We start from the raw sequence: 43,213 nt of genomic DNA on the forward strand, positions 1-43,213 counted from the left end.
TCCTCGGCTCCGGTCGAGGATCTGTCGAGTAGCAGCTCGGTGAAATCAAGTAGCAGCATTGCTTCGAGTAGTTCTGCGAAATCCTCTAGCAGCTTCTTGAGAAAAGATTACACGAGCGCGAATCATTCGTATAGCGAATTAGAGGATCCGAGAGATCATCGAGTGTATAAATATTTGACTATTAGAGGAGAGAATAAGAACGGTGAAAGAGATTCTGTAACCGTGATGGCGGAGAATCTGAATGTAGGAATAATGGTCCAAGGCGCAGAAGACCAAACCGACGAAACTAAAATTGAGAAATATTGCTACGATAATGACACGCTCAACTGTTATCAATACGGTGGCCTTTACCAGTGGGCGGAGGCTATGCAACTGCCGAGCGAATGTAACGCCAAGAGTTGCGCTGACCAGATCAAGCCGAACCACCGGGGAATCTGCCCGGAAGGCTGGCGTTTGCTGACTTACGACGATTTCTACATCGTTGTACATGCCGACGGAAACGATGCTGGCGTGAAAGGCGTTCGTGCCATGGGATTTGGCGGGCACAACTATAGCGGATACAGCTTGATTGGGGCTGGATACAATTGGGGTTATAAGTTTAGAAATTTAAACGAAACAACTTATTGGTTTTATCCGGAAGAGGGATCTTTAGATAAACCTGCGGCACTGAGTGGTTCTCAAAGCAAATCTTCTACAGGAAATGCATCACAGAGCGTTTACAAAACGCATGGAATGTCAATTCGCTGTGTGATGGCTGAGTAACCATTAATTAAGCAAACAATTTTAACAAATAAACAGGGCTGTCTTGAACAGCCCATTGGGGTTCGTATGTCCAAAAAGGTCAACAAGAAGAAAAACACTCGTAACAACTACAAAATCGAATCGCTTGAACCGCGCCTGATGATGGATGCGGATGTCAATCTGGAGGAATTTGGAAACCAGATAGAAAGCATTTCTACGGTTGTCGACAACAGCATCAGTTCGATTTCCGACTTGGATTTATCGAGCCTCGGCCTCGATTCTAAACTGGACTCCGCTTCGGAGCTGATTTCGAACGCCGGTGATACTATTAAAACGAAGATTGAGGGTATCTATAGTAGCTATCTATCTTCTTTTGAATCGGCTGTTGAATCAGTAAAGATAGAAGACTTGGTATCGGCCCTTAATAATAACATAGGTGATCTTCCGTCTGGGGTGTCCGAATTGTCTTTTGTCCAGGAAGGGCACCCGTTTCCTTGACCACCCCGTGACCAAACACACTGAAAACGCCCGATTTTGTCATAATCTGGCATAGCAATTGAATTATATTTACTCGCAGACAACTGTCTATGGAGTTTTCATGTCAAACGATAAGCAGGAATGCATGTCAGCACTCGAGGAATCGGATGAAGTCTTTTACACCAAGATGCAAAAGGGCTTAGACGACATGCGCAACGGCCGCATCACGCCCCTGGACGATGTTTACGCCGAACTCTCCAAAGCCATCTCCGAAATCAAAAACGGAGCACCTGTAGCCGATGCAGAAGAATTCATCAAAGGATTGATGAATTCCTAGCAAAAATCCATCATAGGGGAGGCATCCCCTTCACTTACTAAAATCAAAGAAGGCTGCGGGATCCGTTCCAAAGATTTCGCCGAGCTTTACCGCCATTTTGCGGGATACCGCCCTGCGGCCGTTTTCCATGGCGCAGAGGTTCTGGACCTGAATTCCGAGTTTCGCGGCAAGGGTGACCTGCGACCAGTTGCGCAAATCGCGGTTCGCGACAATCATTTCACCGGGAGTAGAATCCAGATTCTTGAACCAATCGGACTCCTCGAAGGGAATCGAATCCTCGTTTTTGCAGACCGCCACATTTTCGGGCTTGTAGGTATCCTTCAAGAACCTGACAAGCGGAGCAGGGATATGCTTCGCACGAATTTCAATACGGGGCTTTTTCACGACTGCCAACATAGTATACCTCAATATTTATCGACCCATTTTCGCATGTCCAGCAAGCAACCCAATTCAGGGCGATGTGACAATGATACCTGTTATCGCCAAGTTTTGAGTAATGCCAGAAAAGTGGTTGTATAGGTCCAGAGACCTTTAGCGACTGCAGTAGAGCCTTCAGCTTGTTCTGCACTGCTCTAGGCATTGTTTTCGCCGAACGATCCGCCTTTTTGGTTATGGTTACATTGTACATAGTAGAATATAATCAATTTTTGATTATCCGTCAATAGGGTTGAACATTAACAAACAAAAAAAGCCGGCTTTTGATATATAAAACTCCCAGAGTCCTCTGGGGATATAACAAAAGTCGGCTTTTCTAGTCGAACGTGGCTTGTAGACGGAAATCCGCTACCAGTGCCTGTCTAGGATAATATACAAAAAAATCCTCCGCAGGGGAGGATTTCACTTTAAAGGGGAAGGCGTTATTTTCCAAAATTAATTCGCAGGGTTTGTCCGGAGGAGTTGCGGACGATGTAGGCTCCGCCCTGGTAACCGGCGGTCTTGAGTCTGGCCTTGATGTCCATCAGCGATGCTCCGGCGTTCAGGCGGATGTTCCCGAGCTCGGAGCCCATCAGGTCGAATACCTTGTAGCTGCCCGCGACTTTCGCGAATGCACCCGCGGCGATTTTCGGCACGATGCCCGTGGTCCCGTTCCTGATGTCCTCAGCGCTGCCTTCGCTTTCACCAAAGGCAATCCAGTCGAGGTTCACGTAGTCACTTGTCACCATCACCTTGAGCACGTGCTCGCCCGTGGTGAGTTCCTTGATGGTCGTTCCCTTGAAGGTGCCGTAGGAGTCGAAATCCCCGGTGCCCGCGAGCGCGAGCGTGTCGGTAATCGGCTCGTCGTCCATGAACAGGCGCACGCCCGTGTTGTCCATGCCGCTTGCGTAGCTCAGTTCGAAGGGGAGCTTGCCGCCCGCCTGCACGTTCACGGTGTATTCAAGCCATTCGCCCTTCTGCGTGTAGCCCACGGCAAATCCGTCGCCGTTCTTCACAATGTCCACGCGGTCTTCGCGGTATTCGCCGCCCTGGTTCTTGGTATCCATATCGTAGTAGGCCTTGCCGGCACCGCCCACGTCGTAGTTCTCGAAGTCGATGAAGTTGGCCGTGCCCTCGACCTTCGCGCCCACGACCGGCGCATCGCATTTCGCCTCGGGGTCGCTGAGTTTCGCCTTGCAGAACGGGCCCTGCGGAATGGAAGTCTTGCTGTCCTCGAATTCCCAGTAGTCCGCCTCGAAATCGCCCGCGAACACGAAGAACACGTCGTGCTTGCCGACCGCACCGGAGAGCGGCACCGTCACCAGGCCGTCAGCGCTAAATTCCGCCTTGCCGACGATTTCGCCATCCACCTTGTCCAGGCGGACGGTGATGCTCGACGCCTTCTTGACGCTCAGCACCGACGCCGAGAAGCTTTCCGCGCCCGCGTCGCCGAATTCCACGCCGCTAATCCTGGTGTATTTCCCTTCGGAAAGATTGGTGATGACCGTATTGCCGGCGGTACCGCTCTTACGGACCCTCACGTCTTCGCCCCACGACATGGTTTCCGCTTCCACGCGCTTGTACGGGTCAAAATCTTCCAGCTGGGCCACGCCATTATCCGGCCAATAGTCAATTTTTTGAATAGTGCCGTCGGCGTTGTACTTCATTTCGGAAAGGCCGACAGAACGACGCTCCTTGTGTTGGAATTTCTGGCCCATCTTCTCGGACTTGTAACGCCAAAGTTCGTAATTCAGGCCGAAAACGTAGGATTTCCCCTTGAAATCGATGATACCCGGGTGGTTTCCGTTACTGCGCGAAGAATGCGGCATAATGTCGCCCTTGTAGGTCCAGGGGCCCGTAATCTTGTCGCTCATGGCATACCCGATACCTTCCGCACAGCAGGTGGATGCGAAAGTCATGTAGTAATTGTTGCCGTGCTTATAGACCCAGGGGCCTTCCTGGTAATCCTTGATCTTGGGGTAGGTGACGATAGAACCCTGAGTACTAATCATATCCTTATTCAACTTGATCATGTACAAGTCGGGGTTGCCCCAGTACATGTAGGCCTGTCCGTCGTCGTCAATCCAGACGGTAGGGTCGATATCGTTCCAGTGCTCGCGCTGCCAGACCAGGGCCTTGTTCAAAGGTTCCTTGAAGGGGCCATAAGGGTTGTCCGCCACCAAGACGGAAATGCCGTTGCCGTGAATGGGGACGTACATGAACCACTTGCCGTCCCGCTCGATGACCTGTTCTGCCCAGGCTCCGTTGGTTTTTGTGCTCCACTTGATGTCATCCAAGCTCGCTACGGCACCGTGGCTGGTCCAGTTGACCATGTCCGTGGAAGTGTGCAACAGCCAGTCGTACATCATGAACCCGTCGGCATTGTCCTCGTCGTGGGTCGTGTACAGGTAAACCGTATCCCCATGGACATAGGGCGCCGGGTCCGCCGTATAGTTCGTCGTGATTACAATTTTCTGAGCGAAACCCGTACAAGCCAAGGCCAATACGGAAGAAACGAATAAGATATTTTTCATCTTAATCTCCAAACATGTTTTACACCAGAGATAAAGATATATCGCGAAAAGCCCCGCGGAACGCCCTAGAATTAACTTATCATTGACAATTTTACAATAGGCATGAATGTCTTGCGGAGTTGTTTACACACTTCCTAAACGAAAAATTTAAGCATGCAGGCGCAAAAACGTGCATTTTTTGCCATTTTTATCTAATTATGCAGGTGCGGGGTTGGCGTTCCGTGAGGTTTATGTATGGATTGTTTGGTCCGGAGGCTTGCTCCGGTTATTTTTGCGGGCGTGCTTGTTGCGTGTAGTGAAGATCCCGTTGGCGTTGATGCTGGCGTTAGTGTCGAAAGTGCCGGATCGAGTGACGCGACCGCCTTTGAACCCGTTTATTTCGCTTCTTCTACAAGCATGGGAGAAGAGCCTGCAGAAGAACCCGAGTATTCTTTTGCGGAAATGCCGGCGGTTGGCGTTTCGAGTAGCAGTTCTTCTGTGAATCCCGTGCCAAACAACGGCGTGCCATACATCCGCATTCTTGTGGACGATGCTTCGGTGCTTTCGCGGACGGACAGCCTGGAGAAACCGGCGTACATCGGGTGTACCATTGAGGTCGCGGGGAACGGGATATATGCCGACGTTCCGGTGAGCGCCGCAAAAATAAAGCAACGCGGGAATTCTACGCGACTCTGGTACGACAAGAAACCTTACCGCATCAAGTTTCAGGAAAAGACCGAAATGCTCGGGCTTGCCGCGAATAAGGATTGGGTGCTGTTGGCAAATTTTCGCGACCCGACGAACCTGATGAACGCGCTTGCTTTCGATATCGCGCGGGAGATGGGCAGTTTCAACTTTGTGAATGCAAACCGATTTGTGGAAGTGGAAATCAACGGCGACTACAAGGGACTGTACCAGTTGACGGAACAGGTTGAACAGGCGGAAAGCCGCGTGAATGTTGGTGCGGACGGTGTACTCCTGAGTCTTGACCAAGATGACGGACCGGAACTTTCTCCCGATGCGAACGACAACTTCTGGAGCGCTACATACAAATTGCCTGTTGCCGTAAAATACCCGAAGACGCTTGCGGAAGGTAGCCTGGAACAGATACGGTCCGATTTCAAGAGACTCGAAGATGCGATTGCCTCTGCCGATTACGATGCGGTGAAGGCTTTGCTTGACGTGCGCTCGTTCATGGACTTCTTGATTCTGCAAGAAATCACGCGTAATGTGGAACTCGAAGCCCCGCGTAGCATGTACCTGCACAGGGCTTCTGCGGAAGGCAAGTATGTGTTTGGACCCGTGTGGGATTTTGATGGCGGTTTCGGTTACAGCTGGAACGAAGAGACGAAGGAATACTTTGGCAGTCAATCGTGGATTCTCGGGAGTACGAACCCGAGCGGAAGCCCGTTCAACTGCACGGCCGACAAGAAGAATGACTGGGGAATGTGCGCTACGGGAACATCCGGAGGCCGAGGCGGGTTTGGCGGCTTTGGTGCCAATGCCTGGGACGGTTCGGGAGCATCTGGATTTTTCACGAACCTTTTCTCTAACGCGCAATTCCTTACGGAATACAAGGCGCGCTGGGCGGAACTTGCACCGAAAATTTCTGCGCTAGTTTCGGAGCGCCTGAACGTGTACCTTACAGAAAATGCTGTGGCTATGGCGAACGATGCCGAACGATGGCCCTGGCCCGAAAGCAGGAACAATACGGGGAAAAATTCCGCTGCGGCAGCAAGAGATTTGGAAGCGTGGATGCAGAAGCGTATTTCGGACTACAGTGCCGTGGTGAATGGATATTGAAGGAAAAATCCTTTGTGGACAGCGTTGTCAACGCAAAAAAGTTTACATAAGAACTAAACCGCTTCTTGAAAAGTATTTTCTGGAATAGAAAATCAAAAAGGAGTGGTTTTATGAATCATGCTCTATGGACCGGTGTGTCCGTTGGCGTTATTATGGCGTTGTCTGCAATGACGGCGAATGCGTTTACCCTGACAGGCAAGGTGAGCGACGATGGCGGCAAGGCTGTCCGAGGCGCAGATGTCTTGCTTGTTCAAAAAGGCCTCAATGCGAAAACGGATGCCTCGGGCGCATTCACGATTCACCAGGACGAAGAACCGTTGGCTCTGGCGAACGAGGCCTCGGTCGGATTTCTCTCCGTGAACAACGGCATCCTATCGTTTTCGCAGGGGCAAAATTCTCCGGTACAGGTGCAGATTTTCGACATGTTTGGGAACCGTCTTTTGAATGAAACTCTCTACGGCTCGGGGACGGTTGACATGAAGTCTTCCGTGAAAGCGCAGGGCAAGTATTTCGCGCGCGTCCGCGTAGGTAGTGCAATGCAAACGTTCCAGTTTGTTGCCGATGGGAGTTTCAATGCGGCATTCGGTGCGAAGTCCGGAGCAAAGGCGCTTCTCAAGGTGGGCGATTCGGACGACCTGCGTGTTGTTGCCGACGGTTTCGACACCCTCAATGTAAAGCTCGACAATCTTGACACGAATCTTGCACTTACGCTCAAGAAAACCGCTCCGTCGCAACCGCAGTACGAATACGGATGGGGCCTCAAGAACGACCCGGTCCCTACTCGTGGTTGTGGCAAGGACACGAAACTTGATTACAAGTATCGTGGCGACAAGCCCTACATTGATTTCAGATGGAGCAAGGGCGTGCGTACCGTACGTATTGACATGCCGAAAAGTTACGACAAGAACAAACCGTACAAACTCATTTTCGGAATGCAGTGCATGGGCGGAGCCGGAAGTATCGTGCAAGATGAAGGCTATCATGGCCTCAAATGGATTGACAAGAACGAAACCGCAATTTTCGTTGCGCCCGAAGGCAATGGCAATCAGCTGCCCTGGGGGCAGGATGATTACCTCCTGTTTGACGAACTCCTCGCATATCTCGAAGGCAACTTCTGCATTGATTCAAGCCGCGTATTCTCTATAGGATTCAGCTACGGCGCCATGTTCAGCAATGGCCTTTCGTGGAACCACCAGGACGTGCTCCGCGCAGTGGCCGTTTACGAAACCGCGGAACGCAACATCTGGCTTCCGCAGCGCAAGAAAATGGGAATCGGCTGGATGGGTGTGCTCGGCCTCGATGACGGCATGTGCACCCCTGAAATGGGCCGGAACGCGCGCGACATCATCTTGACGCTTAATTCCGAAGGCGGCAAGGCGAAGAACGAACGCGCCGAAGAAGCCCAGCGCAACGCTCCGCACAAGTGCTACGACTACACGACCGTTGAGGAAAGATTCCCCGTTCGCTGGTGCACGCAGAGCGGCGGCCACATCTGGGACCACAAGGACCCCGGCCAGCAGCAGTCCTGGGTGCCGCAAGCTACGTGGGAGTTCTTCGAGAAGTTCTAGCGGATAAATACATCATTCTGTTGTCAATTTATCAAAACGAATTCGAATAAAGCCTTATATTAAGCGAATTTTTCAACTTATTTTATAGTAAGTAAAGTTCGTATGGGAGGCTTTATGTCGTTTTCAATTAAGGGATTTCCCTTTTTTGCAGGTTTTGTCGCGTTTTTGGGCACCCTCGCCAGTGCGGCAACGATTAACGTAGATATCGGCAAGGAATACCAGCGCATCAGCGGCTTTGGGGCTGCCTCGGCATGGGCCGGTTCCATCACCGACAAGAATGCCGCATTCCTTTGGGATTCCACCAGTGGCGCCGGGCTTACGCTGCACCGCATCCGTATTGCTCCGGACGGCACCACCTCCGAAACGAGTATTGCCAAAAAGGCGAGTGAATACGGCGTCAAGGTCTGGGCAGCCCCGTGGACATCTAGATACACCATAAATTACGACGGTGACAAAAAGCACCTGGATTTCAATCACGCTCAGGACTGGGCCAACACCATCTTGAAGTTTACGCAAGACATGCGGAAGGCTGGCGTTAATCTATATGCAATTTCGTCGCAAAACGAGCCCGACGGCACCGGCGACAATCACTACGAACCCGATGAATTGGCACGTTGGGTCGGCGACTACCTTGGCCCCACCCTCGATACCACGGGCATCAAAATCATTGGCACCGAAGCCATCAACTGGTACGGATTTCCCAATTACAAAAAAGCCTTCTTCAACAATCCCGCCGCCCTGAAATACACCGATATTTTTGGGACACACGAATACGGCGGAGACCCGGCGGCTTACCCCGAAATTCACGAAGCCGGCAAGGAATTCTGGGAAACCGAAGTCTATGATCTTGGAAGTAACAAGGAAGACGTGGGCATGGGAAGTGCTCTCCGCGTTGCAGGCGTAATCCATGACGCCCTGACTATTGCGAACATGAACGCCTGGCATTTCTGGTGGATTTATTCCTGCAGCGAAGCCAGTTGCGGCAACGGAGCCCTCTGGCCGCAAGGACAAGGCAACCCCGACAATGTGGAGCCTACCAAGCGACTCTGGGTCATGGGGAACTTCAGCCGCTTCGCGCGACCCGGCTCCTGGAGAATCGATGCTACCAAGAATCCCGAAAGAGATGTAAAGGTCACCGCCTACCGCGACTCCCTCAAGACGAAAATCGCAGTCGTCATTCTCAATTCCAAGAACGAGGAATTCAAGGCGGACTTTGATTTCGGAAACACAAAAATTGGAAGTTTTAAACCCTACGTCACCGACGACAATAGTAACCTCAAGGAAGGAAGCGAAGTCAAGGTTGATGGTACAAAGTGCAGTTTCAGCGTTCCGGCCCGCAGTGCAACGACCATCGAATTCGTTCTGTGGCAGGAGCCAAAGGTTGAACCGCCTTCAGACTCTACCGATGCAATTGCCTTCGGGACGCATGCTGCGCCCCAAAGCCTTCAAAGTACATATAAAGTATTTAGCCCGCTCGGCGTGTTCATCGGTGAATTCCAAGCCGGACATATCGGCGATCTCCGCAACGCCATGACAAACGCAGGCTTAAGCCGCGGCGTGTACATGGTCAAACGTGGCAATGCCAAAACGAAGCGTGTGGTGTTGAGATAAGTAAAAGGTCGCCCTGCAAGGGACGACTTTTTTAGATGCTTGATGTTCGAATGTACTCCGCTACTTGAGTATCGTCATCGCCCATTGAGGAATGTTGTCTGTGTAGCTTTTAACCAGTTCTCCATCCGACATTCTGAACAAAAGCGAAGCGTCCTGGTCTTCAACCGAATTGTCATAAACATAAAGACGATCCACCGATGGAATTATCTTCTTGCAGTTGAAAATGGACTTCTGGTATCTAGAAATAATCTTGGAAATCGGGACGTCATGACCGCCCTGTATCACTCGCTTTGCAATTCTAGCGGCATTGATAGATGGGTGTGAGGTCGCGACAAAAAACAAACGGATGAAATAACCTTGCTGTTTTGCACGGCAAACAAAGTCGACTTTTTCATCAGAAGAAAAAACTGACTCAAAAATAAGACTTTTATGGTTCTTCAAAGATTCTTCACGCCAGGACTTGCAATTAACGGATGGTCGCGGCTGCCTTTTCAATTTCATCGAAAAAACGTTTGGTGGCGTCGGCATTGGCTTTGCGAGCGTCCTCGGCGGCTTCCCTCATAATTTGGGCAAGCATTTCATCGGTCGGCTCTTCCAAGTCCGTCAATCTGTAAGAATCAATGCTTTTTGTCGTTGTCATAGGGGCTCCTTGATGCCTTATCGCGGAGAATATACATTTTTTCTGTACGAAAACGCAAACTTGGGGCGGCTTAATGCTAAATTATGCTGGTTTCTATGAAAAAATGTGTCTATTTTGATACAATGGCGTAATTATAAGTTATATTTCTACTGACATAATGAATTAGAGTAGTACTCTTGTTCCCACAACGAAAAGTCTGGTAAACTTTGAATGGGCGAAAGCCCCGCAATCTGGGAAGAAGACGAACGCTCACACCGATCGGGTGTGGGTCGTTGGGCGTTAGCCCGCAGCATTGTTCTGCCTTTGACGGCAGATAATTGCTGTTGTGCTTTAGATTGCGGGTTTACCAGAGCCTTCGTTGTAAAAGCCGAGCGACACCATACCTTTTTTGTTTTCAAAAAGTATGGGCTTAGAACGGCATTCCGAATAAGACCGCTGCTCGCAGACTGCCTTTGGCAGAAAAGAGAGGTCTTTGTGTGCTGGAAAAGTATATCGGCGAAAAACCTTCGTGAGAAGGGTGAACTAGAGATTGAAGGAAATATGTCTAGTGGTATATATAAGTGGTGGTCGTCAGAAAAGGAAGTGAATGCAATTCTAAGAAAATTAGGTGCTTCTGAATTCGTTGATATCAACAAAGAACTCGAAAAAAAGGTATTTGATTGCAAAGAAATGTATTGTATTTATGTTGGTCAGGCTAAAGATTTAAAGGATAGGTTGAGAAAACATATTAGAGGAAGCGTTAATAATTCTACGCTACGTAGAAGTCTTGGGGGAATCTTGTGGAATGGGGATAGTTCTGAAGAACTGAAGAAAAAAATAAATAATGAATTTATTGATAAGTTTTATGTCGAGTACAAATGTGTAGAAGAAAAAAAATTAGATGTTGAGGAATCAGAAGAGATTGGTAAGTATCTGAGGATTCTCAATATAGATGGGTATAATCATAGATTGTTTATGCAATACATTAATAAACCATTGTCTGATTTACGGGAAAAGATAAGAAGAAAGAAATAGGAGGGCTTTGATGAAAAAAAATGGTTTCTTCATTTTTGTTCTTATTTGCCAGTCTTTTAATGCGGCTTGTTGTAATGCTCAACAAAATAAACCGGATTTCTCAAATGGTGTGATAAAGGATGCACGAGACGGTCAATCTTATAAGATTGTAGAAATTGGCGATCAGATATGGATGGCGGAGAATTTGAATTATAAAATAAAGGAAAGTTCTTGTTTGGAGAATGAAATGGGTAAGTGTGAGACAGAAGGAAGAGTGTATCGTTTTTGGGAAACAGGAAAAGAGAATGTTTGCCCTAAAGGTTGGAAAATTCCTTCTGTTGAGGATTGGAATAAACTTTTCACATTTGGGAATATGAAAAAGACGTGCGAAAATTTTGGATATGAAGACGAAATTGGGAACGAATGTGACTATTATGTTTGGAATACCTCTAGTGCAAAATTAAATCAATTAGGTTTAAGTGGTAGATATGCTGTAATTGGACTTACATATTTCAATAGAAGAGGCTTAGAATTTGATTCACATTATTGCTTTTCCGCTGATTCTAGCGGGTTTTTTGTGACAGATTTTTGTTGTCAGGATGTTTGTGAAGATTATGTTCGTTGCATAAAAAATTAGAAACTCGTAAAAATGTGGTGTTTTATTATAAATAAACAATGAAAAGAACAAAGGGTGGACGTATGTTCTGTTCTCAATGTGGGAGAAATTTACCGAATGAAGCAAAATTTTGCGATAATTGCGGTATGTCTATGGTGCCGAATAGCGTGCCTGTGCCTATAACTAAGTCGGAGCCAATTGCTGTGCCCGATTCGCAAGCGTCTGTTACGCAAATTAATATTGCCGTTCCTAATATGGGCCTTAATATTGGTGGCGTTGAGGTCTCTCCCAAAAGTAAAGTTGCTGCATTTCTTCTTGCACTTTTCTTTGGAGGACTTGGTTTCCATAATTTTTATATCGGACATTCCGTGACTGGCCTTGCGCAACTGATTTTACAAATCCTCATTTGGGTGCTTTTTGTTCCGACGGTTGGAATGAGTTCTCTATTGGAAATACCCTTTGCTATTTAGGTTTTTATAGAAATGATTATAATATTGTGTGGATCTGCTAAAGACGGTGATGGACTTTCTATCAGACTATAAAAAGAGAGGTAAATTATTATGTTTTGTCATAACTGTGGAAATAAATTGGATGATGGATCGAAGTTCTGCGATAAGTGTGGCGCTTGTTTAAGCGAAAATATCGCCTTGAATGTAGGAACGTCTATATCCGAGTATACAGAAAATTCTCCAAGTATGGGGAAGATGGTGATGCAGTTTATAAGAGGAATCCCATTTGGATTGACTTTTCTTGTTTTTCTCTTGCCTTTATTTATAGTGTCATGTAATGGAATTTCTGTTGCTGAATTTACAACATATGATTTATTTAATTTGTCTAGTAAAATAAGTAGTTTTGGAAGAAATGTGAGTGAAAATGTTGAGGGACTCCGTATTATTGTTTTTTTGGGGACCGTCTTAATCAGTAGCACAATTATGGCTTTTGCATGTAGTTTCTCTAGTGGAAGAAGTGGAGCAGTTTTTGGCGCGGTTTGTCTTGTTGATTTAGTGTCGATGGCTGTTATATTGATTAACAGGGCTAAAGAAACTATTGTTGAAATTAGTTTGGGAAGTGGATTTGTCGTTTCTATGGTTCTTTTCGTTGGCGGAATAATTATGTGTATAACTTCACCAGAAAATGAAAAAGATGTTCCGGCTAATTTGATTGCGGGATTAGCTACAATTGCGGCCAGTATTCCTTTTGTCATTTATTTCATATAGGAGCTCGTTATGCCTGTTTGCCCATATTGCCTACATGTGGTTGATGCTTCATCGAAGTTCTGTCGTTCGTGTGGAAAATCGATTAATAATGTTAAATGTGTAAAGTGTGGGGCCGAACTAGTTTCGGATGCTAAATTTTGTAAGAAATGCGGAGCCCCTGTACCAAAATTTTGCCCACAATGCGGATGTATTTTAAATCTGAAGGCTAAATTTTGTTCTAAATGCGGTAAAGAAATACCTGCCACTTTTTGGATGGACGCTAATATTTGTTTAATATGTGGAAGTCCTTTAAAAAATAGCGCAAAGTTTTGTTCCGTATGCGGCAAGCCTTCTGAACATAATGGGAAAAACGAAATTAATCTAGAAACCATTGAAAAGGAACCGCCGAAAGAGAAAAGTTTAGAGTGTAAGTCTGCCGTAAAAGAAAATGTTGATCTGAAAGAAAATGTTCCTGCTCAAAAAAATGTAAAAGGGAATTTTTCTGGGGATGTTTTTTCTGAAAAAAATAACAAGTCGTTTAGCGCTGCGCTAGTCTTTATTCTATTGGCAATTGGGCTTGTTGTTGGGGGTGTATATTATTTTGTCAACAACCAAAATGATGGCGCTTCAAAATATGCTAACGAAGTGCTGACAACATATCTAAAACTGCAGAATGCCTATTTTTTGGAAAAAGAAACAATTGGAACGGCTTGGGAAATAGGGCTGAATGTTGGGGATACACCTGATTTTAAAAATGTTGAAAAGGTGAATAAATCATTCGGCTTAATAAGTCAAAGAAATATAAAAGGGTGTCCTCAATTTTCTGCATGGGAAATTTATGGTAGCATAGAAAAGGAACATAAAAAAGAAAAAGTTGGGCAAGAGTATTGGCATCATTTTATAAAAAAATTACATTATGATTGCTTGGTGAATGTAAAGTTTGATGCAGAACATGCTGAAAAAAGTGCAGCATGTGAAAAGTTAGTTCCTGATTTCAAATCTATGTGTGACGATGTTTATATTGATTCGGTTGTATCTATTGAATCTACAATGAGGGATAATCGTGATGGCAAAATTTATAAAACTATAAAAATTGCTGATCAAACTTGGATGGGGGAAAATCTGAATTTTAAAATGGATAGTAGTTGGTGTTATGGAGATGTTTCTACCAATTGTAATAAACATGGTCGTTTGTATACATGGGAAGCCGCTGTTAGGGCATGCCCGGCAGGGTGGCATTTACCTGATATGTCTGAGTATGAAAAACTATTTAGTGCTGTAGGTGGTGAACAGATTGCTGGATATATGTTGAAGTCGTCACAGGAATGGCAAAAATCTAAGAAGGTGAAAAATGGAATTGATGCAATGGGCTTTTCTGTGTTTCCTGTGGGTGCCAAGAGTAATGATGGTCGTTACTATTATGTGGGCTATTATGCTTATTTATGGACATCAACTGCAGAAGATACGGATTATGCATATTATGTGAATTTTAATTATGAAAAAGATGGCGTAAAAAAGACGTCGGAAAGTAAGAATATAAGTCTAAACGTTCGATGCGTCAAGAACTAAATAGGTTTATGTGCCGCCTTCCATCTTTTTTTGGTTTGATAAGGCCACATCACAAAAACTCCTGGAGGTCGATACTTATGAATGGAACTGAAAAGGCTGATGACATTCTGTCCGATGTGCGGATTCCGTTTTCGGCGGTTCCCGACCCGTACAGAAACACGCCTCCCTGCAAGTTCAACTTGCTGGAACTGGCTCGGTACGCCGACAGGAACGGCAAGGACATCAGCAATCTTACCCAAGAAGAAATAGCCTTGTTCAAGATATAGGTTTTCCGGTAAAATGAAAAAACGCAGGCTCGGATGAGTCTGCGTTTAAAGTTTTGAAGGGAAACCTTACTTCTTCACATGTCTGTGATATTCCTGCAAGCTGCAGACTTCGAAGCGGCCGAAGTCGTGCTTGTCCATGAGGCCTTCCACGGTAGAGGTGAGGGCGGCGATGGTCGTCGTGATAGGAATGCCCGAGACAACGGCCTTGGAGCGCATCTGGATTTCGTCCACCATGGCTTCGGCACCGTTTTCGGTGGTGTTCACGATCCATTGCACTTCCTTGTCGTGAATGAGGTCCAGCAGGTTCGGGCGGCCACGGGAGATGCGGAACACGGCGCGGGTCTTGATGCCTTCGTTGTAGAGCATCGTAGAGGTGCCGCGGGTGGCGTACAGTTCGTATCCGAGGTTCACGAGCTGGCGAATGAGCGGGACGGCCTTCTGCTTGTCTTCGTCTTTGAGCGAGACGAAAATGTTGCCTTCGCTCGGCACTTTGTTGCCTGCAGCGAGCTGGCTCTTGAGGTAGGCAAGGCCGCGGTCGCGATCGATGCTCATGACTTCGCCGGTGGACTTCATTTCCGGAGAAAGCGTGATATCGACACCCGGGAACTTGACGAACGGGAACACGGCTTCCTTGACGCTCACGTAAGGCACGTGGACTTCTTCGGTGAAGCCGATCTGTTCGAGGGTCTCGCCGAGCATGCAGCGGCTGGCGTAGCTTGCAAGCGGGACGCCGATGGACTTGGAAACGAACGGCACGGTGCGTGATGCACGCGGGTTCACTTCGATCATGTAGAGTTCGCCGTCCTTCACGGCGAGCTGCATGTTCATGAGGCCGCAAACGTGGAGTTCCTTCGCGAATTCCTTGGCGTAGGCGCGGACCTTGTCCTGGATTTCCTTGGAGAGAGTCATGGGCGGGATGACGCTTGCGGAGTCGCCGGAGTGGATGCCTGCGGGTTCCACGTGTTCCATGATGGCGCCTACCACGGTGTGCTTGCCGTCGCTGATGCAATCTACATCGAGTTCGGTGGCGTCTTCCAAGAAGCGGTCGATAAGAATCGGCTTGCCTTCACCAATGGCGGCGGCTTCTTCCACGAACTTGCGGAGGTATTTTTCCTTATAGACAATCACCATGCCGCGGCCACCGAGAACGAAGCTCGGACGCACCAGAACGGGGTAGCCGATTTTCTCGACGATAGCGAGGGCTTCTTCCACATTGTGAGCGATGCCGCTTTCGGCCTGCTTGATGCCGACCTTGTCAACCAGCTGCTTGAAGAAGTCGCGGTCTTCGGCGAGGTCAATGTCTTCGGGGCTTGTACCTACGACGTTTGCGCCGGCCTTTTTGAGACGCATGGCGAGGTTCAGCGGAGTCTGACCACCGAATTGCACAATCACGCCCGCGCAGTTTTCGCGTTCGTAAATGCCCATCACGTCTTCGAGCGTGAGCGGTTCAAAGTAGAGCTTGTCGGAGGTGTCGTAGTCGGTGGAAACCGTTTCGGGGTTCGAGTTCACCATGATGACTTCGTAGCCTTCGCGACGCAGCGTAAAGGCGGCGTGGCAGCAGCAGTAGTCAAATTCGATACCCTGGCCGATTCTGTTCGGACCGCCGCCGAGCACCATGATGCGTTTCTTGTGACCGTGACCCGGAATTTCGCGGACGGGTTCGGAATTTTCGGCCCAGCAGCTGTAATAATACGGCGTGATGGCTTCGAATTCGCCGGCGCAGGTATCGACGGAGTAGTAGCTCGGAACAAGGCCAATCTGCTTGCGCACCGCCATGACTTCTTCGGGAGTCTTGTGGAACAGGTAACCAATCTGGATATCGCTGTAGCCGAGTTCCTTGGCCTGGCGGAAAAGCGGTACGTCTTTGGCGAGCGCTTCCAACGAGCCTGCGGAAAGGATTTCGTCTTCGTAGAGGGCGAGTTCTTCGAGGTGGCGCAGGAAGTAACGGTCGATTCGAGTGATGTCGTACAGCTTCTCGACGCCCCACTTGCGGCGCAGCGCTTCGTACAGCACGAAGATGCGTTCGGCGCTCGGACGGGCGACTTCCTTGGTGAGCGTTTCGTCGTCGTATTCCTTGAACTTTTCGCACTTGGCGCAAGAACCGAATCCACCGTAACCTGTTTCGAGCGAGCGCAGCGCCTTCTGCATGGCCTGCTTGAAGTTCGTACCGATGGCCATCGCTTCGCCCACAGATTTCATCTGGGTGCCGAGCGTGGAATCGGCCTTCGGGAACTTTTCGAACGTGAAGCGCGGAACCTTCACCACAACGTAGTCAAGCGCCGGTTCAAAGCAGCTCGGGGTCGTTTGCGTAATGTCGTTGCGGAGTTCGTCGAGGGTGTAGCCCACGGCGAGCAGTGCTGCAATCTTTGCGATGGGGAAGCCCGTCGCCTTGGAGGCAAGTGCGGAAGAACGGCTTACGCGCGGGTTCATTTCGATAATGATGCGACGACCGGTCTTGGGTTCGATAGCCCACTGAACGTTGGATCCGCCGGTTTCGACGCCGATGGCTTCCATGACCTTCAGGGAGTCGTCACGCATGGCCTGGTAAGCGCGGTCATCAAGGCTCTGGATTGGGGCGACCGTAATGGAGTCGCCGGTGTGCACGCCCATGGGGTCCAGGTTTTCGATGGAGCAGACGATAACGGCGTTGCCCTTCTTGTCGCGCATGACTTCCATTTCGAATTCTTTCCAACCAAGCAGCGATTCTTCGATAAGGACTTCATTGTTGAGCGAGGCGTCAAGACCGCGATTCACGATGGTCTCGAATTCTTCGGGATCGTGGGCGATACCGCCACCAGTGCCGCCGAGGGTAAAGCCTGGACGGATGATCAGCGGCCAGCTTCCGATAGTGTGGGCGATGGCGGTCGCCTCAGACATGGAGTGTGCGGAACCGGAACGCGGAAGGTCCAGACCGATCTTGAGCATGGCTTCCTTGAACAGGTGACGGTCTTCGGCGCGCTGGATGGATTCTGCCTTTGCACCGATGAGTTCCACCTGGTAGCGGTCCAAAATGCCGCGTTCGTTCAGTTCCATGGCGAGGTTGAGTGCCGTCTGGCCACCGAGTGTGGGGAGCAATGCGTCCGGACGTTCGCGGCGGATGATTTCGTGCAGAATATCGACGCTTAGCGGTTCAATGTAGGTGCGGTCGGCCATTTCGGGGTCGGTCATGATGGTGGCCGGGTTAGAGTTTACCAGCACCACTTCGTAACCTTCGCGGCGGAGCACCTTACAGGCCTGCACGCCGGAGTAGTCAAATTCGCAGCCCTGGCCAATCACAATCGGGCCGGAGCCAATGAGCATAATCTTCTTGATGTCTGTACGTTTAGGCATTCTTCTTGCCTCCATTCACATTCTTCTGCGCGGCTTTTGCGGTTGCAGTTTTTGTTTTGCTATTCTTCTGTTCTTGCACATGCGAAGCGTGTGCCGTTTCGTTCATTTTTTTGAACGAAACATTTTTTTTATTTAATGCCGCCTTTACAAGCCCGCTGAACAGCGGGTGCGGTGCAGTGGGCCTGCTCTTGAATTCCGGGTGGAACTGGCAGGCTTCAAAGTAGGGGTGGTTCTTGATTTCCACCATTTCTACGAGCTTGCCGTCGGGCGATGTGCCGGCGATTTTCAGGCCCGCCTTTTCCAAGGCGACGCGGAATTCGCTGTTGTAGTTGAATTCGTAGCGGTGACGATGGCGTTCGCTGATTTTTTCGCTCTTGTAGAGCTTTGCCGCGTTGGAATCCTTCATGAGCTTGCATGGGTAAGCGCCGAGGCGCATGGTGCCGCCCTTTTCGGTGACGTTCTTCTGTTCGTCCATCAGGTCAATAACCGGGTGGGCCGTCTTTTCGTCGAATTCCGTGGAGTTGGCGTCTTTCCAGCCGAGAACGTTGCGTGCAAATTCAATCACGCAGCATTGCATGCCGAGGCAGATGCCGAGCAGCGGAATCTTGTGCTCGCGGGCATAGCGAATGGCCACGCATTTGCCGTTCACGCCGCGGCTACCGAAGCCTCCCGGAATCAGTATGCCGTCTGCGTTCTTGATCAAGTTCGGATTCCTTTCGAGTTCTTCGGCCTCGATACATTCCACCTTCACCTTGGCATTGTGTTCCATGCCGGCGTGTTGCAGGGCTTCGTGTACGGACTTGTAGGCATCACGGATGGCGATATACTTGCCCACGAGCGCGATGGTGCATTCGTACTTGGGCTGGGTGGCCTTCTTTACGAGCTTGTCCCATTCGGAGTGGATGATGGGGTGTACGCTCAAGTGGAGCTGTTCAAGCACGCGGAGGTCGAGTTCTTGCTTCGAAAGTTCGCGGGGCACGGCGTATACAGAATCCGTCACGTCCTTTTCTTCAATCACGCATTCGGGCTTCACATTGCAGAAGAGCGCGAGCTTGTTGAGGTGATCCTGCGGAATCGTCATTTCGGTACGGCATACGAGAATGTCCGGGAAAATACCGATGTTGCGGAGTTCGGCAACCGAGTGCTGCGAAGGTTTTGTCTTGAGTTCGCCTGCGGCCTTGAGGTAAGGCACCAAAACTAGGTGGACAAAGCAGGTGTTTTCCACGCCGACTTCGAAGCGGAACTGTCTTGCTGCTTCCAAGAAGGGGAGCGATTCGATGTCGCCAGCGACTCCGCCGATTTCGCAGAGCACGATGTCGGCACCGCTTTCGGCTGCAGAGCGGAAGGCGTCCTTGATTTCGTTGGTGATGTGCGGGATGACCTGCACGGTGCCGCCGAGGTACTTGCCCGCGCGTTCCTTGGAAAGCACGGAGGAATAGATGCGACCCGAAGTGTAGCTCGAAGCCTTGGAGCACTGCACGCCTGCGAAACGTTCGTAGTGGCCCAAATCTAGGTCGGTTTCGTAGCCGTCGTCGGTCACGAAAACTTCGCCGTGCTGGTAAGGGCTCATGGTACCCGGGTCCACGTTCAGATACGGGTCGAGCTTTTGCATGAACACCTTGTAGCCGCGGCTCTTGAGAAGCAGCGCCAGCGATGCGGAGGTGATTCCCTTACCGAGGGAGCTGACCACGCCGCCGGTAATAAAGATGTACTTGGTCTGTTTTTTGGGAGCGGCCTTCGTCATTATTTTGCTCCCTTGAAGTCAAGAATCATTTGTCTGAATTCGCCGAACAGGTAGTAGGAATCGTTCGGACCCGGAGCGGATTCCGGGTGGTATTGCACGCTGAATGCGGGAAGTTCCTTGTGACGGATGCCCTCGACGGTATTGTCGTTCAGGTTGATGTGCGTGACTTCCACGTTCGCGGGGAGGGTCGATTCTTCGATGGCGTAGTTGTGGTTCTGGCTCGTGATTTCCACGGCGCCGGTCTTCAAGTTTTTCACCGGATGGTTGCAGCCGTGATGGCCGAACTTGAGTTTGGAAACTTTCGCGCCGAGAGCAAGACCCAAAAGCTGGTTACCGAGGCAGATGCCCATCAGCGGGACCTTGCCCAGGAGTTGCTTGACGACTGCAGCGACTTGCGGGAGACTGTTCGGGTCGGCAGGGCCGTTCGAGAGGAAAGCGCCGTCCGGATTCTTCGCCATAATTTGTTCGTAGGTGGCGTTGATCGGAAGCACCGTCACCTTCATGTTCTGCGCGGCGAGATTTCTCAAGATGTTCGTCTTGATTCCGAAATCAAGCGCGACAACGTTCAGGTCGCCTTCGGTGCTGAACTCGTAACCCTTCGGGTCGCTGACCTTGCTGGCGTAATCCTGGCCGTCGAGGCCCTCCCATTCCTGGGCGCGTTTAATCGCGTCGGCTTCGTTCATGTCGGTGCCATCTACGTGCAGGTAGGCTTTCTGTGCTCCGTGTTCACGTAGGTGGAGCGTGAGTGCGCGCGTATCGACTCCCGCGATGCCAGGCTTCTTGTGGGCGAGCATGTAGTCATGCAGGCTTTCTTCGCCAATTTCCTTGCTCACGTCGTCCAACGAGTTCACGACAATCCCGTTCAGGAACACGTCGCGGGATTCGGACTTCTCGAGGTTTGCGGCGTAAGCGCCGACTTCTGCCGTGGTGAACACCACGAACTGTCCCGCGTATGAGGGGTCCGTCAAAATCTGCTTGTAGCCCGCCATGCCGGTGTTGAACACCGCTTCGCCGACGGTATCGGTTGCACTACCAAAGGCATACCCGTGGAACACGGCGCCATCCGCCAGTGCCAAGAACGCTTTCTTCTCGCGTTTCGCTTTCCAGTTGAACTTGTCAGTCATATATTGCTCGCTGTGTAATGAAATTGCTTCGTTGAATTGTCTCCCCGGAGCCCTGTAAGGGCGGTAGGGTGAAATGCTATGGATTCTATCGCCTCTGCGAGGCTCCAGAATGACAAAGACAGTAAAAAATAAAGGCAAAAGCCAGAAGCTTTTGCCAAACGATAAAGACGATTAAAAACGGGGGTAAGAAAAATCCGATGTTCAATATTCCTTTTCATCGGAACCAAAAATTAGCATAATCAAAATACGCTGGTAAGGTATAAAAAGAGAAAATTTTTCGCGAAATTTGCCCGAAAACGCCAAATCTTTTACATTTTCTTTCCAAAACGCAAAAGTGCATTACAAAAAATGTAAAACACAATAAGGCGGAAGTCGCGCTTTTTAATTGGCTTTTTGTGTGAGCTTCTTTTGCCTATAAATCAAGACAATCAACCACACAAACCCAGTAATAATCATCAGGCTGCAGAGAGTCTGCCCTCGACTCATGCCGAACAGGTCGACGCGTCCGAGGTGCGCATCGGGCCTGCGGAAAAACTCGATGAAGAACCGGAACAGGCCGTAGCCCATCAGGTAGAGGCAGGGCATCTTGTCCTTGAGCAGCGGAATGCGTCTCAGGTTGTAGAGAACCGCAAACAGGATGACTCCTTCGAAAAGCATCTCGTAGAGCTGGCTCGGGTGGTGCAGAATCGGGTTCGTGACAGGACTGTCGTGTGCAAGCGGGAAATACATGCCGATGCCGCTGGTGGTAACTTCACCGAAAAGTTCACCATTGATGAAGTTGCCGTAACGGCCCCAGGTGTAGGCGAGGGGGGCCGCCAAAAAGCAAAGGTTCAGGGTTTTCCACACATCCATCTTGTTACGTTTCATACCAATGACAACAAAGATCAAGCCGACAATGAGTCCCCCGTGGTAGCTCATGCCTGCAATTCCCGTAAAATGCCAACCGAGGGCGTCGTGAGTCATCGGGATGAGTATTTCGGTCGGGTTGGCGAGGTAGTAGCCTGGCTTGTAGAAGAAAACGTAGCCGAGGCGCGCCCCGATGAGGATTCCCGCGATTGCCCACATGAACAGGTTGTCGAACTGTTCCTTGGTGTATCCGAGGTTTTCCTTCGAGTTGATTTTCCACATGGTTAAGTAGGCGGTGAAGAATGCGAAAATATACATCACGCCGTACCAGTGAACCTGAAAATTGAGGAGCGGTATTGTAAATGCGATTCCGTCAAAGTAGGTCGGTATCAAATTCCACCAGGTAGGTTCCATAAAATCCTCATCTTTTATTTAAAATCTAGTATAGTAAGCAGGTTATTTTTGGGGCCAAAGGTTCTGATGCGCCCAATAATTCATAATCATCGCGGCAACCTGCGTTGCCGGCTGCGAACGGTAGCCCTGCAGGTCGTGCACCTGCATCACGACCACGACGACGGCCTTGTCCGGGTTTTCCTTCGACTGAGCGAACCCCATGAACCACTCGTAGCGACCGTGGGGATCCTGGCCATCGAGCGAGCCGGTCTTTCCGCCGATATCGAGAGCCGCAAAATTCTTGCGGGCCATGTTGCGCGTCGAAATCTGTTTCCTGGCGGTCCCGTTCGTGATGGAGCGAATCATCGCCATGCGCAACCCGTAGTAGGTGTTTTCGTTAAATTTTTTCACGTCGAGCGCGATACGGCTCTTGGGCGCGTAGGGGGCGATGTTTTCTGCCCATGGAATTTCGAGCGGTTTCTTGGTAAGGATGGAACGGACCTGTGCGGCCGCAAGGAGCGGGGTGAGGGTTGTCGCTTCCGTAAAGCCGCAGCTAGCCTCGGCAAGCCCGTATCCCGTGTCGGGCGGTGCGTACGAAGACTTTCCGGGAATCCCGCCGGGGAAGTTCATGTTGTAGCCGAGGTTCCTGGCCGCTTCGCGGAGGCGCTTTGCACCGATGTCCATGCCGATGAGCGCCAGGGGTGGGTTCGCGGATTTCGCGTAGGCGTCGGCGAGGCTGATGGTTGTGCCATGATAGTTTTCGGGGACGCGCAGTTGCCGCTTGTAGAGCGTGTGACTGGCCCCGAGCATCGGGACGGGCGTGTTGAGCGAGTAACGGTTTGCGTCCATGGCGGCGGCAATGGTAATCGTCTTTGCAAGCGATGCGGCAGGGAAGGTGTTCTTCACGAAAAAATCCGGCTCGTTCTGGACCTTGTAATCCTTCGTTTCACCCCAGGCGATAATCTCGTTGCTCTTGGGATCCACGACAAGGACGACTCCGTACATGGGCTTGAAACGTCGGAGCATGTTGTCGATTTTCTGAGCGAGGAATACGTCCTTCTGGTTCTTGATGTGTACGGAATCTACGGGGTCGTTTTCAGGAATCGACTTTGCTGCGGTATCTGCGGATGCGGAATCGATTTTTTTCGGTGCTGCTTCAGTGGCGGCTTCCTTTGATGCCTTGGCTTCGCCGAAAAAAAGGCTCTTTGCTGCGGACTCGGTTAATGGATCCTTCACCTTGATTGCTCGGTGCGCTTCCTTGAGCGAATCGATGATGGAAGAATCCACACGGAGTGTGTCCTTGATCCATTCTTTGGATGTCGCCGTAAGATCATTGCCGTTTACGACGAATCCTCTCGGTTGCGTCGACTTTTCGTCGTTCTTGAATATGCACGAGCCAATCAGGGCGCAGGCTGCAACAAAAATGGCGATGGCGATGCAACGATTTCGTAATCTTTTCTTGTAGGGAAGTCGATTCTGGGGGTCGTAGTAATATTTCATCGATTTACTTGAAAATGGTCTTACGGTAGTAGGCGAGTTCGGCGATGCTTTCGCGGATGTCGTTCAGGGCCTCGTGGCGTTTTTCCTTCTGGAATTCGGCAAGCTGAGGGTACCAGCGGAACGAGAGTTCCTTGATGGAACTGACATCTATATTCCTGTAGCATAGCCAGTTCGATATTTCGGGCATGTACTTATACAGGAAACGCCTGTCCTGCGTGATGGAATTGCCGCACAGCACGTTCTTTGTCTTTTCGGTAAAGGGCTTGATAAAGTCGAGAGTCACATTCTCGGCATCGGAGACGGAATACCTGGAATGGCGGCAACGGTCCACGAGTCCGCTTGCAGTGTGGTGCGAGGAGTTCCATTCATCCATCGATTCAAACACATTTTCGCTCTGGTGTATGGCGACGACGGGCCCTTCGGCTAGGATGTTGAGTTCCGCATCGGTGACGATGGTGGCTATTTCGAGGATAACGTCCTTTTCAGGGTCAAGACCGGACATTTCCAGGTCCATCCAGACCAGGTTTCTAGAACTTTTCTTTTTTGTCATACCGCGTTAAATTTAGTTTTTTGTGTGAACAAGGCGTCTCACATACTTTTTTTTATGCCATTTGTCCACCTATTTTTGTAATTCGTCAAGCAATGCCCCCAATGAGAAATAAAACACTTTATTGTAAGAAAATTATTTGCTATATTCGGCCTCGTTAATTTGTTATACAGGAACACACTATGGAAGAAGTAGTTATCACTGGTATGGGCTGTGTTTCGGCCCTTGGCAATTCTCCCGACATCCTCTGGGACAGCCTTCTGCAGGGCAAGTCCGGCGTCGCAAAAATCGACAGGTTCGATGTTTCCGCTTTGCCGGTCCAAATTGCGGCTGCGGTCAAGGAATTCGACGGTTCCGAATTCTTCAGCGCTCGCGACCAGTCCAGGTTCTCGAAGTGCATCCAATATGCAGTCTATTCCGCTTTCCAGGCCTTGAAGAATGCAGGAATCGATCCGAAAGCCGAAGATCCGTCCCGCTCTGGCGTGATTATCGGTGCCGGTATCGGCGGTATGAACACTTACACCGACAACGCGGTTACCTGGGGCACCCGTGGCCCGAACCGTGTTTCTCCGTTCTTCATCCCGATGTCGATTACCAACATGCCCGCCGGCGAAGTTTCCAACCGCACCGGCTGGATGGGCCCCTGCTTCGCCGTGGTTTCTGCTTGCGCAACCTCCAACCATTCTATCGCAGCCGCCTTTGACGCCATCCGTCTTGGCCGTGCCGACATCATGCTGGCTGGCGGTACCGACGAGACGGTGAACCCGCTCGCCCTGGCTGGCTTTACCAACATGCACGCCCTCTCCAAGCGTAACGATGATCCGGCCACTGCTTCCCGCCCGTTCGACAAGGACCGTGACGGTTTCGTAATGGGCGAAGGTTCCGGCATCCTCGTGCTCGAAAGCCTTAGCCACGCCAAGAAGCGCGGTGCGAACATCCTTGCCCGCGTTGCTGCTGTCGGCATGAGCGCCGATGCCCACCACATGTCCGCCCCGCGTGAAGACGGTGAAGGCGTGCGTCTCGCAATCGAGATGGCCCTCCGCGATGCAGGCATCTCCCCGAAGGATGTTGGCTACGTGAATACCCACGGTACGTCGACTCCGCTCGGTGACGTTGCCGAATGCTCCGCCCTCGAGAAGGTGTTCGGTGCTTCCGATTCCCTGAAGATCAACTCCTCCAAGTGCATGATAGGACACGCTCTCGGCGCTGCCGGTGCCCTTGAGGCCATCATCACGGTGAAGTCTCTGCAGAACCAGATGATTCACGCTACGACGAACGTGTTCAACAAGGACGAACGCATCCACCTCGATGTTTGCGCGAACAAGAACACGAGCCACAACTTCAAGTACGCCCTGTCCGATGGCTTCGGCTTCGGTGGCCAGAACAGCGTGCTTCTCTTGGCCCGCGACTAATTGTTGGCTATATGCAACTTTGCGAGAAAACCCTGCCTTCAGGCGGGGTTTTCCTTTTCTATCTTTAATAAAGTGAAGTTTTCCTTTCCAAAATCCCTCGCAATTGTGGCTATTTTGCTGGTTTGCCTTGTGCAGTCCACGCAGGCGGCCCCTTATGATCCGCCTACTTGGCGCGATTCCACATGGGATTACCGTAGCGAGGATTCCGTCGATATCAAGTCGGAAATTTCGTGGTGGAAGGTGGGAACTGTCGGCGGACTTGCTCTTTCTTCGTATGCGGCGGCCTACGTGTTCGTGTTTGCGAAGGGTTGGTGGGACAACGATTCTAGCCATTTTCACTTTGAAAACGATTTCAAGTATGCGCTGAATCTGGATAAATTTGGCCATTTTGCGGCTGGCGTGGTTCTCGGTGAAACTTTCTATGAAGGATACCGTTGGTCAGGCCTTTCGGAATTCCAGTCCTATTTGTATGCAGGCCTTTCCGCGATGGCGACGCATATCGCAATCGATGTGAAGGATGGCTATTCGCCTGCATGGGGGTTCAGCATTTTTGACGTGCTGTCGGGAACCCTCGGTGGTTTCTTGCCAATGGCGGAACGCTATGTACCTATATTCAAGTACGTAGATCTTAAGTGGAGTTACTGGATAAATTCTACGTATTTTTACGACAAGACAACTCACCGTGGCGATGCCGTCTTTACCGATGACTATGTGAACCAGACATTCTGGGCATCGTTCAAGCCCTACCGCCTGCTGCCTGCTGGTGCACGGAAGTATTATCCGAGCTGGCTAGCCTTTGCTGCGGGCCTGAGCATCGACGAAACGGCGATGGACTACCATGCTCCAGACAAGGACAGGCACCGCGAAGTCTACTTGGCGCTTGATTATGACCTGGAAGCGTTCCGCCCGCAGAGCCGTTGGGCACGCACACTCATCAAGTACCTGAACTACTTCAAGCTGCCCGCCCCGGCCATCCAAGTTTATCCGGAATTTAACTGGTATTTACTCTATCCGATAAAGTTCTAGGAGGTTCGCGTGAATTGCATCCCTAAAGTTGCCTGCATTTCGCTTTTACTTTGCGCGACATTCGCGATTGCCCTGCCTCAGACGGGCTCGTTCCGCGACAGCCGTGACGGCAAGACCTACAGGACGGTTGTTATCGGGAGCCGCATATGGATGGCGGAAAACCTCGCGTACAACGTGAAGGGGAGCGCCTGCTACGACAACAAGAACGAGAACTGCGCAAAGTACGGCCGGCTTTACAATTTCGAGATGGCAAACAAGGCTTGTCCTGCAGGCTGGCACCTGCCCGAGAACGACGAATGGAAACGCTTCCGCACGTTTATCGAGGATAGCGACGGCAAGGAAGCTGCCTGGATGAGTTTAAAGTCCCGCGACAAGTGGGATGGCAGCGACCGTTACGGGTTTGACATAGTACCTGCGGGCAAGGCGACCGACGAATTTGTGGAATTGGGAACTTCTGCGCATTTCTGGAGTTCCACGACCGAAGATGGCGATGCTTACGGCTGGCATCTCGAACCCCCAGGCGATTTCAGGATGGAATTCGACGTGAGCAGCAACATGTATTCCGTGCGCTGCCTCAAGGACTACTAGCCGGTAAGCGGCATCCAATTAGCCTTACAACGTCGCGAGATAGGCCGTTAACCCCAGGCCCATCAATAAGCCTGCGTAAAGCCCACCCAGCAAATCATCGGCCATCACACCCCATGCACCGGGGAACTTTTCGAAGCGGTGGATTCCGAACGGCTTGAAAATGTCGAAGAACCGGAAAAGCCCGAATGCAAAGAGAAGCACCCAGGGGCAGTCAACGATGACAACGCTCGGGACGAACGCGAGTACCGTGAAAATTCCGCAGACTTCGTCGATTACGATCCAGCCCGGGTCCTCGGTGTCGGTATCTTTCATGGCCTTGTTCACGAAGGGAATGGGGGCGAAAAAGAAGAAGAGTGCCGCAAGGAGGAAGGGAATGCTTACAAAGATGGCGAAGTCTTCGCTGCCGATGGGGAAGGCTTCGTATTGCCCGAGCAGGTCGTTTGCAAACACGGCCATGGGGTAGGCGACAATCGCCGCGGCGAGGCTTCCCATGGTGCCGGGAGCCTTCGGGCTCATTCCCGAACCGAAGAATGTCACGATGAGCGTGGTAAACCAGTCCGTCTTGCGCCATTCGTGCGGTACGCGCTTCTTCCCGTATTTTTCTTTCAGTTCTTCCTTGTTCATACTTCGTAAATCCCGGGTTCTCGCCAGTTCTCGTCGCGCTTGCTGTTTAGGCTCCTGTCCGTAACGCTTTCGGCAGGGTGGAGCGGCCAGGGGGAATCGACGTTCTCCTTGATTATGGAGGCTTGGGCCTCGCGTTTCTTTTTCCAGGCGGCAAGCTGCGTCTTGAATGCGTCGCGCAGGCGCTCCATGCCGATGTTCTCGCGCGCACTCACCTGGATGGCTTCGGGATAGTTCTGCAAGAGCTCGGTACGGCGGGCCTCGTCGCAGATTTCCGCCTTGTTGAACACGCGGATGCGCGGAGTTACCTTGCTGATGATGCCTTCAAGCGTCTTGTGGGTCACTTCCAGGTGTTCACGGTAATCCGGCGCGCTCCCGTCGACGACTTCCAGAATGCAGTCGGCATGCGCTGCCACCCCGAGGGTGCTCTTGAAAGTCTCGATGAGGTTGTGGGGGAGCTTGCGGATAAAGCCCACGGTATCGCTTAGGATGATGTTTTCGCCATCGAGATAAAGCTTTCGCGTGGTACTATCGAGGGTGGCGAACAGCTTGTCTTCTACATACACGTCCGCGCCGGTCAGACGGTTTGTGAGGGTCGACTTGCCCGCGTTCGTATAGCCGACGATACCCACGTGGAAAATGTCGTTCCTGTTTTCGGCCTGGCTTTCGCGCGCCTCCTCGATTTTTTCGAGCTTCTTCTTGAGTTCCTGGATGCGCTTGCGGATCATGCGGCGGTCGGTTTCGAGCTGCGTTTCACCCGGCCCCTTGGTGCCGATGCCGCCGTTGTGCTGGCGGCATAGGTGCGTCCACGCACCGGTGAGCCGCGGCATCATGTATTGCAGCTGTGCGACTTCCACCATCAGGCGGCTTTCCGCTGTCACGGCATGCTTCGCAAAGATGTCGAGGATAAGTCCTGTGCGGTCGAGTACCTTGATTCCCGGAAGCCGCTGTTCCAGGTTGCGCACTTGCGACCCCGAAAGATCGTCGTCAAAAACGACCATCTTTGCGTTATCTTCTTCGAGGGCGCGCTTGACCTCGTTTACCTTGCCTTCGCCGATGAGGGTCGCCGGGCTAAAGTTCTGAACGCGCTGTAAGAAGCTGCGCGTGACAATCGCCCCTGCAGTCTCGGCAAGGCGGCCCAGTTCGGCAATCTGTTCGGAGACAAGCCACGGGCGCACCTTGGGTGTCGAAATCCCCACGAGGATGCAGCGTTCTTTTTCCTGTTTATGTTCTGCGGGTTCTCTCATTGCGCCTTTAGCAGTTCCCGTTCAGTTTCAGGAACCAGTAGTCCTCGCTGTTGATGCTGCTTCCTTCGGAGGATGTGGCATCGGCGAGTTTCGCGAAGTCCGCGGAATCTACATTTTGCGACGCAGCGGGCTGGATGCCCTGCTGGTTCGCGGAAGTTCCGCCGGATTCAAGTTTTTTGTCGTTCAAATCGGCCATGTGCAGAATATAACAAATTCTATATTGTCGCACATGCGGCTGTGGCTTACGACATCCCCTGACGATTTTACCTCCGAGTTCGACGACATCGAGGAGATGTTCAAGCGTGGCCTTTCGCGCCTGATCCTCTGGAAGCGGGGAAGGGCGGGATCCCCAAACGCAAGCGAAGGCGATTACGAACGCTGGCTTATGGCGCTTCCGATGGAATACCGCGACAGCATCTGGATCCGAGGAACTCCCGACATGGCCGAACGCCTCGAAGTGCGCGGCTGCGTCATCGATGCCTCTGTGCTCGCAGGCGAAATTCCCGAACGCTGGAAACGTATCAATTGCGTCGCGCTATGCCGCAGCCTTGAACAGCTGGAATCGCTTCCCGAATGGGTGGCTGGCGCACTGATTGGCCCTGTTTCCCAGCCCCAATCCGTCTATGAACCGGTCGAAACGGTCGATTTTGTGAACCTGGCGGACAAATTAAAGGACAAGAACCAGCAGGTCATCGCCTTTGGGGGCATTGACCACGAGAATTTGGCTCAAATTAAGGAATTGCCCTTACAGGGAATCTCTGTGCTGGGTGGTATCTGGAACTACGCCGACCCCGTCAACGCATTTATTAAGTTACATCGAATCGTTGGGCGTTAGATTCGTATTCCATTTTTTTTAATCCTTGCTTCGATTAGAAGCCGTTTTCTTCTTGTTCCGCAATTCTGCGGTTTGCCGCATTACAGTCTATCTCGTTGTTGTGTCTCCCGCCATGTGCATCTATATATTCGAATCGCATGGGTGGAGTGGATGTTTGGGCCTTGCTAAGAACGAACATGCCGAAAGCGCCGGCAACAGCCATGATAATCATTTGCAAGAAGACCTTTAAAAAGCCAATGATGAACAGTACAATTGAACATGCGACACCGACACACCAAATTATTGCAAAGAGCGAGAAAACGAATCCTGAAAGTTTACCTATGACTTTGCTGTTGCCGATAACCGTGGTAATCATTCCAATGAGAACCGTTATGCCTGAAATGGCAAATCCGACATTTATGGTCATTTGCTGTGGCGTTATTTTCATCCCTCCCAACAAAAGGGCTGCAGAAGCAATTACTATGGCAATAATTGTAAAAATAATCGGCCTCCAGACAATAAGCTCGGCTCCCGGTTCATCGGATGTGTTTATTCTATTCTTAAATATGCTCATTCCGCAAATCTGAATTATAACAGCTATCAAGAAACATAGCAGCAACAAGATGAGCATGCCCCATCCCAAAGCATCTGTATCAAGCCACCAGAGAATGTCCGTGCCCAGATTGTAAATGCCAACAATCTCAAGAGAAACGGCACCAAGCAGTGATAGTACAGCTACAATTGTAAAAGGAGCTAAGTCCGCTAAAAACGCTGATGTCAAAAAGATTACAAGTAAAATAATAATAGCGATGAACGGAGTTGTCGAATAAAAGAATCGGCAAATAGGGGTGTGCATGTTTTTGTGCTTGTTGACGAAGTCCACTGCGTCTTCCGGGTTATCCCCGAACATAAGAGCATCGGCTACAATGAAATATTTTTTCCCATCAATGGTGACGGTTGCAAAACTTGCATTGCGGCTTTTGTCTTTGCCGATTTTTTCGGATAAGTAGTTTAAAGTCGTGTCTTTTTTGTTGATGTGGACTATAGTCCCATTGGCGAGTGCAAAAGCCTTTTTGCCGAGCTTGTATGTTTCCTTCTTGTCTTTTTTATTTTTTTCTTTCGCAATTTCATAGACGGTGACAGAATCTCCGCGAAGAGCATCGATAATATATGCAGCCTGATTCTGAGCTTGGCTGAAGCCAAAGACGAGCATTAAAATTGAAATAAATATTTTATTCATCGTGATGTATCCGTTACTTGTTTTTTTCCTGTTGGGTGGTATCTGGAACTACGCCGACCCCGTCAACGCTTTCATCAAGCTTGGGCGTGCTTGCGGCGGGCTCTGATTCCTTGGGCACGTTGCTCAGGGATTCCTTGAGGCTCACGAGTTGGTGCGCAAATTCGTTGCACCGGCTGTTTTCGGGGAGATTGATTTCCCAATCGAGCGTGCCGTTGTGGAAGACTGGGAGAATTTGCCATATAGTGTTGTACGGGCAGTGGTAATTCGACATGTACGTGACTTCAAGACCTTTTCCGTCCATTCTGTATAGGAATTGTCCGTTCCATTTGACGAATCCGCTCATGTAGCGGATTTCCTTTACGTCGCCGATTTTGCCGCTCTGTTCAAAATAATTCTTTTGGGCAAGCATGTAGTCTTCGACTGCCAGTTTCATCTTGGCGGTAACTCGTTCACCGTTGTTCCATACAATCTCATAGGTGGTATATCCGTTATAATTCAACATCACGACGTGGGAAATTGTGAAAATGAGAGCCAATGCGGGCATCCATGATTTGGACTCGTATTTTTTCCCCGTCTTTCGGTTCCTGTACTTGCCGAGTGAGATTTTCCACAAGTCCTTCAGGAAAAGGAATACAATGACAGCGCTGCAGGCAAAGGCGACAGCGCATACCGCGGCAGGAATCGCGATTCCGTTATGTTGAAAGATGAGGTAGACCATTTTGTAAAACAGTCCGCCGAAAACCAGGTAAAGTGCACCGCGAAGGGTTCTGCCGCTGTTAGTACAGTGTAAACCGGTAAAACCGAGAAGGAGTGCTAGCCAGAATATTTTAAGGCCGGGCTCCTTTGACTTGTGATGGTGGTGTCCTTTTGCGGTTTTTGTTTCGGGCTTGGGCGTTTCTGCCTTAATTTCGGGCTTGATTTCAGGTTCGGATTCGTTTTCCGGTGAATCTTCCGCTCCGTAGTTCGGGTTCGGTGCATCGCACCAGAGGCACTTGGGCATGTCGTCTTCGTATTTTCGCTTGCATTTGGGGCAAATCATCTTTTACCTTACGCTAATCTTTAAAATTTTCGATGTCCCGTTTTCAAACAATTCTTTTCGAATATATAGACCTTGCACTTGCGGTTTTCCTTCAAGAACCTGTCCATGGATAGTGAAGTAAATTGTCTGCACGGGCAATCCCGAGAATTCGAGGTCACGGGTATTCAGGCTGCGTTCGACGATGCGAGTCGTGGTATCGGGTTCCTTATAGGGCTTGTCCGGGTCATCTACCACAATCTTGATTTTGGCTTGGCTCTTGCATCCGGTCTCGTTCGTGTAAACGACAGAGTAGTAACCACTAAAGTCGCCGTCCACGTTCTTGAGCGAGTTTTCGCGAGTCGTCGACTTGAATCCGTTAGGGCCTTCCCAGTTCCAGATCTTGCCGTCCCAGGGGTGCGGACCGAACTGCACCGTAGCGCCCTTCGCAACCTTCAGGTCGAGCGTTTCGTTCCAACCGCCGTCATCTACCTTCACGTAGGGGACAATCTTCGTGCCGCTGCAGGGGCCTACCACCTTCTTCCCGTCGCACACGCCGATGGAATCGGGAATATCGATTACCCGCGGTTCAAAATCCGGCGTGGGGAAGGCCTTCATGAGTTTTGCTGTCTCTTCGGCAGTGACCGGCAGGATGGTGCCGTGGCGGGGCGTAAACGCTCCGCTCGTCTTGGTATCCTGTACGAACTTGAAATTTTCGAGGTCGGGGCTGCTTGTGAACTGGTAATGCCCGTTCATGTAGCAGTCATACATGAGCACCCAGGAATTCTGGTTGATGAGCTTGAAGACTCCTGCACCTTCTACGGCCTCGGTCGTCTGTTGCAGGGCCTTGCTCGGCTTGCTCCACTGCGAACCGCTGGCGGCTCCACTCTTGGGCATGAGCGAACTTGCGGTCACCTTGCAGATGCCGCCGTCGCCTTCGTTCTTGTAGAAGGCGTGGTAAAACTTGTCGACCGGGTTGTAGACGATGTCCATGTCAATGGTCGATTTTCCGCGGTCAAAGAAGTGCTGCGGTTCGCCTTCCAAATCGGTGAAGTCCTTGTTCGAGTAGGCGAAGAATACCTTGTCGTAGCTGATGGTGCCATCGTTGGTCAGGAGGGAGAAGTACACGAGTGGGCGGCCCTTGGTGCCGTCGCCGTTGTCGTAGGTGTCGTCCCAGAACGTTTCGGGGGCCCAGACGCGGGTCACGTTCGCGAAGTTCTTTCCCTTGTACTTGTCCGGGAAATGCACCGTGCTGTGTTCCCAGTTGATGAGGTCGCGGGAGCGCATGAGCACCATGCCGCGGTTGCTTGCCCAGCCCTCGGCGCTCTTCATGTCGGTATTCACCATGTAGAACCAGCCGTCGGGAGCGCGCAGCACGTGCGGGTCGCGGAGCCCCTTCTTGATGCTTACCGTGTCGGCGGCCACCACGCGCTTTCCGTTGTTCATGGCGGTAAAGCTGTAGCCGTCGTTACTCAGTGCGTAATAGATATTCTCGTTGTCGTTGGCCGGGAAATACGCAAAAAGGTAGTTGGAGTAGGGTTCGTACCCGTGGATAGAGACCTTTAAAGGCACGTCCTGCGTCTTTGCGCTCAGGCCGTCGTGAATAGTCGCCGTGAGGGTCACTTGCTTGTTTTCGCCCACAAACCTGCCGTTGATATGGCCGTCGTGGGTGAGGAACAGCGTGTCGCTGCTTTTCCAGGTGATGGGGAAGGTTTCCCCGGCAAGCTTTATGGTGTCGAGGAGGGTGAGGTCGGTATACAGGTCGTTGGCCGAGTTGCCCAGGCTCCGGCTAACGCTGTCGACAGAGCGCCAGAAGGGGGTAACATCGACTTGTGCAGAAACAGCGCCCGCACAAAAAAGAAGCACTATAATTTCCTTTTTTACCCAAACCTTGACCATCTTGGACTCCTTTTTTCGCTCTTTAATATAATTTAATTCAATTTGGCGTAATCCCCGTCGTAGTTTTTTGTATTTACAAATTATCAACGTAAAACGCAACAATAAAGTAAGTTTTTTGTAATAAAGCAAAGTCTGTCAAGGCATTACGTTTTTTCCCTTATTCCACTTTGGAATAAAACAGGCTGTCTTATTTCGTTTTTTGAACATATATTTGGGCTTATGGAACAACCCCGTGCCAAAATTTTAATTGTCGACGATACAAAGACGAATATCGAGATCCTGGAAGGCGTTTTATCATCCCAGTATGATGTCTATGTGGCCAAAGACGGCAAGAAAGGTATATCGATTGCCGAAAAAGTACACCCCGATATTGTCCTTCTCGACGTAATGATGCCCGAAATGGACGGCTACGAAACGCTAAGCGTCATGCGAACCAAGGAAGACCTTAAGGATATCCCTGTTTTTTTCTTGACAGCCAAGTCCGACAGCGACAGCGAACAGACCGGCCTCGATCTCGGAGCGGTGGACTACATCGCCAAGCCCTGCAATCCGCAACTTGTGCTCCTTCGTGTTAAAAACCAGCTCGAATACAAACGCCAGCGAGACCACCTGCACGAACTTGTCGACGAAAAAACGGCCGATTTACGCAAGACCCTCAAGGTGATGCTTACAAGCCTCGGTTCGCTTGCCGAATTCCGCGACCCCGAAACGGGCGGGCATATCAAACGCACGCAGGTCATTGTCCAGCGGCTTGCAGAAGTTCTCCAGAAGAACCCCAAATTTGCCGAATCGATTCCTTCCATGGAATACGTCGACTACTATGCGACCGCAGCTCCGCTACACGACATAGGGAAGGTCGGCATCGAGGACGAAATCCTGCGCAAGCCGGGAAAACTCAACGACAGCGAACGCCAAATCATGAGTCAGCATCCCAAGATGGGCTATGACGTTCTCATGAACGCCACGCATGAACTCCATGACAATCCTATGGTAAAGATTGCTGCCGATATCGCATGGGCTCACCACGAACGATGGGACGGGGAAGGTTACCCGCGCAAGCTCAAGGGAGACGAAATCCCGGTAGGGGCCAGGCTCATGGCGGTCGCCGATGTTTACGATGCGCTCGTATCCAAACGCCCCTACAAGGATCCCTATCCGCACCAGTATGCGGTCAAGGAAATTCAAAACGGGAAGGGCACTCAATTCGACCCCGATGTCGTGGATGCATTTATCAGCATCGCAGACGAGCTCCCCCAAACCTACGAACAGTTCAAGGATAATTCATTTTGACGAGAAGTGCCGCAAACGCAAAGCGCCGAAAGCTGAGCTGGCGCATTTCCTTTGTCTATACGATTCCGATTATCATCGCAACCGTATTGCTCGTCTTTGCATTTCTCTACTATCTCGAAAATTCCCTGATTTCTACAGCCTACAGCAGTTCCGAAATCGCCCTAAAACGGACCGTCGAGACCTGCGAGGCGCTCATTTCCAAACGTCAGGAACTCTTTTCAAAATTCGTCTCAAACGCATCCGGAATCAACAAGCAGAACGCAAAGTCCATTCTTCAGAAACACCTGCAAGGAAACGAAAAACATGTAGATGTCTATTTCGGTTCCGCCGACGGCGAATACATCAGCGCACGGGGCAACACGCTTGACAAAGGTGTTTCTGAATTCAGAACCAAAGACTGGTACCTGGAAGCGTCGCGAAACAACGGGCTTGTGGCCATCACGGGGCCCAATTTCCGCAAACCGAACAACAAGAAAGTCCTGACACTTTCCAAAGCCATCCGAGACAAAAGCAAACATGTGAAGGGCGTCGTGGCCGAAGATGTGGAAACGCAGGAACTGGAGCAGACGCTCAGTAGCGGCGTCGACAAGAACGAAGGCGGAATCATCCTCCTGCTCGACAACAACAGCAACATCATCGAGCATTATCCCGAGCAGACGAACCTTGGCAAAATTGACCTGGACAGCATTCGCACGCTTCTCGACATGGTTTCGAGCGATTTCGACGTAGACTCCCTCATGATGTATGGGAAAGGCGTAGTCCTCCGCCTGGAACGCACCAACAACCATAGGCAGAGCTTCGTCTTCATGATGTCGCCCATGAGCAAGTCGCCTTATTATGTCGTGCGCATTCTCCACCAGAACTCCGTCGTCGCGAAATTCAACGAACGGTTCCAGGGAATCAAGCTGACACTCATTCTCGCGGTCATCATACTGATGCTCCTTGCGGGGCTTATCGCCCGAGTCCTTTTCAAGCACTTCATCGAAAAGGACTTGAACGACAGCGTGAGTTCCAGTTCGCTTTTCGATACGCTCCTGTCGAGCCCGAATCTGAGGCTAATCCTTACAAACGAATCCTTCGACATTCTGCAGGCGAGCAGCACAATTATCGATTTCTTGAACGACGGTGAAGATATCAAGGGAGAAACCCTTTGGAAATACATTCCGTCCGAGCAGTTCAAGAAATTTGCACACCGCGTGGCGATGGGAGGCGAACTGCACCCCAGCGAACGCCAGACGATGGTGATGATCAAGAATTCGAAGGGTGAAGAATTCTGGTGGAAGATATTCTTCCAGTTCCTTTCCGAAGCCGACGGCAGCATCCGCTACCTCTTCATGTTGAACGATGAAACGAGCGGCATCCAGAAAGACACCATCCTTGACACCATCATGCTTTCGGCCGACCGCTCCCTGCTCATGATTTTTGACCGGAGCCGACATATCAAGTACATGTCAAAGCAACTTGGCGACATCTTCGGCATGGACTGGCAGAACCTGTTGGGATTCTCCCTCAACGACCTTACTTCGTGCGGTTTCCCCGACAACGTGATGGAAAAATTAAACGAGGCGTTCGACAAGCGCGAAATCTGGAAGGATTCGTTCATGCTGCCGTCCAAGAACGGCCAGAGCGAAATCTGGTTCCGCGGCGAAGCCGTAACGCTCAAGGCCCAGGAATCTATCGTGGGCTACATGTTCTCGATGACGGACATTTCCGAAATCATGGCCGCTCGGGAAATTGCAGAACAGGCCACCCAGGCAAAGAGCGAATTCCTCGCCAACATGAGCCACGAAATCCGCACCCCGATGAATGCGATTATCGGCATGGCACACCTTATTTCGGAAACGGAATTGAACGAGCGCCAGCGCGGTTTTGTCGACCGCATCAGCCATGCGGCAAAGTCCCTGCTCGGCATCATCAACAATATCCTCGACTTCTCGAAAATCGAAGCCAAAAAGCAGGAACTCGAAGTCACGCAGTTTGTTTTGCAGGATGTCATCAGCGAAGTGGCATCGCTTGCCGAAGTGCGAATCGCCGGCCGACCCATCGAACTGATTGTCGATGTGGACCCGGACATCCCCGAAACTCTCATGGGCGACCCGTTACGTCTTTCGCAGATTTTCACGAACCTCGTGAACAATGCGACAAAGTTCACCGAGAAAGGCGACATCACGTTGAAAGTCCAGATCGAAAGCATGACCGACAAGAACGTGCGCCTGGCCTTCAGCGTGAAGGATACGGGCATCGGCATGACGCCCGAACAGCAGGGGAGGCTATTCAAGGCCTTCACCCAGGCGGACGGTTCCACGACCCGCAAGTACGGCGGCACGGGACTTGGGCTTGTCATTTCCAAATCGCTCGTGGAACTCATGGGCGGACAGATGCAGGTCGAAAGCGAACAGAACGTCGGTTCTCGATTCTTCTTCACGATTACCATTCCGATAGCGCCCCAGGCGAGCACGCCGAAATGGAAGAGCGTCAATTCGTTTGCCGGCAAGAACGTGTTGCTGGTGGATGATTGCGCAAACGCTCGCGCCGTGTTGCGCCATATCCTTTCCAAGTTGAACTGCGTGGTCGAGGAAGCCTGTTCGGCAGCCGAGGCGTTCGACCTTATCCAAGCCCACGAAGAAGCCAAGGAAGCCCCCTACGACATCTTCCTCGTCGACTACAAGATGGGCCTCGAAACCGGGTTCGACTTTGCAAAGGGAATCCCGCAATCCATGCGTTCCATCCCGAAAATTCTCATGCACCCGCTCCACTTCGAGGAACAGGAGCATGACACGGCTGTCAAACTCGGCTATAACAGTTGCGTTGCGAAACCGCTACAGATCAGTTCGCTGCTCAGCGCCCTGCAAGAAGCCACAGGTCTGACGCTTACCTACCGAAAGGCCGTCAAGAAGGAAAAACGCAAAATTTATTTCAAGCCGGCGAAGGTCCTGCTCGTGGAGGACAACCAGATGAACCAGGAACTGGCGACATCCCTCCTGAATTCTGTCGGGCTAACCACGATGATTGCGAACAACGGCAAGGAAGCGCTCGACCTCCTGAAACCGAATTCCTTCGATCTGGTGCTTATGGACCTGCAGATGCCTGTGATGGACGGCATTACGGCGACAAAGGAAATCCGAGGCAGGGGAGAGGAGTATTTCAAGAAAGTCCCGATTCTTGCCATGAGCGCCCGCGCATTCCAGAAAGACAAGGAAGAATGCTTCGAGGTCGGTATGAACTCCTATATCGTGAAGCCGATCGACCCGACCTTGCTATACGAGGACTTGGCCAAGTTCCTTCCCGTTGCGGCCGAAGAAGCAGAATCACAGCGGACAGTCGTTTCGACCGGCAAGAACCAGATGGCCGAAGACGATTCGATATTTGTGTCGCAGTTCTCCAAGGTCAGGAATTTCGATGCATCTTCCGGTCTCTACCATGCGAACAACAACAAGACCATTTACTTGAGAATCCTGCAAGGCTTTGTTCGCGATTATGCAGGACTGGACCTGCGCAAGAAAATTGAGACGTCCAAATTCGAAGAGGCGACGCGCATTACCCATACCATCAAGGGCCTTTGCGGAACCATCGGCTCCACGCATGTCCAATCGCTCGGTGCAGCCGTAGAAAACACCCTATCGCAAAAGCAGCGTAATTTTGACGAATACAACGCATTTGAATCAGCGCTCCACGAATTGATCGAAGACCTCTCGGTTGTGCTTAAGGATATCGCCACAGAACAGGCGACCCCGGCGCAAAAAGTTGCAGATCCGAATGCGGTTGAAAAACTGAAAAAAGCCCTCGAAGAATTGAAACCGGCCGTTGATTCCTGTTCATCGACACAATGCAAGCGCATTCTGGATTCCGTCGAAAATCTCGCATTCAGCGACCAGGTCAATGACCTGATCACAAAGCTCGTTAACCAGATTGACGACTACGAGTTCAGCGAAGCCGAAGACACCATCAAGGAAATAGAGAAAACCTTCGCGTAAGGCTATCGGGCTAGAACCATTGCAGCGACAAACGCGAGCGCCACAATTACCGCAGCCGCGATGGCGAACGGGTTCGCCTTTTTCTTCTTGTTGCCGTATTCGTCCGTCCCGAATTCATTCTCCAAAATTTCATCGTAATCCGGCGTTTCGAGGTCGGTAAATTCTGCGCCTTCCTTCCAGCCGGTATTGGCGTCGCTCCCGCAATGCGGGCAGAACGTGGCGTTGTCTTTTAGTTCGGAATGGCAGTGAGGGCAGAGCATGATGGTGTGAAGTGTGGAGTGTGAGGTGTGTAATGGGGGATGATTTTGTCATGCCCGCGGCTTGTAGTGAGCATGTCGAACTAAGGCGGGCATCTTCGTTTATTTCGTGAATTTATAACGGCCGAGCAGATCAAAATAGCGTGCCTTGGGAGAGATTTTGACGGGCTTAACAGTCTTGCGGATAGAGGTGGTTCCTTCGGTTTTTGAATAATAATGTATCGTTATGAATCCATCGGAATAAAATGACAACGAATAGCCGTCGTTCATGGGTTCGTAAGTAATCGTATTGGCGATTGTTCCATTTTTGTTCAGTTCAAGACATTTGTCGCTTTCCGTGCTGCTTACATACAATTTTGTATTGGACAGCGATGCCGAATTGTCCTTCCCGGAGTATCTGTTGATGACCACGGTATCGCCCTTGTTGATGATTTCCTCGAAAATTTCTTGACCGAAATCCAGATCTTTTGTCAGAACGCTTGCGGACTGACTTGTCACCTTTATGGTCTTTTGGTTCCCCAAGACTCCCTGGACATAATAATTCTCGAAAATAAATGTGGTATCTCCTGAGATGGAATCCTTCATGAAATACTCGATGCCCTGTTTTGTCAAGGTGCTTTCATCCTTGTTCCAATAGTAATTCATTGTGGAGGTCGAGCCGCTTTCTTTCTCGAAAAATTGGCTTCTGCTCACTTTGCCATTGGAGTATGTGTATGTTTGATTGTAAAGATTTGGCGAGATGACGGAATCTAATTGGAGTCCGCTATCTTCAATCATGTAGTAACCAGCAATCTCTTTGAAAACGGCGTCTGTGCAAGTGTTAGCTGAAACTGTGGTACTTATCGCGAATGCACTAGCAAAAAACAAGGCGATAAAATTGCTTTTTTTGAGTTGTTCCATTTTTCCTCCTATTTAATTTGCTTTAAATATAACAAAAAACCGCCAGGCATGTGCCTAACGGTTCCATCGCTTTTTGTTTGAATCCTATTGACATCGCACCCGCAGTGGGGGCAGAACGTGGGATTATCTCGTGTACTTATAACGGCCCAGCAGGTCGAAGTAGCGGGCCCTGGGGGAGATTTTGACGGGTTTGACTGTTTTGTGGAGGGTGGTTGTGTTTTGTTTTACATTTATAAAATAGGTTTCAGTATAATTATCCCCTTTAGATTGTATTATAGAGAATCCATTTTCGCCGGGCTTGTATAAAAAAGTAGATAGAAGATTATTTTCTTCATCGTATAGTTCACATTTATAATTATCATCTAGATCCGCAACATAGAATCTTTCTTCTGTTCTTGAAGAATCAGTATTATAGTTTACAGTTCTTGAATCAATAAGAGAATCGTTTCTGAAAAACATTTCCAATAGTTCTGAATAAGAAGAATTTTTTAGTTCTTCACTTAAATAATTTGGAGCAATCCTAATTAATTGAGTATATTCAAATTTTCCCTTATAATACGTTTTAATATCATACAATAAGGTATCTTGTGTTTTTTCTCCAGATACGATGTATTCATACCCTTCGTTCTTCAATACGGTCTCGTTGGTATCATTGTAAAAAATCCAAAAGGCAGGTGCATGATTTTCATTCTTGAAATCCGCACGGACTTTTTCAATAATTCCATTGTTGTATATATATTTTTTCCCTTTCCAGGAGCTGCTGTCATCGTTTATATAAACTGAATCAATGCGAACGAAGCTTTCACGATTGAATATCATCGGTGATTGGTTCTGATAGACGGCATCCGTACACGTGTTTGCCGAAGCTGCTTCATTCAAGGCGAAAACGGCGGCAGGAATCAAACAGAAAAAATTGCTGGCACGGAATGAAAACATGGTAACTCCTTAATTTGCTTTAAATATAAAAAAACACCCCGGATAGTTCCGAGGTGTCCTAAGCTTTTGGCTTGGATCCTATCGGTCGCTGCGCGACCTCCAGGATGACAAATCAAACATTACAGCTTGTTGTTGGAACCAAGAACGTCGACGATCTTGTGTTCGTACATCTTCTGCATGTTTTCGCGAGCCGGCTTGAGGTACTGGCGCGGGTCGAAGTGTTCCGGATGTTCGTCGAAATACTTACGGATAGCGGCAGTCATGGCGAGACGGCTGTCAGAGTCGATGTTGATCTTGCAAACAGCGGACTTGGCAGCTTCGCGGAGCTGTTCTTCCGGAATACCGACGGCATCCGGGAGCTTGCCACCGTGGGCGTTGATGGTGTCCACTTCGTCCTGCGGCACGGAAGAAGAACCGTGGAGCACGATCGGGAAGCCCGGGAGCTTTTTTTCGATGGCGTGGAGCACGTCGAATGCCAAGGGAGGCGGAACGAGCCTGCCAGTCTTCGGGTCGCGAGTGCACTGTTCCGGCTTGAACTTGTAAGCACCGTGGCTGGTACCGATGGAGATAGCGAGGGAGTCGCAGCCCGTACGGGTAGCGAAGTCGATCACTTCTTCCGGCTTGGTGTAGTGGGATTCTTCAGCCTGGACTTCGTCTTCCACACCGGCGAGCACGCCGAGTTCAGCTTCGACGGTCACGTCGTGCTGGTGAGCGTATTCAACAACCTTCTTGGTGAGGGCGATGTTGTCTTCGTACGGAAGAGCGGAACCGTCGATCATCACGGAAGAGAAACCGTTGTCGATGCAGTCCTTGCAGAGTTCGAAAGAGTCACCGTGGTCGAGGTGGAGCACGATTTGCGGATTGGCGCAGCCGAGTTCCTTGGCGTATTCAACAGCACCCTGGGCCATGTAGCGGAGGATGGTGCCGTTGGCGTAGTTGCGGGCACCCTTAGAGACCTGCATGATCACCGGAGACTTCTGCTTCACAGCAGCCTGCACGATGGCCTGCATCTGTTCCATGGTGTTGAAGTTGAAAGCCGGGATAGCGTAGCCACCCTTAACAGCCTTTGCAAACATTTCCCTGGTGTTCACCAGGCCGAGTTCCTTGTAAGAAACTGCCATTTGTTTTACCTCTTGATTCTTTGGCGACTTGCATCGCCGGTTAAAAGTTACGGGGCTAAAGATAGCATTTTCACACTGTTTTGTCCACCAATTTCGTCGCCGTTCCGCGCGTGCCTGTCCGGTTTTCTTGTTTTTACTTGCGCACCTTGCGCCATGAATGTATATTAGTGTAGGTGTCTGGTTTTAAGGAGTATCTATGCTTTTCAAGAGAAGCTTGCTAGCGTTGTCGGCCATTGCCCTTATGGCGGTATTTTCGCATGCCGAGGTCACCTACACGCTCCACAAGTCCGCGAACCCGACTGCCGACGAGCAGGACGCCTACAAGCGCATTACGGCCGTGATGGATTCGGCGGTCAAGCTCTACAACACCTACTCTAACCTTTCCAAGTTCATTAACGTCTACTACGCGCCGGGAGTGCCCACGGCCGAGGCCAGCAGCAACGGCGACCTCCGGTTTGGCGAGAACCGCAGTTATATGGTGGTGCCCACGGCCATGCACGAGATGGCGCACACGCTTGGCGTCGGGACCACGTCGGAATATGCGGCAACTTGCGTGGACGGTGTGTTCAGGAACGACAAGGTCCAGGCGAAACTCCGTGAAATGGACGGCCCGAATGCGGAACTCCATTGCGACCGTCAGCATAT

At 50.5% G+C, this 43,213-nt stretch carries 39 protein-coding genes; 19 read left to right on the top strand and 20 right to left on the bottom strand.

The window, feature by feature from the left end:
- The 3 genes from B4B27_RS11250 to B4B27_RS11260 form a co-directional block, all read left to right on the top strand.
- Positions 1 to 762: FISUMP domain-containing protein (locus B4B27_RS11250; protein ID WP_290726544.1), on the top strand; the 762-nt coding region annotated here is incomplete at its 5' end.
- A gap of 66 nt (positions 763 to 828) precedes the next feature.
- Positions 829 to 1,239 (top strand): LEPR-XLL domain-containing protein, encoded by a 411-nt coding sequence (locus B4B27_RS11255; protein ID WP_290726546.1) that lies wholly within the window; start codon positions 829 to 831, stop codon positions 1,237 to 1,239.
- Between the two features lie 100 nt (positions 1,240 to 1,339).
- On the top strand, positions 1,340 to 1,555 hold the full coding sequence (locus B4B27_RS11260; protein WP_290726547.1) for a hypothetical protein: 216 nt from the start codon (positions 1,340 to 1,342) through the stop codon (positions 1,553 to 1,555).
- A gap of 30 nt (positions 1,556 to 1,585) precedes the next feature.
- Here B4B27_RS11260 and B4B27_RS11265 read toward each other — a convergent pair whose 3' ends face one another.
- Together B4B27_RS11265 and B4B27_RS11270 are read right to left on the bottom strand one after the other, a co-directional pair.
- On the bottom strand, positions 1,586 to 1,951 hold the full coding sequence (locus tag B4B27_RS11265) for a helix-turn-helix domain-containing protein (RefSeq protein WP_290726549.1): 366 nt from the start codon (positions 1,949 to 1,951) through the stop codon (positions 1,586 to 1,588).
- 461 nt (positions 1,952 to 2,412) lie between these two features.
- Entirely contained in the window at positions 2,413 to 4,503 is a 2,091-nt protein-coding gene (locus B4B27_RS11270; protein WP_290726551.1) for a family 43 glycosylhydrolase, read from the bottom strand.
- A gap of 234 nt (positions 4,504 to 4,737) precedes the next feature.
- Here B4B27_RS11270 and B4B27_RS11275 point away from each other — a divergent pair, with 234 nt between their 5' ends.
- The 3 genes from B4B27_RS11275 to B4B27_RS11285 all read left to right on the top strand — a co-directional run bounded on the left by B4B27_RS11275 (position 4,738) and on the right by B4B27_RS11285 (position 9,464).
- Entirely contained in the window at positions 4,738 to 6,285 is a 1,548-nt protein-coding gene (locus B4B27_RS11275) for a CotH kinase family protein (RefSeq protein WP_290726553.1), read from the top strand.
- A gap of 110 nt (positions 6,286 to 6,395) precedes the next feature.
- The gene (locus B4B27_RS11280; RefSeq protein WP_290726555.1) at positions 6,396 to 7,853 is read left to right on the top strand and encodes an esterase; all 1,458 of its coding nucleotides are present in this window, start codon (positions 6,396 to 6,398) and stop codon (positions 7,851 to 7,853) included.
- 114 nt (positions 7,854 to 7,967) lie between these two features.
- Complete coding sequence (locus B4B27_RS11285) at positions 7,968 to 9,464, top strand: glycoside hydrolase family 30 beta sandwich domain-containing protein (RefSeq protein WP_290726557.1); 1,497 nt, start codon at positions 7,968 to 7,970, stop codon at positions 9,462 to 9,464.
- A gap of 60 nt (positions 9,465 to 9,524) precedes the next feature.
- Here B4B27_RS11285 and B4B27_RS11290 read toward each other — a convergent pair whose 3' ends face one another.
- On the bottom strand, positions 9,525 to 9,905 hold the full coding sequence (locus B4B27_RS11290) for a zeta toxin family protein (protein WP_290726559.1): 381 nt from the start codon (positions 9,903 to 9,905) through the stop codon (positions 9,525 to 9,527).
- A gap of 25 nt (positions 9,906 to 9,930) precedes the next feature.
- A complete protein-coding gene (locus tag B4B27_RS11295) occupies positions 9,931 to 10,104 on the bottom strand; it encodes a hypothetical protein (RefSeq protein ID WP_173357848.1) in 174 nt (57 codons plus the stop codon).
- Positions 10,105 to 10,314: 210 nt separating this feature from the next.
- On the opposite strand from B4B27_RS11295, the gene B4B27_RS11300 reads away from it, so the two are divergent.
- From B4B27_RS11300 to B4B27_RS11325, 6 genes are all read left to right on the top strand, one after another.
- The gene (locus tag B4B27_RS11300) at positions 10,315 to 11,118 is read left to right on the top strand and encodes a GIY-YIG nuclease family protein (protein ID WP_290726564.1); all 804 of its coding nucleotides are present in this window, start codon (positions 10,315 to 10,317) and stop codon (positions 11,116 to 11,118) included.
- Between the two features lie 10 nt (positions 11,119 to 11,128).
- Positions 11,129 to 11,734 carry an FISUMP domain-containing protein gene (locus B4B27_RS11305; RefSeq protein ID WP_290726566.1) on the top strand — a complete coding sequence of 202 codons (606 nt, stop codon included), beginning with the start codon at positions 11,129 to 11,131 and terminating at the stop codon, positions 11,732 to 11,734.
- A gap of 38 nt (positions 11,735 to 11,772) precedes the next feature.
- Positions 11,773 to 12,183 carry a TM2 domain-containing protein gene (locus tag B4B27_RS11310; RefSeq protein ID WP_290726568.1) on the top strand — a complete coding sequence of 137 codons (411 nt, stop codon included), beginning with the start codon at positions 11,773 to 11,775 and terminating at the stop codon, positions 12,181 to 12,183.
- A 90-nt stretch (positions 12,184 to 12,273) separates the two neighbouring features.
- On the top strand, positions 12,274 to 12,930 hold the full coding sequence (locus B4B27_RS11315; protein WP_290726571.1) for a zinc-ribbon domain-containing protein: 657 nt from the start codon (positions 12,274 to 12,276) through the stop codon (positions 12,928 to 12,930).
- 9 nt (positions 12,931 to 12,939) lie between these two features.
- Positions 12,940 to 14,478: an FISUMP domain-containing protein gene (locus tag B4B27_RS11320; protein ID WP_290726573.1), complete on the top strand. Its 1,539-nt coding sequence runs from the start codon at positions 12,940 to 12,942 to the stop codon at positions 14,476 to 14,478.
- A gap of 77 nt (positions 14,479 to 14,555) precedes the next feature.
- Positions 14,556 to 14,744, top strand: coding sequence for a hypothetical protein (locus tag B4B27_RS11325; RefSeq protein WP_290726575.1), 189 nt, complete (start codon positions 14,556 to 14,558; stop codon positions 14,742 to 14,744).
- Between the two features lie 66 nt (positions 14,745 to 14,810).
- Here the strand turns inward: B4B27_RS11325 and carB are convergent, their stop codons facing one another.
- The 6 genes from carB to orn form a co-directional block, all read right to left on the bottom strand.
- Complete coding sequence (gene carB / locus B4B27_RS11330; RefSeq protein WP_290726577.1) at positions 14,811 to 18,074, bottom strand: carbamoyl-phosphate synthase large subunit; 3,264 nt, start codon at positions 18,072 to 18,074, stop codon at positions 14,811 to 14,813.
- A complete protein-coding gene (locus B4B27_RS11335; RefSeq protein ID WP_414654316.1) occupies positions 18,067 to 19,818 on the bottom strand; it encodes a CTP synthase in 1,752 nt (583 codons plus the stop codon). The genes carB and B4B27_RS11335 overlap by 8 nt, the downstream gene beginning before the upstream one ends.
- On the bottom strand, positions 19,818 to 20,942 hold the full coding sequence (gene carA / locus B4B27_RS11340) for a glutamine-hydrolyzing carbamoyl-phosphate synthase small subunit (RefSeq protein WP_290726580.1): 1,125 nt from the start codon (positions 20,940 to 20,942) through the stop codon (positions 19,818 to 19,820). The genes B4B27_RS11335 and carA overlap by 1 nt, the downstream gene beginning before the upstream one ends.
- Positions 20,943 to 21,323: 381 nt before the next feature.
- On the bottom strand, positions 21,324 to 22,202 hold the full coding sequence (gene lgt / locus B4B27_RS11345) for a prolipoprotein diacylglyceryl transferase (protein ID WP_290726582.1): 879 nt from the start codon (positions 22,200 to 22,202) through the stop codon (positions 21,324 to 21,326).
- 42 nt (positions 22,203 to 22,244) lie between these two features.
- Complete coding sequence (locus B4B27_RS11350; RefSeq protein ID WP_290726584.1) at positions 22,245 to 23,681, bottom strand: penicillin-binding transpeptidase domain-containing protein; 1,437 nt, start codon at positions 23,679 to 23,681, stop codon at positions 22,245 to 22,247.
- 4 nt (positions 23,682 to 23,685) lie between these two features.
- On the bottom strand, positions 23,686 to 24,231 hold the full coding sequence (gene orn / locus B4B27_RS11355) for an oligoribonuclease (protein WP_290726586.1): 546 nt from the start codon (positions 24,229 to 24,231) through the stop codon (positions 23,686 to 23,688).
- Between the two features lie 179 nt (positions 24,232 to 24,410).
- Here orn and fabF point away from each other — a divergent pair, with 179 nt between their 5' ends.
- The 3 genes from fabF (at position 24,411) to B4B27_RS11370 (ending at position 27,254) form a co-directional block, all read left to right on the top strand.
- Positions 24,411 to 25,640: a beta-ketoacyl-ACP synthase II gene (fabF, locus tag B4B27_RS11360; RefSeq protein WP_173381815.1), complete on the top strand. Its 1,230-nt coding sequence runs from the start codon at positions 24,411 to 24,413 to the stop codon at positions 25,638 to 25,640.
- A 72-nt stretch (positions 25,641 to 25,712) separates the two neighbouring features.
- The gene (locus B4B27_RS11365) at positions 25,713 to 26,666 is read left to right on the top strand and encodes a DUF2279 domain-containing protein (protein WP_290726589.1); all 954 of its coding nucleotides are present in this window, start codon (positions 25,713 to 25,715) and stop codon (positions 26,664 to 26,666) included.
- A gap of 9 nt (positions 26,667 to 26,675) precedes the next feature.
- Complete coding sequence (locus tag B4B27_RS11370) at positions 26,676 to 27,254, top strand: fibrobacter succinogenes major paralogous domain-containing protein (protein ID WP_290726591.1); 579 nt, start codon at positions 26,676 to 26,678, stop codon at positions 27,252 to 27,254.
- A gap of 24 nt (positions 27,255 to 27,278) precedes the next feature.
- Here B4B27_RS11370 and B4B27_RS11375 read toward each other — a convergent pair whose 3' ends face one another.
- From B4B27_RS11375 to B4B27_RS11385, 3 genes are read right to left on the bottom strand one after another with little or no spacing between them, the layout of a single operon-like run.
- Positions 27,279 to 27,878: a phosphatidylglycerophosphatase A family protein gene (locus tag B4B27_RS11375; protein ID WP_290726593.1), complete on the bottom strand. Its 600-nt coding sequence runs from the start codon at positions 27,876 to 27,878 to the stop codon at positions 27,279 to 27,281.
- On the bottom strand, positions 27,875 to 29,122 hold the full coding sequence (gene hflX / locus B4B27_RS11380) for a GTPase HflX (protein ID WP_290726595.1): 1,248 nt from the start codon (positions 29,120 to 29,122) through the stop codon (positions 27,875 to 27,877). The genes B4B27_RS11375 and hflX overlap by 4 nt, the downstream gene beginning before the upstream one ends.
- A 7-nt stretch (positions 29,123 to 29,129) precedes the next feature.
- Positions 29,130 to 29,318, bottom strand: coding sequence for a hypothetical protein (locus B4B27_RS11385; protein ID WP_173381811.1), 189 nt, complete (start codon positions 29,316 to 29,318; stop codon positions 29,130 to 29,132).
- Positions 29,319 to 29,351: 33 nt separating this feature from the next.
- Between B4B27_RS11385 and B4B27_RS11390 the strand changes: the two genes are divergently transcribed.
- The gene (locus B4B27_RS11390) at positions 29,352 to 29,957 is read left to right on the top strand and encodes a hypothetical protein (protein ID WP_173381810.1); all 606 of its coding nucleotides are present in this window, start codon (positions 29,352 to 29,354) and stop codon (positions 29,955 to 29,957) included.
- A 34-nt stretch (positions 29,958 to 29,991) separates the two neighbouring features.
- Here B4B27_RS11390 and B4B27_RS11395 read toward each other — a convergent pair whose 3' ends face one another.
- From B4B27_RS11395 to B4B27_RS11405, 3 genes are read right to left on the bottom strand one after another with little or no spacing between them, the layout of a single operon-like run.
- Positions 29,992 to 31,176, bottom strand: a complete 1,185-nt coding sequence (locus B4B27_RS11395) for a hypothetical protein (RefSeq protein WP_290726598.1) — start codon at positions 31,174 to 31,176, stop codon at positions 29,992 to 29,994.
- A 13-nt stretch (positions 31,177 to 31,189) separates the two neighbouring features.
- The gene (locus B4B27_RS11400; RefSeq protein ID WP_290726600.1) at positions 31,190 to 32,215 is read right to left on the bottom strand and encodes a hypothetical protein; all 1,026 of its coding nucleotides are present in this window, start codon (positions 32,213 to 32,215) and stop codon (positions 31,190 to 31,192) included.
- Positions 32,216 to 32,218: 3 nt separating this feature from the next.
- Entirely contained in the window at positions 32,219 to 34,090 is a 1,872-nt protein-coding gene (locus tag B4B27_RS11405) for a glycoside hydrolase family 43 protein (protein ID WP_290726602.1), read from the bottom strand.
- Positions 34,091 to 34,309: 219 nt separating this feature from the next.
- On the opposite strand from B4B27_RS11405, the gene B4B27_RS11410 reads away from it, so the two are divergent.
- Together B4B27_RS11410 and B4B27_RS11415 are read left to right on the top strand one after the other, a co-directional pair.
- Positions 34,310 to 35,380 (top strand): HD domain-containing phosphohydrolase, encoded by a 1,071-nt coding sequence (locus B4B27_RS11410; RefSeq protein ID WP_173381808.1) that lies wholly within the window; start codon positions 34,310 to 34,312, stop codon positions 35,378 to 35,380.
- Complete coding sequence (locus B4B27_RS11415; RefSeq protein WP_173381807.1) at positions 35,377 to 39,354, top strand: response regulator; 3,978 nt, start codon at positions 35,377 to 35,379, stop codon at positions 39,352 to 39,354. Before B4B27_RS11410 ends, B4B27_RS11415 begins: the two co-directional genes overlap by 4 nt.
- A gap of 2 nt (positions 39,355 to 39,356) precedes the next feature.
- Here B4B27_RS11415 and B4B27_RS11420 read toward each other — a convergent pair whose 3' ends face one another.
- The 4 genes from B4B27_RS11420 to B4B27_RS11435 all read right to left on the bottom strand — a co-directional run bounded on the left by B4B27_RS11420 (position 39,357) and on the right by B4B27_RS11435 (position 42,568).
- Positions 39,357 to 39,614, bottom strand: a complete 258-nt coding sequence (locus tag B4B27_RS11420) for a zinc ribbon domain-containing protein (RefSeq protein WP_290726605.1) — start codon at positions 39,612 to 39,614, stop codon at positions 39,357 to 39,359.
- Positions 39,615 to 39,713: 99 nt separating this feature from the next.
- On the bottom strand, positions 39,714 to 40,511 hold the full coding sequence (locus B4B27_RS11425) for a hypothetical protein (protein WP_290726607.1): 798 nt from the start codon (positions 40,509 to 40,511) through the stop codon (positions 39,714 to 39,716).
- Between the two features lie 123 nt (positions 40,512 to 40,634).
- Positions 40,635 to 41,447, bottom strand: a complete 813-nt coding sequence (locus B4B27_RS11430; RefSeq protein ID WP_290726610.1) for a hypothetical protein — start codon at positions 41,445 to 41,447, stop codon at positions 40,635 to 40,637.
- Between the two features lie 119 nt (positions 41,448 to 41,566).
- Positions 41,567 to 42,568, bottom strand: coding sequence for a class II fructose-bisphosphate aldolase (locus B4B27_RS11435; protein ID WP_173372107.1), 1,002 nt, complete (start codon positions 42,566 to 42,568; stop codon positions 41,567 to 41,569).
- Positions 42,569 to 42,764: 196 nt separating this feature from the next.
- Between B4B27_RS11435 and B4B27_RS11440 the strand changes: the two genes are divergently transcribed.
- On the top strand, positions 42,765 to 43,213 hold a 449-nt coding region (locus B4B27_RS11440; protein WP_349678251.1), incomplete at its 3' end, for a hypothetical protein.

The sequence above is a fragment of the Fibrobacter sp. UBA2449 genome (assembly GCF_002342555.1).
GTDB lineage: Bacteria > Fibrobacterota > Fibrobacteria > Fibrobacterales > Fibrobacteraceae > Fibrobacter.

Coding starts and splice junctions, on each gene's coding strand:
- B4B27_RS11255 (WP_290726546.1), top strand. CDS start 829: ATGTCCAAAAAGGTCAACAAGAAGAAAAACACTCGTAACAACTACAAA.
- B4B27_RS11260 (WP_290726547.1), top strand. CDS start 1,340: ATGTCAAACGATAAGCAGGAATGCATGTCAGCACTCGAGGAATCGGAT.
- B4B27_RS11265 (WP_290726549.1), bottom strand. CDS start 1,951: ATGTTGGCAGTCGTGAAAAAGCCCCGTATTGAAATTCGTGCGAAGCAT.
- B4B27_RS11270 (WP_290726551.1), bottom strand. CDS start 4,503: ATGAAAAATATCTTATTCGTTTCTTCCGTATTGGCCTTGGCTTGTACG.
- B4B27_RS11275 (WP_290726553.1), top strand. CDS start 4,738: ATGGATTGTTTGGTCCGGAGGCTTGCTCCGGTTATTTTTGCGGGCGTG.
- B4B27_RS11280 (WP_290726555.1), top strand. CDS start 6,396: ATGAATCATGCTCTATGGACCGGTGTGTCCGTTGGCGTTATTATGGCG.
- B4B27_RS11285 (WP_290726557.1), top strand. CDS start 7,968: ATGTCGTTTTCAATTAAGGGATTTCCCTTTTTTGCAGGTTTTGTCGCG.
- B4B27_RS11295 (WP_173357848.1), bottom strand. CDS start 10,104: ATGACAACGACAAAAAGCATTGATTCTTACAGATTGACGGACTTGGAA.
- B4B27_RS11300 (WP_290726564.1), top strand. CDS start 10,315: ATGGGCGAAAGCCCCGCAATCTGGGAAGAAGACGAACGCTCACACCGA.
- B4B27_RS11305 (WP_290726566.1), top strand. CDS start 11,129: ATGAAAAAAAATGGTTTCTTCATTTTTGTTCTTATTTGCCAGTCTTTT.
- B4B27_RS11310 (WP_290726568.1), top strand. CDS start 11,773: ATGAAAAGAACAAAGGGTGGACGTATGTTCTGTTCTCAATGTGGGAGA.
- B4B27_RS11315 (WP_290726571.1), top strand. CDS start 12,274: ATGTTTTGTCATAACTGTGGAAATAAATTGGATGATGGATCGAAGTTC.
- B4B27_RS11320 (WP_290726573.1), top strand. CDS start 12,940: ATGCCTGTTTGCCCATATTGCCTACATGTGGTTGATGCTTCATCGAAG.
- B4B27_RS11325 (WP_290726575.1), top strand. CDS start 14,556: ATGAATGGAACTGAAAAGGCTGATGACATTCTGTCCGATGTGCGGATT.
- carB (WP_290726577.1), bottom strand. CDS start 18,074: ATGCCTAAACGTACAGACATCAAGAAGATTATGCTCATTGGCTCCGGC.
- B4B27_RS11335 (WP_414654316.1), bottom strand. CDS start 19,818: ATGACGAAGGCCGCTCCCAAAAAACAGACCAAGTACATCTTTATTACC.
- carA (WP_290726580.1), bottom strand. CDS start 20,942: ATGACTGACAAGTTCAACTGGAAAGCGAAACGCGAGAAGAAAGCGTTC.
- lgt (WP_290726582.1), bottom strand. CDS start 22,202: ATGGAACCTACCTGGTGGAATTTGATACCGACCTACTTTGACGGAATC.
- B4B27_RS11350 (WP_290726584.1), bottom strand. CDS start 23,681: ATGAAATATTACTACGACCCCCAGAATCGACTTCCCTACAAGAAAAGA.
- orn (WP_290726586.1), bottom strand. CDS start 24,231: ATGACAAAAAAGAAAAGTTCTAGAAACCTGGTCTGGATGGACCTGGAA.
- fabF (WP_173381815.1), top strand. CDS start 24,411: ATGGAAGAAGTAGTTATCACTGGTATGGGCTGTGTTTCGGCCCTTGGC.
- B4B27_RS11375 (WP_290726593.1), bottom strand. CDS start 27,878: ATGAACAAGGAAGAACTGAAAGAAAAATACGGGAAGAAGCGCGTACCG.
- hflX (WP_290726595.1), bottom strand. CDS start 29,122: ATGAGAGAACCCGCAGAACATAAACAGGAAAAAGAACGCTGCATCCTC.
- B4B27_RS11385 (WP_173381811.1), bottom strand. CDS start 29,318: ATGGCCGATTTGAACGACAAAAAACTTGAATCCGGCGGAACTTCCGCG.
- B4B27_RS11390 (WP_173381810.1), top strand. CDS start 29,352: ATGCGGCTGTGGCTTACGACATCCCCTGACGATTTTACCTCCGAGTTC.
- B4B27_RS11395 (WP_290726598.1), bottom strand. CDS start 31,176: ATGAATAAAATATTTATTTCAATTTTAATGCTCGTCTTTGGCTTCAGC.
- B4B27_RS11400 (WP_290726600.1), bottom strand. CDS start 32,215: ATGATTTGCCCCAAATGCAAGCGAAAATACGAAGACGACATGCCCAAG.
- B4B27_RS11405 (WP_290726602.1), bottom strand. CDS start 34,090: ATGGTCAAGGTTTGGGTAAAAAAGGAAATTATAGTGCTTCTTTTTTGT.
- B4B27_RS11410 (WP_173381808.1), top strand. CDS start 34,310: ATGGAACAACCCCGTGCCAAAATTTTAATTGTCGACGATACAAAGACG.
- B4B27_RS11420 (WP_290726605.1), bottom strand. CDS start 39,614: ATGCTCTGCCCTCACTGCCATTCCGAACTAAAAGACAACGCCACGTTC.
- B4B27_RS11425 (WP_290726607.1), bottom strand. CDS start 40,511: ATGGAACAACTCAAAAAAAGCAATTTTATCGCCTTGTTTTTTGCTAGT.
- B4B27_RS11430 (WP_290726610.1), bottom strand. CDS start 41,447: ATGTTTTCATTCCGTGCCAGCAATTTTTTCTGTTTGATTCCTGCCGCC.
- B4B27_RS11435 (WP_173372107.1), bottom strand. CDS start 42,568: ATGGCAGTTTCTTACAAGGAACTCGGCCTGGTGAACACCAGGGAAATG.